Origin of the sequence: Cupriavidus sp. NPDC089707, assembly GCF_044748965.1 — a bacterium.
Classification (GTDB): Bacteria; Pseudomonadota; Gammaproteobacteria; order Burkholderiales; family Burkholderiaceae; genus Cupriavidus.
The window spans coordinates 1-41,039 of the sequence record NZ_JBIVHB010000039.1; the positions used below are offsets into that span (position 1 = coordinate 1).

Below are 41,039 nucleotides of genomic sequence, written 5' to 3' on the forward strand. Positions count from 1 at the left end.
TAGGCATTGACCCATTGCTGCGCGGCCAGCGTGCCGCTGTTGGTCAGCGTGCCGTCGGTGTTGATCGAGGCGGCGCCTTTGGCGTAGGTGGTGCCGCTGTTGTCGATGCCATCGCGCGCATAGGCGACGAAGCTGCCGCTCGCGTTCGTCTGGCCGGTTAGGATCAACTGGCCCTGCGCCGTCAGGGTCAGGTCGCCGGCCTGGGCCGCCTGGACGCCGCGCAAGGACACGCCGACACCGTTCTCGTTAGAGGCGAGAATGATCTTGTTCGCATACATCCCGCCCAGCTGGCTTACGTCGATGCCCACCGCTGGCACCGCGCCCGTTCCCGCAATCGGCGTGGCCTGCAGGGTGTTGTAGTCAACCTGATTGGCGCCAGCAATCACGCTGAGGCGGTTGCCGTAAATGGCGGCATTGGCCTGCACGGCGCGCGCGATCAGGTCCACCTGATCCACATTCACCGCGTTCAGGCCATCGCCCTGCACGGTGATCTGGCCACCGGTCACGCGGTAGGCGTCGAGGCTGCCGCTGCCGCCGAAGACCGGTGATCCCGTGGTGAGGGTCGCGCGGGTGGTATTGATGAAGCCAAGCCCATCCACCAGCAACCCATTTGGATTGGCCACCACGACCTGGGCACCGGGGCCTGCCACCTCGATGTAGCCGCGCAACTGGCTCGGGCTCGCGGTTGGACTGTTGACCTGGTTGACGATGATCCGCGCCGAGCCGCCAGGCAGCAGGTTCGGGTTGCCGTTCACATACCCCGCCTGCTGGGTGTTCGTGACGACCGGCGAGTTGTTCAGGATCACGCCCGCCTTCGGTACATCGAATTGCGTGTAGCCGTTGGTGGACACCCCGGCGGCGGATGGCCTGGTGATGTTCACTTGCTGGATGCCGTTGGCCGTCTGCACCACGGTCGGCCGGTTGGCGCCGGCATTGGGATCGGCCACCACCTGCGCGAGGCTCACCACTGGCAGGCCGGTCAGCAGCAACACCGCCAGCGTGATCGCCGGCAGGGCAAAGCGGGCCACCGATACCGCGTCCAGTACAGTAGCGCGCACCGCACGCGTGGCTCCTTGGCGGCCCTTGCCATACCCTGCTGCACATTCCTGCACCGCGACCAGCATGTTCCTGGCACGGCTGAAGACGAGACGATAGAAATTGCTGTTCATAGCTTGGACTTCTGATTCTGTTGCTGATCTGAACTGCGAATGCGGTACGCCGGCCCCTGCTGATGGCCAATGTGATGCGGCTTCCCCTGGCGCAAGCGGAAAAAAACCCAGGCCGCACTGGACGAACGCCCTGGGGGAGCAGAGAAATGGACGAGCCTGCGGGGAAAGCCAGCTCATCCGCAGCAGCGTCAACCCACTGACACTGCTACGGATGGCATTAACTCACTCCGCCGTGACTGCGGTCTATAGGATTAATCCGAAAATGGATGTGCTTTTTCGGAATCGAAATTCGAGACCGTCAGTGCGAACGGCACTCGTACAGGTACGCCAGCACGTCCCAGTATTCCAGGCTGACCTCGCCGAATTGCAGCGTGATCTGGAGGTAGGCCGACAGGGCCGCGTGGAACCCTGCACCGTAGGATGCGGATCGATCGTGCTTAACACGGTTGCACAGCCATGCACAGTAAATTCAATTAAATCAATAACTTACCGTACTTGTAACCCCGATGATAGGCCGAACTGCTAGTAGTGACTTTTTGTCGCTCGGACAAAAGGTTACCCGCCCTATAGGGCGGAACCGGGCGCATCAAATCTCCACCAGATGCCCAGCCGCAAGGCACAACAAAACAAAAAAAGCCCCCTACCGAAATCCAACCACCACCTCAGCACTCCGCCCCTGCAAAACCGGCACCAGACTCCCCTGCCCCGGCACCCGGAACGCAAACACAAACCCCTTGGTAGCATCATCCCCGGAGAACGCTGAAGTCTGCCCCTCGGCCTGAGGCAACATCACACACCGCTGCGCATTGCAGAGATATGCCTGCAGCTCTAAAGGCGGCGTCTGCGCGAAGCGATAACGCCACCGCACCGTAGTAATCACCCCTTCGGACTGAGGTAACACCCCTGCTGGCTGAATAGGCGCCGATACGGCCCGCTGCCCCCGCCCATGCAACGCCGGCCCATTGACCGACCCGGTCCACGCATGCCGCGTCCCACCTTCATTCGCCGCCCAGGCACACGCAGACACCGCCACAAGCGCGAGACAGGCGCCGCGCGCCAAGCCAGCCATCACAACAACCCACGCAACTGATTCCGCAACCGCGTAATCGCCTGCCCCCGGATCTGGCACACTCGCGACTCGGTCACATTCAGCACCGCCCCGATCTCCCGCAGGTTCAGCTCCTGGTCATAGCACAGCGACAGCACCAGCTTCTCGCGCTCGGGCAGCCGGTCGATGGCGCGGATCAGCGCCTGGCGCATGCCACTCTCCATCAGCACCGCCAGCGGATTGCCGTCGTCGCTGCCGCCAAGATGGCGGTCGAGGAAATCCTCTTCGCCGGAGCGCTCGAAATCTTCGTAATGGAGCAGCTGGCAGCCATAGACCTCGTTGAGCAGGACCTGGTATTCGTCCAGCGGCATTTCCATTGCCTCGGCCACCTCGGAATCGAGCGGCGTGCGTCCGAGCTTCTGCTCGAGCGAGCGCTGGGTGCGTTCGATGCGCCGCGTGAACTGGCGCAGGCTGCGCGACTGCCAGTCGTTGGCGCGCACCTCGTCGAGCATGGCGCCGCGGATGCGCTGGCTGGCGTAGGTCTCGAAGCGCGCGCCGTGGGTGTCTTCATAGCGCTTGGCGGCATCGAGCAGGCCGATCATGCCGGCCTGGATCAGGTCGTCGATCTGCACGCTGGCAGGCAGCTTGGCGGCCAGCTGCAGGGCGATGCGACGCACCAGCTGTGCGTGCGCCTTGACCACATCGGCCTGGTCGAGCTTTCCCTGGATCGTGTACATGGTGCAATTCTCGTGAATGCTGGATTGCTGGACGGGCGCGCCACGCGGCGCGCCGGCTGGCTCAGGGTCTGGTTCGTTGGTAAGGCATGGCTCGGGCGGGGCTCATGCCGGCACGGGCGTTGCGGCGGGGGCTGGCGCCTCGGCGCGCAGCGGCCACCCGCCGATGCTGCCGGCGGTGCGGCGCAGCGCGCTGGTCGCGGGGGCGGCCGGGAAGGCCTCCACCACGCAGCGGCCGAGCTGCACGCCGCGCGCCACCAGCGGATCGGCCGGCAGCCAGCCGGCGCACAGCACTTCCACGCCCAGGTACTGGCTGGCGGTACGCGCCAGGTTGCGCAGGATCGCGTGCACGGCGGCCTCGGTGGTGGCCATGTTGACCACCAGGTGGAAGCGGCGCCAGGCGTACAGGTGGTGCAGGCGCTTGATGCAGGCGTACGCGGCGGTGATCGACGCCAGTTCCGGGCGCATCACGATCACCACGTTGTGCGCGCCGCCGGCAAAGGGCGACAGCGCGCCGTCGGCATCGGCGGTGGCATCGATCAGCACGCTGCGGAAGGCCGACAGCGCCGCAGCCGGCACCTCAAGCCCCGCGCGTTGGCGGCCAGCCGGCAGCACCGATACCGCGCCGCCGGTGCCGGCGCCCGCCGCGGCTTCCAGTGGCAGGCGTCCTTCCTGCACGTCGGCGAGCGTGCCGGCCGGGGTCGCGCCGGCAAGCCGGGTTGCGCGCGCCGTGGCCGGGTCCTCGTCGAGCAGCAGCACGCGCTCGCCCTGCATCGCCAGGGCGTGCGACAGGCCTAGCGCCACGGTGGTGGCGCCGGCACCGCGTTCGCTGGCGACCACGGCGATACGGCGCGTGGTACGCGGCGCCAGCATGCGCCGCAGGCTCTCTGCCTGGTCCATGGCAAGGGTGCTCACTGCAGGGCTCCCATGGTATCGACTCCCATCGCATCGGCCCGCATCGCATCGACCACCTCCACGGCAGCGGCAGGTGCCGCCGCCGTGCGGCCGGGATAGTTCTCCAATACGTCGAGCAGCGCCAGCATGCGGCCCATGCCTTCATTGAGCACGGTGCCCGGCACCGCCGTGCCACCCCGCACGGTGCGGCCAGCCAGCCGTGCCAGGAAGGCCGGGGCGGTCGCGGTCGGCGCGTGTTCGAGGCGCAGCACGGACAGGCCAAGCTGCAGCGCCGCGAGTGCGGCACTGGCGGCGTGCCCGGCTTCGGCATCCTGCGCGAAATGGTCGGCGGCATGGCGCAGCGTGCGCAGGCGCGTTTCGGCGGTATCCGACCACGGCGCCCAGTGCGCCACCTGTGCCGCGTCCGGCGCCAGCGCGGGGTCGCACAGCAGGTAGCGGGTATCGAGCAGTTCGCCGCTAGCGCGGTCGACCAGGCGCACCACCACCAGGCAGGCATCGATGCCGCCTTCGGGGGCGCCCCTGCCGCGGGCGGGGCTGTCGGGCACGCGCACTTCGGCAGTGGCGAGCCAGCGCACAGCCTCGCGATCGCGCACCTCTGCGTCGCCGACGGCGTGGAAGGTCAGCGTATCGGCGAGCGCGTCGAGCTTCCAGGCGGCGCCTGCGCTGACCACGCGCACGGTCTTGCGCGCGCCCGCGATCCAGCGTTCGCCCGCCTGCTGCCAGCGCGCCAGCGTGGCGGCGGACGGCATCGCGTCGACCAGGTTGACCACCTTGCGCGCAGCGCTCATGGCGGCACGCAGGTTAGCGGCCTCAGCGTCGGCCTCGCCCAGCGGCTGGCCGGCGCGGCCGGCGGCGGTGACGGTGGCGGCCAGCGGCGTGCCATCGCGATCGCCCAGCCACAGCGTGTGCTGCAGCGGCTGCGGCGTGCGGCGGCCGGGCACGCTGACCGGCAGCGTGGCTGCCAGCGCCAGCACGTACTGGTCGCAGGCGCGGTTGACATCGCGGCAGACGGCTTCGCGTACCTGCTGTGCCATCGCGCGCAGCACGGTATCGCCCGCGGTGCGCTGCTGCCACAGCGAGCGCGCCAGGTCGAAGCCAAGGCCCGCGCCATTGAGTTCCGCGACGCACTGGCCCAGCGCATCGGCGCTGTCGGTCAGCGAGCGCAGGACGTCGTCGGCGCCGCCCTTACCGCCATTCCCACCGTTCCCGGCCTGCTCGTCCGCGACGGTCTGGCGGCGGCGCGCGGCGTCGGCATCGGCGAAGACCGAGCCGCGGCGCGGCGTCAGGAAAGCGCGTTCGACCAGCGCGGTGCCGCTGGCCAGTTCCAGGTGCTCAGGCACGCGCTGGCCGGTGGAGGCGTAGAACACCGGCAGGCGGTGGCGGATCACCACATCGAGCACGGAGCCCAGGTGCGTGGCCTCATCCAGCTTGCTGATGATGCAGCCGTCGATGCCGCCGTCATCGGGCGCGGCATCGTGGCGGTAGGCATGCACGACTTCATTGAGCGTGTCGCCGTGGCTGGCGCCGTTGAGCAGCAGCACGCGCTGCACCGGCGCGGGCACGCCGGCCAGCATGGCGATCTGCTCCGACAGGCTGCGGTCGCGCTGGCTCATGCCGACGGTGTCGATGATGACCAGATGCTTGTCCTTCATCGCCGCCAGCGCAAAGCGCAGGTCGGCGGCGTCTTTCACCGCATGCACCGGCACGCCGAGGATGTCGCCGTAGATGCGCAGCTGCTCATGCGCGCCGATGCGGAAGCTGTCGGTGGTCAGCAGCGCCATCTTGTCGGCACCGTGGCGCAGCACGAAGCGCGCCGCCAGTTTGGCGGTGGTGGTGGTCTTGCCCACGCCGGTGGGCCCGATCAGCGCCAGCACGCCGCCCTGCGCGAACAGGTGGTCTTCGTCGCCAAGCACCGGCACCTTGCTGGCCAGCTCCTTGCGAATCCACGTCATCGCGGCGGGACGGTCGTAACCCAGCGGCAGGCGCGCCAGCAGCGTGCGCGCCAGCTGGCCGGAGAAACCCGCGCCCACCATCCATTCAAACAGCGATTCGCGCAGCGGGTCGCTGGCGGCAACGCCGTGGCCCGCCGCGGCGGGCGCATTGCCGATGCCGGCAAGCTGGCGCTCCAGCATCGCGCGCATCGACTGCAGCTCGCCGCGCAGGTCGCCGATGGCAGGCGCCTCCGGCACGGCCGTCGGCGGCGCGGGCGGCACGTAGGTTTGCGCGCCGGCCGACACGCTGCCCAGATCGGCATCGCGCATGGCGACGATCTCTACGCCGCCTTCGACGGTGCGGTTGGACAGCACCACGGCATCGGGGCCCATGGCTTCACGCACCTGGCGCATGGCTTCACGGCCGTTGGCGGCGACAAATTTGGCTACGCTCATCGTTATCTCTGTCGTGGGCTCTGTTGCTTGCACCTCACGCGCCGATCATGGCCGTGATGCGGATATTGCGGTTGTCAGGCACTTCGGCGTGCGACAGCACCCTCAGCTGCGGCAGCGTGCGGCGCAGGAAGCGCGCCATCAGCGGGCGCAGCTGCGACGGCACCAGCAGCACCGGGTCCAGCCCCATCTGCTCCTGGCGCGTGACCGCGCCCTGGGTCTGCTGCAGCAGCGCATCGGCCAGCCCCGGCTCGATGCCGCCGCCGTTGGTCAGCGCGTGCGACAGCACCCGCTCCAGCCCGGCGTCGAGGCCGATTACCTGCAGGTCGGCGTTGTTCGGGAACAGCTGCTGCGTGATGGCGCGGCCCATCGCCACGCGCACCATCGCGGTCAGTTCGTTGGGGTCGCTGATCTTGGGCGCGTGCTCGGCCACCACGTCGAGGATGGTGCGCATGTCGCGGATCGCCACGCCTTCGTCGAGCAGGTTCTGCAGGATCTTCTGCAGCGCCGTCAGCGAGATGGTCTTGGGCACCAGGTCTTCGGTCAGCTTGGGCGCATCCCTGGCGATGCGGTCCAGCAGCGCCTGCACTTCCTGGCGGCCGAGCAGTTCGGCCGCGTGCATGTGGATCAGGTGGTTCAGGTGCGTGGCGACCACGGTGCTGGCATCGACCACGGTATAGCCGTAGGACTGCGCCTGCTCCTTGATGCCCGCATCGATCCACACCGCCGGCAGCCCGAAGGCGGGGTCGCGCGTGGCCGCCCCCGGCAGCGTGCCGCTGACCTGCCCGGGGTTGATCGCCATCCACTGCCCCGGCATGGCTTCGCCGCGGCCGATCTCGACGCCCTTGAGCGTGATGCGGTAGGCGTTGGGCTTCAGCTCCAGGTTGTCGCGGATATGCACGACCGGCACCAGGAAGCCGATTTCCTGCGCCACCTTCTTGCGGATGCTCTTGATGCGGCCGAGCAGTTCGCCGTCCTGCGCGCGGTCGACCAGCGTGATCAGGCGATAGCCCACTTCCATGCCCAGCGGGTCGACCAGCGCGACGTCGTCCCAGCTGGCTTCGGTCGATTCCTGCGCCACTGCAGGCGTCCGTTCCTCGCGCTGCTTCACCTGCTGCTGCGTCGCCGCCTTGCGCGACAGGTAGCGGCCCATCCAGACCAGCACGCCGGACAGCAGCAGGAAGGCGAAATGCGGCATGCCCGGGATAATGCCCATCAGGCCCATGATGCCGGCGGTCAGGTACAGCACGCGCGGGTTGGAAAACAGCTGCCCGGTAAGCTGTTCGCCAACGTCCTGCTCATTGGCCACGCGCGACACGATCACGCCGGCCGCGGTGGAGATCACCAGCGCCGGGATCTGCGCGACCAGGCCGTCGCCAATGGTCAGCAGCGTGTAGTTGTGCACGGCGGTGCCGAAGTCCAGGTCGTGCTGCACCATGCCCACCACCATGCCGGCGGCGAGGTTGATGAACATGATGATCAGGCCCGCCACGGCGTCGCCGCGCACGAACTTGCTGGCACCGTCCATGGCGCCGTAGAAGTCGGATTCCTGCGCCACCTCGGCACGGCGCTTCTTGGCGGCGGCTTCGTCGATCAGGCCTGCATTGAGGTCGGCATCGATCGACATCTGCTTGCCAGGCATCGAGTCCAGCATGAAGCGCGCGCCCACCTCGGCGATCCGGCCCGCGCCCTTGGTGATGACCATGAAGTTGATCACCACCAGGATCGCGAACACCACGATGCCGACGGCGAAGTTGCCGCCCACCAGGAAGTGGCCGAACGCTTCCACCACCTTGCCGGCGGCGTCGGGGCCGGTATGGCCTTCGAGCAGCACCACGCGGGTGGAAGCGACGTTCAGCGACAGGCGCAGCAGCGTGGTAAACAGCAGCACCGCGGGGAACGCGGCAAAGTCCAGCGGCTTCTGCGTGTACATGCTGACCAGCAGCACCATGATCGCCAGCGCGATATTGAAGGTGAACAGCAGGTCCAGCACAAAGGCCGGCAGCGGCAGGATCATCATCCCGAGGATCATGATGATCAGCAGCGGCCCCGTGAAGGCCTTCATCTGGCCGGCCGAGCGCAGGCCAGGCAGGTTCAACAGCGAGCTCAGAGCGTTCATGCGCGGCTTTCCGGTACAGCGAGTTCATCAGGCACCAGCAGGTCCGACGGCGCCTGCGGCTGCGGGCCCTGCGAGTAGTGCCAGTGCTTCAGTTGGTAGACCCAGGCCAGCACTTCGGCCACGGCGGTATAGAGTCCTGCGGGAATCTCGTGGCCCAGCTCCACGTGGCGGTGCAGCGCGCGCGCCAGCGGCGGCGCCGACATCAGCGGCACGCGGTGCTCGGCGGCCAGCGCGCGGATGCGCGCGGCGACTTCGCCGGTGCCCTTGGCCACCACGCGCGGCGCGCCCATGCGGCCTTCTTCATAGCGCAGCGCCACGGCGAAGTGGGTGGGGTTGGTCACCACCACGTCAGCCTTGGGCACTTCGGTCATCATGCGACGGCGCGCCATGGCGCGCTGCTGCTGGCGGATGCGGTTCTTGATATGCGGGTCGCCCTCGCTCTCCTTGAATTCCTGCTTGACCTCTTCCTTGGTCATGCGCAGCTTCTTGAAGAACTCCCAGTACTGCCACGGCACGTCGATGGCCGCCACCACCAGCAGCGACAGCGAGACCACCAGGCAGCAGTACAGCACCAGGTCGACCATGTGCAGCAGCGCTTCCTGCACCGGCGCGTTCATCAGCGCGATGGCTTCCGGCAGGCGCTGCCACAGCACCCAGGCCCCGACCGCGCCAACCAGCAGCGACTTGGCCACGGCCTTGAGGAGCTCGACCAGCGAGTGGGCGGAAAACATGCGGCCCAGCCCGGCGATCGGCGACATGCGCGAGAACTGCGGCGCGAACGCCTTGGCCGAGAACACCCAGCCACCCAGCATCAGCGGCGCGGCCAGCGCGGCAACGCCGAACAGCAGCAGCAGCGGCAGGAAGGCAAGCAGGCTGTCCCACACCATCAGGGCAAAGCGCGACAGCATGCGCGAGGTATCGAAGGCGGTTTCCCGCTCGAAGCGCAGCGCGCCCTGCATGACCTGGTTAAGGCTGCGGCCCATGTGGCCGCCCAGCGTCCACAGCCCGACGACGCCGGCGATCAGCATGATGAACGTGGCCAGCTCGCGCGAACGCACCACCTGCCCCTCCTCGCGCGCCTTTTCCAGGCGCCGGGGTGAGGCGGGTTCGGTTTTCTCGAGATCGCTTTCTTCGGACATCCACGCTCCGTGCGAAGCGGCAAGCCGCTATTCGTCAGGACGGATTATCGAAGCGTGGGGGGGTTCCCATTCAGGGGAAAAGGCGGGGGATTTGGGTGTTGTTTGGGAAATGGGGGTGATTGGGGGTTAACGGCGGGGTGGGTGGGGGACTTTAGGGGAAAGTGGAGAAGGCGGCGACTAGCGGGTGGCTTGAAGCAAGCCCGTGCCATGGACGAACTCCCTCTGGCCAGCGCTGTGCTTGCTGCTGTGGGCTGGCGGTGGACAGTTGGCCGAGTTCGGCCAGTCTCCGCCATTGCCATTTGGGCGGCGAGCGACCGCTTTGCGGTAGTGAACTGACGCCGCCTCGGTTCCGCGAACTCGCACGGCGACATATCCGTGTTTGGAGTGGGGCAGATACGTTAGATGCCATGTGTGTGTCCGAAGACCCGTTCGAACCGAAACTGCCGATCGATCGTAAGCCAGGATCCCTGTACAACGTCCCCTGACTGCCTGCATACATACGTACCCGCCCCGGGCGCTACTATGCCACAGCGTACACAGGACGCAACTCCTTGCGACGAAGAATGTGATCGACATTGAGGCCGTCCCAATCAACGAAGCCAACCCGTTTCGCCACACGCTCCATCGTCGCAAGACTGATAGTCCCGCCGAAGACGTGTTTATAGACGCTGAGTTTATCTTTCCCCTGGACAGCCGGGGAGCTCAGAAAATCGCATAGCATTAGGAACAACTGGGACTCTTGTTTGGGGTCTCCAGCCAACAGCATCAGTTTCGCTCGGTCACAGAGGTCCAACAGTTCTTTCTTGAAATGCTCGGCATCTGAGAGATAGCAAAACTTTAGCGTAATGTATTTGAAATATGTCAAATCCTCAGCAGCAAGGCTCTTTAGCGCAATTTCAACCGTGTTGCTCGTCGTAAACTCTTGACGTAGAAAATGGGCGCCACAAATCAACACGTTAAAGTACTCTACTGCATCACCCACTTCGCCGTTCTTACCGAAAGTCGCGACTAGGAGGGACAGCTCATCAGCGACTAGATGCCTAATCTGATCAAGGTGATCGTCTGGCAATTTTTCGCTTATTGAAAATATCGCTTTTATGAGCTGACATGCGCTATAGGTGGTACGAACTCGAAGATCTAAAGCGCATAGGTGAAACGTTAGATCAAGGATTACTTGCGTTATCTTCAACCATTTATCAGCAGCATCCGCGGTGGCGTTCGACGTGAACTGTGCATTATTCCTAAATGCCGCTCTTCTCAACGCAGAAATCACCCAACCACTGACGCTTCCAATATCGATTCCGTGTTTTGCCGCGACTGAACGAACCTCCTTGAGAATCCCCCGAAGTTTGTTTAGCCGCATGGGGGACAGTTCCTCCTCGACTGCAAGAAAGTCCTCCAACGATTTCAGCCTCTCGCCCAACTCGGATCGCGCAAGCGTTAATGGCGTCACAAACGGTCGTTCATGGGTCTGAATCTTTTTCTCATTAAGATACAGTTTGACGGCACCAAGCTTCTCAGCAACAACCTTCTGAATATAATCCAGCAAATCATTACCCGACGCGAAGATTGCATAGTCATCCACATATCGTCTAATGGAATAATCACGTCCCTCGACGAGCATTTTTTGGGTCAGTTCTCGTTGAATTGATAAATCAACTTCCTGCAATATAATCTCGGCGAATATCCTCGAAAGCTCTGGGCCAACGACAATACCGTTAGTCTCGTTATAGTTCACCGTCTGCATCAGACGATCAAATCGTCCTTCAAACGAATACGAGTTGCTATGCAACTTAGCGAACCTCTTATCCTTGATTGCCCAACTAACGGAATGGGTGTATATATGATAGAAGCATTTTGAAATATCAAGCGTCCTCATAAACCTAAAGCGCTTCTCCAATCGAAGAAACTCTCTAGATTCGTAAAATTTGCTCAATAAATTATATTTTGAGTATGTAAAGTACGAAACGAAATGCGATGGACTTATTTCATCATCAGGATCCTCTTTTTCAACGATACCCTGCTTGGGGGAGACAGCATTATTCAGTATTTCTGCACCCGAATACATGGAGGCAATTGCATTTGGACGTCGCAGTGAATACTCGCTTTTTGCACAAAACGAAAGCAGCGACCCCTCATGGGCGGCGTAAAAATTGCAAATCTCCAACTGCCAGAGAGGATGAATAATACTCAACTCAGTTGTACGGGTGCTGTCTTTCCGAATTTGGTACTGATACGGAATTGAATAATGTTTAGGCGACTGCAAAATCTTGCTTATCGCCTTCCGGGTATCCTCATCCTCGTCTTCCCTCGTCACCAAGTAGAAAAACCTGTCATTCGTGAAAATGACAGGCACCTCATACGGAAGTGTTTCGGTAACTAATGCACGTTTATGCCAAGCTACAGAGTGTCGCTCTTTATGCATTGCGCCACACAGCCTTAATAGCTTGCACTCGATCCGGATGAAAGCGAACAGTCATTTTCATTGAAAAACCTTTATAAAATGAAATGTCGCGAAGTCGCTTTAGGCCAGGCGCCCCCAAAGGAGTACCAAACGCAGCACTGAACGTGCTTTTTTTACTAATCAAAAGAGAATGATAAAATGCATCCAGGGATTTCAATTCGGCGCACTTATGCGCCAACTTTTTACCTCCCTTATATTCGCCACAAAGATGATAATTGTAGTAAATTCCAGAACGAACATAGCGAGACGTTTTTAATGCAGGCGCACCATTTCGGAACGCATAGTAGTTGCTAGCCAAGAACCTAATTCTATCCTGAAGCAGCGCCAGATCCGGATGCTTTTGGTTATTCTTGAGCGCGCAAATAATGCGCGTCTTTATTTTCGAAATCTTTCTATCCGAAATGCCCACGGACACCACGCGTGGATTCTTCCCCGTCCCACTATTCAAAAAACCGAACTTATACCCCAGATATTCAAAGCTCTGAGCAACAGATTTCTTCGCATCTGCACAATCGAGCTCCCGACTGTAGGATTTTGAGCGATTGAATCGCAGGCCCGTTGGCTTAACAATTTCCTCTAACCTCGGAATAATGGAGTCTGGCTTGATGTACGAAAATATGAGAATATCATCAGAATAGCGAAAATATTTATATATACCCTCGATTTCCCGAATTTTTTGGTCAGTAGAGTGCATGACAAGTTCTGCAATAACCGAACTCATGCCAATCCCGCGCGGAATTCCGCGACCATTGCCAGGGCAAAACATCGAAAAATAGGATTTTATATATCGTCTAACACGACTTGGAATCTGCGAACTGTAGACGAGCCTTCTTTTAACATCGTCGGTAGGCAATGTCTCGTAAAATGACTGTATATCCCGCCGGATAATGTATATAGGAGTTGAGTCACCAAGCGTTTCAATGACTTCTTTGACAAGACTATCCCGGCTTCTTGGCACAATGCGGAATCTATGACCAAGATATCTCGCGATGGATCTGAGAATCAAGCTGTGCGAATAATTCTTAATTGAATGACACTGCCGTTGCTTGATTAGAGTCTTGAATGCTTTAGAGAATTCAGCGTTTCCCGTGCTGGCAGTAGCAACAGCTTCGGCCACAATTGCCGCACGATTAGTTTTCAGATCGATATTGAACCGACGCGAGTCTCCGACTCGCATGACTCTCGCAAATGCGCCGTCCGTAAACAGTTTGTGCACGCGACACCTTTAGTTGGTCGTTATTCTTCTCCTGCGATCTGTTCACACAGAGCAGAGCGCCCCCCATTGTTTCAGAGTCGCAGCCCATTTTCCACCCACTCCCTTGAAGTCGGGTACCCCCAAGGAACTGAGTCGCTTTTTTGCTTCCGTCAGGTCGGCCGCAACCCGCTGAATGCTGTGCCGTCAGTCAGCGTTCACACTTTCATCTGCACAAGACGGCGCCCATACTGACATCTCAAAGGGGAGTTCATCCTACGAGATTGATTCAAGCTGACCATGGAATGCATCTGAACGGCTGCATGCGTCAGATTGCTGCCACAGATTGCGGGGCGCCTAACGGCCTAGGTGGGTCGAGAGCGGAAGTTCGAAGTGGCGGCGGTGTTGGTGGGCCGATGAGCCTCCAAGCTCACCCCTTCGACCCGCAATAACCGCAAGCCTGATCCCGCCCTTCTGTTACAGAACCGTGTCGCTAAGAATTCTTTTGCTTCCACTGCCGCAGGAGGTCGCCAAGGATCTGACCGTCCGCGCCAACCCAACCGTCTGCGTTACTGCTAACCCCGCGCACGACCGTGGCAGCACCGGAAGCCGAAGAGAAAAACTGGTCCTGTTTCACAACCAATTTCCCGTTCTCAGGAACGATGACCCCAGAGTCGATCAGTTGTCGGCGCATTTGCGCATACTTTGGCATCCAGACATCGAAGCTCGGAGCGGATTCCCTTGCCACAGTGCTGCCAGCTTTCAGAACCACGCCACCCTCAACTGTTTCGATCGTGGCCCGGGCATCTTTCGACGTGCTATGGAACAACAAGCCCCGAGGCATCGCGGAATATACGGCGCGCCGTTTTCCCGTAGTGGACACATTGGGAGCGTCTACCTCTTCATCGACACTTTCCCCTCCCGCATGCGACGCTTCAAATTGCGAGAATCCCAATAGCGGCAGCATCAATAACAGATCGGCGAGCACATTCTCGACGAACGCATATTCCTCTTCACCCAACGCAGGAGTCTGCGGATTGTTCCCATTATCGAGCGTCATAACGCCCGCTTCCTGAGCGAGCTTAACCAGCTTTGACTCCAGATGCTGGATATGTGCCTTGTTCAGTCGCGTATCTGCGGTGAAGTACAACGCTCTCTCCCAAAAAGCCTTCTTCGCAGCATGGTCCTCAAGACGCTTGCCTACCGGGTCGCCTTCACCGATGTAGACTTTGGAAGAGCCTACAAGCAAGTAGATCCCAGGCAAGTTCCACTCTTTCCGACCCTTAACCTCGCCAAGGAGCGGTCGAGAAAAAATCGTTGCCTTGCCAATACCGTCGTCTCTGGTCGCAATCAATACACCCGTGGGATCACCCGACGGCACGAAAACTCGCAGTGAAAATGGCCTCACGCGGATATCTCCCCGGTCATCTGTTCCTCCGAATACGGTTTGTCACCTAGGCGGATGTTGGTCATGGTAATGCGTCTTTATATCCTACGTAATGGGTGAGCTCAGTTTAGCCTCTCTGTACGCTTACCGATGGTTGGCTACGTTCGGCCGGGCTGAGCCGGATGACAACAACGCATAGATGCTTCCGTATCGGGCGGAACTTGCAACCGGCGGTACAGCGTTAAACCGGGTTCCGCTGCTGAATACACTTGCCATCTATGGCCGCTTTGGATCGTTCTGCAACCCTCAGTCCCCACAGATCGGCAATGAGCTTCTTTCTTCGGGGAAGTAGCCAGGACGCGTGGAAATAGCCGGCGCCTCGGCCCCCCACCTCGCCAGCAAGCCGCCCGCCGGCGCCTGCCCAAAGATCAAATCGCCCAGGATGGGGCGGCAGCCGATTGCTCGGCTACGCACCCCGTCCAACGGTCAGTCAGCCTGCAATCCCTGGCCATGTAATGCGACCAGTTCACTCAACACCTGCGTCTCGTGCGCCAACCGGGCCGCGAGGGAGAGCAAGCCCTCCCAGGTTCCTTGGTCGAGATCCACCGGATCAAGGCTCGCAGCACCATGATCACTCGCCATGAGCAAGAGCCCATGAAGCTGCGCCGCACGCTGTACTGCAAGGCTCAGCGGATTCTCGCCCGGGCTGTAGGCGGTCACGAGCATGTCGGCACCATTGTGTTCCGCTGTGATGCCGTGATGGCTATGGCTATACATGGCGCACCTCCGCATGCACGGCTAGCGCGTGCTGCTGCATTGTGCAGGTACTGGAGATTGCCAATCGCCCAGAATGGGCAAGTAAGGACTGAAGCATGGGAATGCCCCCTAACCATACAGGTTCAGTCCCGCTCCCCGGGTGCTGATAGGGGTGGGCGGGCACAAGGCAGGGTTAGCAGACCGGGGATTAGGAGCCGGCGAGCCCGGAGGCTCCCCTGCCAGGGCCCGCCCATTGAAGGGGCATGCTCAGGCACGGCGAACGTAAGGATACCGCCTGACGGCGGTCGTTCGGCCCTAATCCATTCGGGCTGCTAAACCCGGTCGCCACGACGCAGCGACGGACCCAGTATGAAGAGAGGCAGCAAGCGCGAGTATGGGCAAACTCTTAAAAGAGCGTTCATCGCCGAATTGCCGGGGATGATGCGGGTGCGCAGGTGTTGATGCGGTTGACTTCGTGGATGCGCCGGCCCTCTCCCCCGCCCCTCTCCCGCACGCGGGAGAGGGGAGAAAACATGCGGGAGGAAACAAGCTGTTGGGCTCGCATGCGACAACGCTGTGCCAGAGCAGCGACGCACTCCGTGCCCGAGCCTAAGAGCTGAGATTGGGCGTGCGCGCAGCGCAGCCGAAGGCTTCCCACCACCTGCCCAACCAAAACCTCAGAACCCCAAACTCGCCAGCAAATCATCCACCTGCGCCTGGTCCGACACCACATCCGGCTTCCCTTCCGGATTCACCTGCGGACCATTCATCAGCGTCGACGGCGCCTGCGCTTCCACACGCCGTTCGGACGGGACATTGTCGATCAGCACCTGCAGCAACTCCTGCTCCAGCGTGCGGATCATGTCCATCATCTTCTTGATCACCTGCCCGGTCAGGTCCTGGAAGTCCTGCGCCATCATGATGTCGAGCAGGTGGCTGTTGGTGGCGCGGGCTTGCCCCGGCACCTCGGACAGGAAAGCGCGCGTGTCGAGCACCAGCGAGCGGGCGTCGGCCAGCTCCACCGGCTGCTCGAACCAGCCCGCCCAGCGCTTGTCCAGCGTCTCGGCCTGCTGCTCGATGTCGGACTGGATCGGCTGCGCCAGTTCGACCGCGTTCAGCGTGCGCTCGGCCGCCTGCTCGGTCATCGCCGCGATGTAGTTGAGCCGGTCGCGCGCATCGGGAATGGCCTGCGCGGCGCGCTCGATCTCCTTGTCCAGGCCGAGCTCGCGCATATTGTCGCGCAGCATCCGCGTCAGGTTGCCGATGCGGAGGATCAGTTGCTCGGCCGAATCGTTGCTCAGCGTCGGAGTCATGGCAAGGGCTCCTTTGGATCAACCGCCAAGCTTCTCGAAGATCTTGGCGATCTTCTCGTCCAGCGTGGCTGCCGTGAACGGCTTGACCACGTAGCCGTTGGCGCCGGCCTGGGCCGCGGCGATGATGTTTTCCTTCTTGGCCTCGGCCGTCACCATCAGCACGGGGATCTTGCCGATATTCGCGTCGGCGCGGATCGCCTGCAACATCGACAGGCCGTCCATGTTGGGCATGTTCCAGTCCGAGATCACGAACTGGAAGCTGCCGTCCTTGGCCTTCTCCAGGCCGGCGGCGCCGTCCTCGGCTTCTTCGACGTTGACGAATCCCAGCTCCTTGAGCAGGTTGCGGATGATCCGGCGCATGGTCGGGAAATCGTCCACGACCAGGATCTTGATGCTCTTGTCCACTTTGAGGGCTCCAGGTAAATGCAGTGTTGGCTAGTCGGTCCAGCTTGTTGTTTCAGCTTGTTGTCTGGGCTTGTTCAGGTTTCCGGATCCGTTCAGACCCGTTGCGCGCGCGTGCCGTACGTGGCCAGGCGCGCCATCACGCGCTGGGTCATCGCCGGCAAGGGCACGATTTCATGCACGCCGCCGGCGGCGATCGCCTCCTTCGGCATGCCAAACACGATGCAGGTGTGCTCGTCCTGCGCCAGGTTATAGGCGCCGGCGTCGCGCATGCGCAGCATGCCGCGCGCGCCGTCCTTGCCCATGCCGGTCAGGATCACGCCGATCACGTTCTTGCCGCCATGCTCGGCGGCCGAATCGAACAGCACGTCGACCGAGGGCCGGTGCCGGTTGACCGGCGCTTCCTGCGACAGGTGCGCGACATAGTTGGCGCCGCTGCGCGCCAGCCGCAGGTGCGAGTCGCCCGGCGCGATGTACGCATGGCCAGGCAGCACGCGTTCGCCGTGCTCGGCTTCCTTCACGGTGATGCGGCACAGCCCGTCCAGGCGCTGCGCGAACGAGCGCGTGAAGCCGGCCGGCATATGCTGCACGATCATGACCGCTGGGCTGTCGGGCGGCAACGGCATCAGGAATTCCTTGATCGCCTCGGTGCCGCCGGTGGAGGCGCCCAGGATGATCAGCTTCTCGGTCGACAGCAGCGGGCTGCGCAGCATCGGCGCGGGGGCACTGGCGCCCGGCGCCGGCTGTGCCGCGGCACGCACGCGCGCGCGCGCTGCGGCGCGCAGCTTGTCGGCGATGGTGTCGGTGTATTCAATCAGCCCGTCGCGGATGCCGAGCTTGGGCTTGGTGACGAAATCCACCGCGCCCAGTTCCAGCGCGCGCATGGTGATTTCCGAGCCGCGCTCGGTCAGCGACGACACCATCAGCACCGGCATCGGCCGCAGCCGCATCAGGCGCTCCAGGAAATCCAGGCCGTCCATGCGCGGCATTTCGACGTCCAGCGTCAGCACGTCCGGATTCAGGCGCTTGATCAGGTCGCGCGCCACCAGCGGGTCGGGCGCGGTGCCAACCACTTCCATGTCAGGCTGGCTGTTGATGATCTCCGTCATCAGGCTGCGGATCAGCGCGGAATCGTCCACGCAGAGCACCTTGATCTTGGCGGCAGTCATAGGAATTCGTGTTCGATTGGCTCAGGGAAGCTGGCGCGTGGAAGACTGCCGCGCAAACAGTTCGGGGGTGCGCTCCGGCGCGCGCGCCGGGGTCCTGGCCGAGGTGGCGATGGCCCGTGCCAGCGCGCGTTCGTCGCGCGCCACCGAGACCGCGTCGTCCTGCCGCGTCAGGCGGCGCACCAGCGCCAGCCCGCCGACCGGGAAATAGCTGACGCGGCGCGCATGCGGGCCGCGCAGATCCTGCGCCGCAACGCGGATCTCTTCGGCCTTGAGGTAGCGCAGCACGAAATCCGCGTTGCGGTCGCCGATGTTCAGCGTGGTCATGTTGGCCAGCACCGCACCGCCGCCGAAGACCTTGGCTTCCAGCCGCTCGCGCCGCGCGCCCATCTTGAGCAGCTCGTTGATCAGCACTTCCAGCGCGTAGCTGCCGTAGCGCATCGACGGCGACAGCATGCGGTCGGCGCTGCCGCTGCCGCCCTCATCGTCGGGCAGCATGAAGTGGTTCATGCCGCCGACGCCGGCGACCTCGTCGCGGATGCACGCGGCGACGCACGAACCCAGCACCGTGGTCAGCACCACGTCCTCGCGCGTCACGTAGTACTCGTTGGGCAGCAGCTTGACCGCCTGCTTGCCGAATTCGCGGTCGAAGTAGGTGCGCGTGGCCAGCGCCTCGGGCAGATAGGGCGTGCGCATCAGGGCCTTCCCGCCCTGGCGGCATCGGGCGCCAGTTCGTAGACAGTCTGCCCGCGCAGCTGGAACGCGCGCGTGACGTAGGAGAAGTTCTCCGAGTGCCCGGCAAAGAGCAGGCCGTGCGGCTTGAGCAGCGGCACGAAGCGCTCCAGGATGCGGCCCTGCGTCGGCTTGTCGAAATAGATCATCACGTTGCGGCAGAAGATCGCATCGAACTGCTCGCGGATGCCCCAGTCGGGCGCGAGCAGGTTGAGCGGATCGAACGTGATGGTGGCGGCCAGCTCGGGCTTGACCTTGACCGAGCCCACGCGCGGGCCGGTGCCTTTCAGGAAAAAGCGCTTGAGTCGTTCGGGCGACAGCCGCGCGACCTGGTCGGCCGAATACACGCCGCTGCGGGCCTTGGCCAGCACCTGCGTGTCGATATCGGTGGCCAGCACGGTGGCGGCGCGCTCGCCCAGCGCCTCGGCCAGCGTGATGGCGATCGAGTACGGTTCCTCGCCGGTGGACGCCGCGGAGCACCACACGCTGTACGGGCGGCCGGTCTTCTTCGCATGCTCGGCCAGCAGCGGGAAATGGTGCGATTCGCGGAAGAATGAAGTCAGGTTGGTCGTCAGCGAGTTGGTGAAAAACTCCCACTCGGGCGAGCGGTCGTCCGTCTCCAGGATCGCCAGGTACGCGGCAAAGTCAGCCAGCTGCAGCGTGCGCAGGCGGCGCGCCAGCCGGCTGTAGACCATTTCGCGCTTGTGGCTGCCCAGCGAAATGCCCGCGCGCTTGTGGATCAGCGCGCGGATCTTCTCGAAGTCGCGCTCGGTCAGCAGGAAGTCGCGCATCTCGTCGCGCCGCGGCGTGGCGGCCGGCGCGGAGACTGCGCCCGCCAGGCCCTGGAGGCTGGCGGGAGCGCTGGCGGCAGTGCGGAACGGCGTCATGGCTTGCGTGGTGTTTCAGGTTGGGGCGGCGGCGTCAGGCCAGCTCGGCCTCGACCAGCGCCATCTCGGGGCTTTTCATCAGCTTCTCGATATCGATCAGCACCAGCATGCGCCCGTCAACGGTACCCAGGCCGGTCAGGTGCTCGGTCGAGATCGACACGCCGAACTCCGGCGCCGGCTTGATTGCCTCGCCGGTCAGCGTCAGCACGTCCGACACGCCATCGACCACGATGCCGACCACGCGGCCGGCCACGTTGAGGATGATGACCACCGTCTGGTGGTCATAGCGCACGTTGCCCAGACGGAACTTCAGGCGCAGGTCGACGATCGGCACGATCACGCCGCGCAGGTTGGTGACGCCCTTGATGAAATCGGGCGCGCTGGAGATGCGCGTGACGGTCTCGTAGCTGCGGATCTCCTGCACCTTGAGGATGTCGATGCCGTATTCCTCCGACCCCAGCGTGAAGACCAGGAACTCCTGGCCCGAAGCGTCGCTTCCGGGGGTATCGATGTGTCCGATGCCGGCCATGATGTTTTCTCTCTTCCTGTAGTGGGTCGGTTGATCAAGCCAACGACGAGGCCAGCGACGGCGCCAGCGACGGCTCCTGCCGGCGCACGCCGGTGCGCTGCAGCGCACCGACATCGACGATCAGCGCCACGCTGCCGTCGCCGAGGATGGTCGCCGCCGAGATGCACGGCACCTTGCGGTAGTTGGTTTCCAGGTTCTTCAGCACCACCTGGTGCTGGCCGATCAGCTGGTCCACCAGCAGCGCGAAGCGCTTGCCTTCGGCCTGCAGGATCACGGCGATGCCCTGCGTGGGTTCCTGCAGCGCATCGGCGACGTTGAAGACACGGTGCATTTCCAGCAGCGGCAGGTATTCGCCACGCACGTGCATGACGCGGTCGGAGTTGGCTGCCGTGTGCACGTCCTCGGCCTTGGGCTGCAGCGATTCCATCACGCAGTTCAGCGGCAGGATGAACGTCTCTTCGCCGACCTTGACCGACATGCCATCCAGGATCGCCAGCGTCAGCGGCAGCACGATGCGGATGGTGGTGCCCAGGCCCGGGCGCGAGCTGATCTGCACATGGCCGCCCATCTCCTGGATGTTGCGCTTGACCACGTCCATGCCTACGCCGCGGCCGGAGACGTCGGTGACGACTTCGGCCGTGGAGAAGCCCGGCGCGAAGATCAGCTGCCAGACTTCCTCGTCGCTGATGTTCTCGGACACCGGCAGGCCGTTCTGGATCGCCTTGGCCAGGATGCGCTCGCGGTTCAGGCCGCCGCCATCGTCACTGACCTCGATCACGATATTGCCGCCGTGGTGCTGCGCGGACAGGATCAGCTGGCCGGTCGGCTCCTTGCCGGCGGCGACGCGCTTCTCGGGCGTCTCGATGCCATGGTCCAGGCTGTTGCGCACCAGGTGCGTGAGCGGGTCGATGATGCGTTCGATCAGGCTCTTGTCGAGCTCGGTGGCCTTGCCGAAGGTGACCAGGTCGATCTGCTTGCCGAGCTTGCTGGCCAGGTCGCGCACCAGGCGCGGGAAGCGCGAGAACACGTAGTCCATCGGCATCATGCGGATCGACATCACCGCTTCCTGCAGGTCGCGCGCATTGCGCTCGAGCTGGCCCATGCCGGAGAACAGGCGGTCGAACAGCACCGGGTCGAGCGACGACGCGGTCTGCGCCAGCATCGACTGGGTGATCACCAGTTCGCCAACCAGGTTGATGATCTGGTCGACCTTTTCGGTCGGGACGCGGATCGAGCCTTCGCCATGCGCGGCGGCCGGGGCCGGGGCCGGCTTGGCCTTTTCTTTTTCCTTCTCTTTCTCGCGTGCGGCAGGCGCGGGGGCGGCCGCGACCGGTGCCGGCACTGCGGCCGGTGCCGGTGCCGCGGCCGGCGCTTCGCTTGCGGCTTCGATCGCGATCTGGTCCATGTCGATCACGAAGCAGCACACCGCGATGATGTCGTCGGCGCTGCACTGGGTGTTGAGCCACACCACCAGTTCGCCGTTGACCTCCTGCTGCCCGGTGATCTCGCCGAGGTTGGCGAGTTCCTCGCGCAGCAGCGCCTGGTCGTTGGCGGAGACCTTGATCAGCCGGATCTTCAGCGCGCCGCCTGCCACCGCAGCCGGTGCCGCGACGGGAGCCGCAACCGGTGCCGCCGTGGGCACGGGGGCGGGTGTGCCCGTCTGGCCGGCGGCTTCCTGCGCGAGCTGCTGCAGCACGGCGCAGATGCGCGCCAGCGTTTCCGGATCGGGTTCGGTGCCGTTGCGGTAGGCGTTGAGCTGGTCTTGCAACACGTCCTTGGTTTCCAGAAAGGTGTCGATGATGGTCCTGGTCAACGCCAGTTCCTGCCGGCGCGTGCGGTCGAGCAGGTTCTCGAAGATGTGGGTGGTCTCGGTCAGCGCCGCGAACCCGAAGGTGGCGGCTCCGCCCTTGATCGAATGCGCCGCCCGGAAGATCGCGTTGAGATGTTCGGGATCGGGAGACTCGATGTCCAGGCCGAGCAGCAGTTGCTCCATTTCCACGAGCAGTTCTTCCGCTTCTTCGAAGAAGGTCTGGTAAAACTGTGTGATATCGATATCGACAGACATGGCGTCCTGACTCACTAAGTTACTGCGCTAGGCGCGGGCGCCGCCGGTGCGGCCGCGCTTGGTGGTTTGCTGTGTCATGGCTTGTTGCCCTGCGGTGCCGCTGCAGGCGCCGCCGGCGCCGCGGAGGCTGCCGCCAGACCGGCCTGCATTTCCTGCGCCACCTTGCCGGCCTGCGCCGCCACCGAGACCTCGGCGGCGCTGGCGTTCTCGGCCTCGAAGCGCGCCTGCGCCTTCTGGTTGAGCACCACGATGCTGATGCGGCGGTTCACCGGCGCCAGCAGGTCGCCCTTGTCCAGCGGCATGGTCGCGGCCAGGCCCAGCACGCGCAGCACCTTGCCCTCCTGCATGCCGCCCGCGATCAGTTCGCGGCGCGAGGCATTGGCGCGGTCGCTGGACAGCTCCCAGTTGCTGTAGGTGCGCTCGCCGTTGGAATAGTTGGCCGCGTCGGTATGGCCGGACAGGCTGACCTTGTTCGGCAGCTCGTTCAGCACCGGGCCGATCTCGCGCAGGATGGTGCGCATATAACTTTCGACGGCGGCGCTGCCGGTGCGGAACATCGGCCGGTTCTGCGTATCGAGGATCTGGATGCGCAGGCCTTCGCTGGTGATGTCGAGCAGCAGCTGCGGGCGGAACTGGCGCAGCATCGGGTTGTTCTCGATGATCTGCTCCAGCCGCTGCTTGAGCGCGCGCAGGCGCTGCCCTTCCTGCAGTTCGTTGCGGCGCTGTTCCTCGCTCGGGTCGTTGTCGCGCGCGCGCATGATCTCGCCGTCCTTGCGCATGACGTCCATGCCGCCGCCCGGGATCACGCTGGGCGACTGGCTGCTTTTCTCGCCGCCGACGATGGCCACCTTGAGCGGCATGCGGAAATATTCCGCGATGCCTTCCAGCGTCTTCTTGTTGGCGCTGGACAGCAGCCACAGCACCAGGAACAACGCCATCATCGCCGTCATGAAGTCGGCGTAGGCGATCTTCCAGCTGTGGTTGCCGTGCGGCCTGGCGTGCGATTTCGCCCGGCGGACGATGATCGGACGCATGTCATGTGCGCTGCTCATGGGGGTGCCTCCTGCCTTGCCGTGCTCAGTTCAGGCTCTTGACTTCGCGCACGTGGTCGTCGAGCTCGAGGAACGACGGCCGCACCGTGGAGTACAGCACCTTGCGGCCGAATTCCACCGCGACCAGCGGGGCGTAGCCGTTCAGGGAGGCGAGCAGCACCACCTTGATGCACTCGTAGACCTTGACGTTCTCGGACACCTGCAGCTCGATGCGCGCGGCCAGCGGCGAAATGAAACCGTAGGCCAGCAGAATGCCCAGGAAGGTGCCGACCATGGCGTGCGCGATCAGCGCGCCGAGTTCCGCCGGCGGCAGGTCGGCCGAAGCCAGCGCATGCACCACGCCCATCACCGCGGCGACGATGCCGAAGGCGGGCAGCGCATCGCCGACGCGCGACAGTGCATGGGCAGGGATCTCGGCCTCGTGGCGGAAGGTCTCGATCTCGTGGTCCATCAGGGCCTCGATCTCGAAGGCGTTCATGTTGCCGTTGACCATCATGCGCAGGTAGTCGGTGAGGAATTCCATCACCACCGGATCCGACAGGATGCGCGGGTACTGGCTGAAGACGCTGCTGGCGGCGGGATCCGCGATTTCCTTTTCCAGGAACAGGATGCCCTCGCGGCGTGCCTTGGACAGCAGCACGTACAGCAGCGACATGACGTCCAGGTAAAGCTCCTTCTTGTACTTGGAGCTCTTGAACAGGCCCGGCAGGGCACGGGCGGTGGCCTTGATGGCCTTGGTGGTGTTGGTGGCGATGAAGGCACCGAAGGCGGCGCCCCCGATGATCACGAATTCCGCCGGTTGATATAGCGCGCCCATATGGCCGCCGGTCATGGCATAACCGCCAAGCACCGCAACAACCACGACGACATAGCCAAGAACTACTAGCACGATGGGATCCCCGTCAAAAAACGCGCGTCAATCACGCACAATGGCCCGCGCACGGGCGAACGGGGAGTGGTCCGTCCGCCAGCGCTGCAAGCTTGCCAGCCGACGGACCTCAACCAGGATCAGGCGTTGGTCTGCACGGCGGCGGCGTCTTTCGAGAGCTTTTTCACTTTCCCTGCGCGCGAGGGCGGACGGCACAGGCTGCACACGAAGTTCGCGTGCGGCTCATAGGCATGCGTGACGAACTGTCCGCCGCAACACGTGCAGCTGGACAGCTGCAGCATCTTGCTCTCGAAGAACCGTACTAACGTCCAGGCACGCGTGAAACTTAAGACAATTTCACCGCCGAGCAGCGAAACGTGCTCAAGGTACAGGCGATAGGCCGCCACCACGGCGCGGATGCCCACGGTCTCGCCTTCCTGCACCATGAACTGGTAGGCAGAGAAGAACAGCGACGAGTGGATATTCGGCAGCCAGGTGGTGAACCAGTCCGTCGAGAAGGGCAGCATGCCCTTGGGAGGCGAGACGCCGCGCAGTTCCTTGTACAGGCGGATGAGCCGGTCGCGCGACAGCGTGGTCTCGGCTTCAAGCACCTGCAGGCGCGCACCCAGGCCGATCAGCTCGATGGCGAGCTGGGTCTGGTTGGCATCCTGGAGAACGCTCTTGCGGGCGGCTGTGGAGGTGGCCGTGAAACTCCGGTTCGGCTCGGCCTTCAGCAGCGCGGTCAATTGAGGGACTCCACCGGCTGACGGGCAAGCAGGATCGCGGCGTGGATCTGCTGCATGTCATGGCTCTTGGCCGTGTGGGTGAGCGTGGACAGAAGCGCATGGTCGTCAAAGCGGAACCTGCACAGCACCATGTTGGATGCCGCGAGCTTGACGAGTTGCGCCGAAGTCAGCTTGCCAAGGATGTCCGCGATTTCCTTGCTGACCCCGAGCCGAAACATGGCTTCGACCTGGTTTTCGCGCACCAGTCGTTGCGCGAGCAGCAGATAGGCGAGGTTAACCTCCCTGATCTCCTGGAGAACGTCACTGCTTTCCAATTTTTCCCCGCTACCAAAAACCCACCGTTGCCGCTTGTCCGGCGCTTACCGGGCCCGAGGGCTCCGGCGACCAGATCGTTGGTTTGCGGCTGGGCGGGTACAACGTACAACTTGAAGGAACTGCGCCCGTGTCACACTGTTATCAGCCCCGTTACAAGTGTTACAGAGTGTAAGTGAGACTGGTACGTTTATATCGGCAATCCGCCCGCAATGCCAATCCCTACTTACGCGGGGGGTTGCAAATGTCGTACGAAACATACATGGATCTGCGGAGTTTGTAACATTTCACAGTCCGGTAGCTTGATTTTGATCAATGCTGTAACGCAATCGTCATAGCAGCCAAACGCGCGAAACCGCTGTCCGGATGCCTGCTGGATTCCTCTATTGACGAAGTGCGTTCGGGGTGTTCTGCGCGCACGTGGCTTACCCTGCCCTGTCCGAAAACGGCATGTCCAGAATCCGCGCCCCTGGCACGCGCGCGCTCAACCGCCAAACATGCGCCGCAGCCACGCCGCCAGGCGCGCAAAGGCATCGTCGGGGGCATCGCGGAACAACGCGGGACGCGAGCGTTCCACCTGCTCGAGCACGCGCGCGGCTTCCTCCGGCCGCACCGAGCCATACTCGAGCGCCAGTCCCAGCATGCCGCGCAACTCGCCGACGCGGGCACGGCCTGTGGCTTCGTTGTCTTCGGTCTGCAGCGCGTACATCAGGTCATAGGCGCGCTGGCGCAGGCTTTCGGCCAGCCGCCATGCCGGGGTGCGCATGCGCTCCTCGAGCGCGCGCACGTCTTCGGCCGAGGCCGCGACCTGGGTCGCAAGCGCTTCGGTGAAGGCGGCATCGGCCCCGCATTCGGTCAGCACCTTCGCGGCCCATTCGCGCGCATGCGCAAGGCGCTGCGCCGCCGTCCAGTCCGGCTGCACCGCGAGGCCAAAGCCGAAGCGCTGCGCGTCGCGCATCAGTGCCGCCAGCGCGTTGGGCAGTTGCTTGTCGAACACGCGCCGGGCCCAGCCGTACTCGCCGCCGGACAACAGCCGGTTCACGGCGCGCTCGGTCAGCGGGCCATCGTGCTGCAGCAGCCTGGCGCGCAGGAAGTCGTTGAACTCGGGCGGCAGGAATTCGCGGTCGAGGCCGGTCGAGACACCGATGAACTGGTCGAATTCCTTGCGCAGCCTGGCCGCGTCATCAGGCGGCAGGGCCAGGGTGATCTCGCTCGTCATAGCATTGCCATCCCGGGCCGCGCCGCGGCCCGCCAGATTGCTGACAAAGAGGCTATGCTGCCGGTTTGCTCCCCTCTCCCGCTTGCGGGAGAGGGGCCGGGGGAGAGGGCCGGCTCTTGGCAAGTACGATGCCGCCTCACTTCGTGGCAGCGCCTGCCCTCTCCCCCGCCCCTCTCCCAGAGGGAGAGGGGAGAAAACAGTCGCACCATCAATTTGTCAGCAGCCTCCGGGGCCGCCGCCCGGCGCGTTTCCGCGATGGGGGCAAATGGCGGGGTCAGAATGCGCTCCAGTCGCCATTGTCGGCACCAGCCAGCGCAGGGCGCGCCGTGCGTGCGGTGGCGACCGCCGGCGCCGGCTGCGCAGGCTCGGCGGCGTGCGGCGCGTCGGCTTCGGCCGATGCCGCTGCGCTTGCAGCAGCCGGAACGGCTGCGCCCGCGCGCTTGTGTGAGGCCAGCGTGCGCGCCTTCCCTGCCGCCTTGCCGGGCACCGCAGCGGAAACTGGCTTCGCGGCGGGCAGCGAGAACGATGCCCGCGCATCCTCCGCCGCCAGGCGGAACATCGACACCGCGCCCTGCAGGCGGCCGGCCTGCTCTTCCAGCGCGCCGGCAGCGGCCGCGGCCTGCTCGACCAGTGCCGCGTTCTGCTGTGTCACCTCGTCCATCTGCGCCACGGCCTGGTTGACCTGCTCGATACCCGAGCTTTGCTCGGCCGAGGCCGCGCTGATCTCGCCCATGATGTCGGTCACGCGCTTCACCGCCTGCACGATCTCGTCCATGGTCTTGCCGGCCTGGCCAACCAGCGCCGAGCCGTTGTCGACACGCTCGACGGTATCGCCGATCAGGCCCTTGATCTCCTTGGCCGCATTGGCGCTGCGCTGCGCCAGGCTGCGCACCTCGCCCGCGACCACGGCAAAGCCGCGGCCCTGCTCGCCGGCGCGCGCGGCTTCCACCGCCGCGTTCAGCGCCAGGATGTTGGTCTGGAAAGCAATGCCCTCGATCACGCCGATGATGTCGACGATCTTCTTGGACGCATCGTTGATCTCGTCCATGGTCTGCACCACGCGGCCAACGACCTCGCCGCCGCGCAGCGCGGTCTCGGACGCATTGGCCGCCAGCCCGCTGGCCTGGCGCGCGTTGTCGGCGTTCTGGCGCACGGTGCTGGTCAGTTCTTCCATGCTGGAAGCGGTCTGCTCCAGCGACGCGGCCTGCTGCTCGGTGCGTTGCGACAGGTCGTTGTTGCCGGCTGCAATTTCGCGCGAGGCGGTGCCGATCGATTCGGCCGACTCCTTGAAATCGCGGACCATGTGCGACAGCTGCTGCTGCATCTGCTGCATGGCATGCACCAGGCTGCTCTTGTCGCCGGCGCGCGTGACCACCGGCACGGAGAAGTCGCCATCGGCGATGCGCTTTGCGATCTCGGCCGCATAGCCCGGCTCGCCGCCCAGCTGGCGCGACAGCCCGCGCGCCAGGAACACACCCAGCAGCACCGACAACGCGACCCCGCCCAGCACCAGCGCCAGCATCCACACCCGCGTAGCGTCATAGACGCTGCGCGCCTCTTCGTTGTTGCTGCGGGCACGGTCGTCGCGGCGCTTGACCATCTTCGCCATCACGTCTTCCAGCGCATGGCTGTCCTTGAGCAGGTCGGCGCTCTCGGTGAACACCTGGCTCTCGAACTGCGAGGTATCGAGCGGCTGCTTGCTGACCAGCTCGACATACTTTTCCATGCGCGCGCGGAATGCGGGCGACAGTTCGTGGTACTGCTTGACCAGCGCCTTGCCTTCCGCCTGCTCGAAGGCCTTGGATACCTGGCGGATGCGCTCGTCCATCACGCCCAGCGACTTGGCGATCTGCTCCTTCTCGGTAGCGCGCTCGCCCATGGTCGACGCCGACAGCAGGCCGATCTGCGAGCGGCTGGCGTAGACCAGGTTGATGTTGGCATCCTGCACGGCCTTGAGCGCCTGCAGGTCGCCGTGATAGATCTTGTCGGTCCAGTCGGCCATGCGTCCCATGTTGACGACGCCCAACAGGCCCATGACGGCACCGATCACCGCGACGACCAGGAATCCGGCAACCAGCCTGGTCGTGACGCGCAATTGATTGAACCACTGCATAGCAACTCCCCCTTGTGACCCTTGTTACTGAACTTCGCACTAAGCCTGTGCCATGGACCGGACCGCCGCTTCGCGCTGCGCGGCCGGCAGGCGTTGCGGACGCCGCTGTGGACGAATCTCGGCCTGCATGCTGACGCGGAAGGTAGCGATGGCATCGCGCAGCCGCAGTGCCTGCTCTTCGAGCGAACCTGCCGCCGCTGCCGCCTGTTCCACCAGCGCGGCGTTCTGCTGCGTACCTTCGTCCATCTGCGCCACGGCCTGGTTGACTTGCTCGATGCCGGCACTCTGCTCGGCCGATGCCGCGGTGATCTCGCCCATGATGTCGGTCACGGACTTCACCGCCCGCACGATCTCGTCCATGGTCTTGCCGGCCTGGCCCACCAGCGCCGAGCCGTTGTCGACACGCTCGACGGTATCGCCGATCAGGCCCTTGATCTCCTTGGCCGCATTGGCGCTGCGCTGCGCCAGGCTGCGCACTTCGCCCGCGACCACAGCAAAGCCGCGGCCCTGCTCGCCGGCGCGCGCGGCTTCCACCGCGGCGTTCAGCGCCAGGATGTTGGTCTGGAAGGCAATGCCCTCGATCACGCCGATGATGTCGACGATCTTCTTGGACGCATCGTTGATCTCGTCCATGGTCTGCACCACGCGGCCCACCACTTCACCGCCACGCAGCGCGGTCTCCGACGCATTGGCCGCCAGCCCGCTGGCCTGGCGCGCGTTGTCGGCGTTCTGGCGCACGGTGCTGGTCAGCTCTTCCATGCTGGAAGCGGTCTGCTCCAGCGACGCGGCCTGCTGCTCGGTGCGTTGCGAGAGGTCGTTGTTGCCGGCCGCGACCTGGTGCGTCGCGGTGGAAATGCTGGCCATGCCTTCCTGGATTTCATGCACCACCGACAGCAGGCTGCGCTGCATGGTCTGCATCGCCTGCGCCAGCGCGCCGATCTCGTCGCTGCTGCGATGCTCGAAGCGCGTGGTCAGGTCGCCGGCGCCCATGCGCAGCGCAAAGTCGAGCATGTCCCGCACCGGCCGGTGCACGCGCGCCAGCAGCATGGTGCCGGCGGCGAACGAGGTCGCCAGCGCCAGCGCGAAGCCGCCCCACAGCCACGGGCGCAGCTTCGCGGCGCCCGCCGGGTCCAGGATCTCGACCGCCCCCAGCGCCGCCAGGAACCACACCAGCCCGCCCGCCTGCGCCCACAGGATGCGGCGCTTCAGGTTCATGCGCAGCGCACGTCGGGCGAAACCAGCGATGCCGGTGCGCACCACGGCGCCATCGCGGATCGCCAGCCCCGCGGCGCGTCCCGCGCGGAAGCGCGCATACAGCGCGCCGGCGGCTTCGACCTGCTCGCGCGAGGGCATCGAACGCACCGAGGTATAGCCGACCACGCGCCCGTCGACGCGCGTGGGCGTCACCGTGGCATTGACCCAGTAGAAGTCGCCGTTCTTGCGGCGGTTCTTGACCAGGCCCATCCAGGTGCGGCCCGCTTCCAGGTTTTGCCACAGGTCGGCAAACGCCTCGGTCGGCATGTCGGGGTGGCGCACCAGGTTGTGCGGCGCGCCCAGCAGTTCATCCGCCGCATAGCCACTGGCCTCGATAAAGGTGCGGTTGGCGAAGGTAATACGGCCTTTGAGATCCGTGCGCGAGATCAGGTAGTCCGATGGTGAGAGCTGATATTCGCGCTGCGTAACGGGTTGGTTGTTTCGCATGAATGACATCGATACTGCTTGCCCGGGAAACCATGGCTGCCATGGCATGGCATGAATTCGGGCGGATACGATCCGGCAGGCGCAGTACGCCGGCCGGACGGCGGGGGCGGAAAAGTCAGGGGTCAGGCCACGGCGTCGAGCGCGGCCAGTTCTTCGGTATTGAGCAGCTTCTCGATATCGACCAGGATCAGCATGCGCTGTTCGACCGAGCCGAGGCCGCGGATGTAGTCGGTAGCCAGTTCGCCGGAAAAATGCGGCGTGGGCTTGATCTGCGCGGGCGTCAGCGTCAGCACGTCGGAGACGCCGTCGACGACAATGCCGGTGGTGCGCTCGTTGAGATCGACGATGATGACCACGGTGTACTGGTCATAGCTGACGTTGGCCTGGCGAAACTTGATGCGCAGGTCGATGATCGGCACGATGATGCCGCGCAGGTTGATCACGCCCTTGATGTAGTCGGGCGCATTGGCAAGCTGGGTGACCGACTCGTAGCCGCGGATTTCCTGGACCTTCAGGATATCGATGCCGTACTCTTCGCGGCCCAGCGTGAAGGCCAGGAATTCCTCGCCCGCGCCTTCATTCGCGCCCGCGGCGCCGTTTGCCTTGTCGATATGCTGCATCGTCAGCCCCCATGTCTGGTCATGCCGGTTTCCTGGCGCAGTGCGAGTGCGCCGGGGCGTGATTTCGCCCACCAGTGTTTACGGCAGCAATCGGGGTGACTGAAGGCCGACGCGGCGCCTTCCTTACCCTTCCGACGAGGGGTGCGGGGGCGCCAGCAGCGCCGCCACGGCCTGCATCAGCGCATCGGGATCGAAGGGCTTGGGCAGGAAGCCCGAGGCGCCCGCGGCGCGGGCCTGCTCGCGGATGCTGCCGTCATGCTCGGTGGTCAGCATCAGGATGGGGACGGCGGCGTAGCGCGCGCTGGCGCGCAGGCGGCGGATCAGGGTCAGGCCGTCCATGCCGGGCATGACCTGGTCGGTGACCAGCATGCCGAATGCGACAAGATCCGCGGCATCATCCGCAGCAGCGGCCTCGGCCAGCGCCTGTGCCTGTTGGCCGTCGGCGGCCTCGGTAACGTCGAACCCGCCGGCACGCAGGCATGCGCCGATCATGCGGCGTAGCGAGGGGGAATCGTCGACGACGAGGATGCTGGGCAATGACATTGGCGCCTCCGTTGGCAGGGCTCGGTTGATCCGCCGAATGCTGAAGCAGGGCTTGGCGCCGGTGGCGCGGCCGGCGACGGACAGGCCGGCGCAGGGTCGCGCTGCAATCGCGCGGGGCCCTGCCAGCGTGGATATCGGCATGCCATGCGCAACGCTTTAGCGTTTTTGGCGTTTTTTCGCCTTGGTGTTTCTGCGTGCGGCGCTCAGGCTGGCCGATGGCCACGCAACGCTTCGGCAAACCCTGCCGCATCGAGCGGCAGCGACAGCAGGTAGCCCTGCACCTCGTCGCAACCCATCTCGTTGAGGATTTCCAGCTGCGAGGCCGACTCGACGCCTTCGGCCACCACCTTCATGCGCAGCTCGTGCGCCAGTGCCACCATCGAGCCGACGATGGCGCGGCCCTGCGCATCGGTGTCGAGCCCGCCGATCAGCGTGCGATCGATCTTGAGCGTGCCCACCCGCAGGCGCTTGAGGTAGCCCAGGCTTGAATAGCCGCTGCCAAAGTCGTCCAGCGCCACCTGGATACCGAGCGACTGCAGCTCGGCCAGGGTTTCCAGCGACTTGCCGATGTCCTTCATGGCGGCGGTCTCGGTGATCTCCAGCGTGATCGCCGACGGCGGGATGTCGTGCTGGTGGATCTGTTCGAGCAGGTACTGCGGGAAATTGCGGCTGGCAAAGCGCAGCCCCGACACGTTGATCGCCACCGGCACGGTCGGCAGGCCGGTGTCCTGCCACTGGCGCACCTGGCGGCAGACGCTGGTCAGCACCCAGTCGTCGAGCTTGTCGATCTGGCCGGACTGCTCGGCCACGGCGATGAACTCGGCCGGGCTGACCTGGCCCAGCGCGGGATGGCGCCAGCGGCACAGCGCCTCGGCGCCCACCAGCGTGCCGCGGCGGGCGTCGTACTTGGGCTGGAACTGCAGCGACAGCGCATCGTCCTGGATCGCCAGCCACAGGTCGCGGCGGATCACGCGGGTGCGGCGGGCACGCTCGCCGGCGGCGCTGTTGAACAGGCGCACCTGGTTCGAGCCGCTTTCGCGGGCCTCGGCCAGGCTCACGCGCGCGGCCTGCATCAGCGCCTCGGACGTCTGGGCGTCGCGCGGGTAGATGGCGATGCCGATGTTGACGCCGATCTGCATCTGCAGACCGCGCGCGGCGATGAACTCGGCCAGCGAGCCCAGCACGCGCGAGCCCAGTTCCTGCGCGCGGCCGTGGTGCACCAGCTCGGGCACGCCCACGGCGAACTCGTCGCGCGCCAGCCGGGCGAGGAAGTCGTGCGGCTCCAGCACGGCCTGCGCGAGCGCGCCGGCGTCCTGCGCCAGGATATCGTCGGCGCGGATCTCGAAGACTTCATCGACCTCGCGGTAGTCGGCAATATGGATCAGCAGCACGGCGCAGCCGGTATCGGCCAGCCGCGCCTGGGCCATGGCCTGGTCCACCCAGCGGGCGAATGCCACGCGGTCGGGCATCACGGTGGCGACGCTGTACTCGCCCACCGTGCCCTGCCCGCGCGCGGTGGCGCGCACCGTAAGCCGGCCCGGGATGCGGGAGCCGCGCCGCACCAGCCGCGGCTCGGCGCCGCGCACCGGGGCGGTGGCAGTATCGTCGGCAAGGTCTTCGGCGGGGCTGGTCTCGGTGCGCGATACCGGCAGCCAGCCGCTCGACTGCGCCCGGTGCAGCGCGAACATCAGCGCGCACAGCGCGGTCAGCCCGCCCGCCAGCCAGGCAGGATGCGGCAGGCCGGCCGCGTCGATGCAGGCGCGCGCCGAGGGCGCGTCGGCGCCGCAGGCCCTGCCGAGGTGGGTGCCGGCCGCGGCCACCATGCCGGCGCCGGCGACCACCGCCAGCACCGCCGCGCCACGCCACAGGCGCGCGCCCTGGCGCAGCCACTGCAGCAGCAGCTTGGCGGCGGTGGTGGCGGCAGCGGCGGCAGCGAAGCTGGCGGCCATCTGGGCGGTGTCGTTGGCCGCCGGCACGCTGCCCGACAGCAGCACCACCACCACGGGCAGGCTGACGGTCAGCTGCGACACCAGCGCCGCCGTCCAGGTCAGCGTGCGCAGCGACCGGCTTCCGGCGCCCTGGTCCGCACGCCCGGCGCGGGCGCCGAGGACGGCGGCCACGCCCAGCAGGGCGGCAAGCAGCAACAGGACGGTACTCAGGGCAATCATTGGGCTGCGCGGTGATAAAGAAAATGCGCGAAGACAAACCCGACGCGGGGCAAACCTCGCATCATGGCATCTTGCGGTCGCCGTGTGAACAACACAATACGGGGGTCCCCTGCCGGGGACACGTCGGATTGCTGAAAAAGGGAAAATAACAGGCTGTTTGCTCCCCTCTCCCGCTTGCGGGAGAGGGGCTGGGGGAGAGGGCCGGCGCATGGCAAGCACCGTGGCGTCTCACTTCGTGGCAACTCCTGCCCTCTCCCCCGCCCCTCTCCCATAAATGGGAGAGGGGAGACAACATTCGCAGCCATTGACTTTGTCAGCAGGCAACGGTGTCCCCCTTCCGGGGACACCTGTTTAGAACGCACTCCAGTCATCGTCGCTGCCGGCAGCAACCGCCGCAGGGCGCAGCGCGGGGCGCGCTGCAGGGCTCGCGCCGGCTGCGGCACGCAACACGGCCGCGCGCGGCGCGGCCGGTGCAGCGGCCGCTGCGGGGACAGGCGCGGAGCGCGCCACCGCAACGCCAGCATGCGCCGGCGCGGTGCGCGGGGCCGGGGCCGGGGCCACGGCACCACCCGCGAGGGTAAAGACCGACACCACGTTCTTCAGCTTCTGCGCCTGCTCTTCCAGCGCACCGGCCGCGGCGGCGGCCTCTTCCACCAGCGCGGCGTTCTGCTGCGTGACCTCATCCATCTGCGTCACGGCCTGGTTGACCTGCTCGATGCCGGTGGTCTGCTCCAGCGAGGCCGCGCCGATCTCATTCATGATGTCCGTCACGCGGCGCACCGCCTGCACGATCTCGCCCATGGTCTGGCCGGCCTCCGCCACCAGCCGGGTGCCGCTCTCCACGCGCTCGCCGGACTCGCCGATCAGCGCCTCGATCTCCTTGGCCGCCGAGGCCGAGCGCTGCGCCAGGCTGCGCACCTCGCCCGCGACCACGGCAAAGCCGCGGCCCTGCTCGCCGGCACGCGCGGCTTCCACCGCGGCGTTCAGCGCCAGGATGTTGGTCTGGAAGGCAATGCCCTCGATCACGCTGATGATCTCGACCACCTTGCGCGAGGCGCCGTTGATCTCGTTCATGGTGTCGACCACGCGGCCGACCACGTCCCCGCCCTTGAGCGCGATCTGCGAGGCTTCGTTGGCCAGCACGCCGGCCTGGCGGGCATTGTCCGCGTTCTGGCGCACCACCGTGGTCAGCTCTTCCATGCTGGCGGCGGTCTGCTCCAGCGACGAGGCCTGTTCCTCGGTGCGCTGCGACAGGTCCTGGTTGCCGGTGGAAATCTGCTGCGTGGCCGACGCCATCGAGTCGGCGCCCGTACGCACTTCGGCCACGATGCCCGACAGGCTGGCCTGCATCGCGGCCAGCGCCTGCATCATGCGGCCGATCTCGTTCCTGGAGATGCTGGTGATGCGCGAGGTCAGGTCGCCGCGCGCGATGCGCTCGAACACGGCCAGCGCTTCCTGCACCGGCGCGACGATGGCGCGGTTCAGCGTCACCGTGCACAGGACCGCGACCACCAGGCCCAGCACGATCAGCGCGATCGACAGCATGCGGATGCTGGCAAAGCTGGCCTGCGCGGCGTCGAAGTTGGACTTGCCGGCGCCCAGCTGGAATTTCTGCAGCGCTTCATGCGCGGTGGACATGCTGCGTTGGAGATCGGGCAGTACCTTCCGGGCCAGGCGCACCGCCTCGTCCTGGTTGCCGGCCAGCGTCGCCTGCTGCAGCGGCAGCACGCCCTGCTCGAAAAAGGCCTGGCGCTGGCGGCCAAGTTCAGCGGCGAGCGCCTTTTCCTGGTCGTTCTGCGGCAGGCTGGTGTAGCGCTGCCAGGCTGCCTCGGAAGCCTCCACGAACACCTTGGACCGGTCCACGTTGACCTTGGGATCGTCGGGCTCGCCCTGCATCACGTTGCGGTCCAGTGCCAGGCGCATGCGGGTGGTGGCCAGCATGGCGTCGCTCAGCGCGATGGCCGATGCCAGCTGATTGGAATACGTGTCCTTGAGCGAGTCGTTGCTGGAGGAAATACCGTGCAGCCCGGCGCCGCCGACCAGCAACAGCAGCACGGACAGCATTCCCATGGCGCCCCGCAACAGGGTCTTGATCTGGATATTGTTATGGAAAGACATTGTTGAAAGGAAAACGTAAGCAATCCGCGAGGCACACCCCTGGCCTCGTTACGGCAAGACCAGACACCCGCTTGATCCGCCCTGCCCGGATAACGGCGCGGCCCATCGGGTACTTGAGCAGCCGCGCCCGATCAAGCGGTCAAATGGGCGGCAATTAACCCGGATGTCGGATATACGGCACGCCGCGTGTCGCGGCATGTAAGCAGACGCTTTATTCACCGGGGCGGCGCCGATTATGGCAATTTGATTTCCACCTGTACCGGCGCGGCCGGGCAGGCGCTGGTTTGATCAGATCGGGCCAGTCTGGACAATTTATGTGCCGGGCCGACGGACAGCGGACATTGTGCGCCGTCGCGGTCCGGTTCAAATCCGGCGAGAGACCCGAATGGTTCACGAAGGTTCACTGCAATATCGGCAGCAAGACTTTTCGTAAAAACCATGCCGGAATAGCGCGCCGGCATTTGCAGCGGCCCGCTACCCCGTTATAATTGTTTTCAGCATTTCAGCACACCGGCAGCGCAACACTGCACAGCATTGCGTGACACCCCGCTGCACCGACACCCACGCATATCACCCCACCGGAAACCGAGGACGCAATGTCGACTTATCAGGAAATCGTTCAGAAAATCAATGAACTGCAGAAGCAAGCCGAGGAAATCAAGGCGCGCGAACAGGCGTCGGTGATCTCGGATATTCGCGAGAAAATCGAGCAATATGGCCTGACCGCTGAAGACCTGGGTTTTGGCGTGAAAGCGCCGGCCGGCAAGAAGGCGGCCAACCGCAAGGTGCCGGTGCGCTATCGCGACAGTGCCGGCAATACCTGGACCGGCCGCGGCAAGCGCCCGGGCTGGCTGACCCAGGCCCTGGCCCAGGGCAAGGCTGTCGAGGACTTCCTGATCCGTTGAAGCGCGACGCCGGCGCATGGCAAAACGCCACGGCTTGCAGCCGTGGCGTTTTTGTTTGGTGTGTTTTGCCGGAGTTGCCGCTCAGGCGTCGAACCCGCGCGGGTTCATCGACTGCCAGCGCCACGAGTCCTGGCACATGCGCTCGATGCCGTGCTGCGCGCGCCATCCCAGCAGTTGGCTGGCCAGCGCGGGATCGGCATAGCAAGAGGCGATATCGCCCGGGCGCCGCGCCACGATCTCATACGGCACCGGCCGGCCACTGGCTCGCTGGTAGGCCTCGACCACTTCCAGCACGCTGTAGCCGCGGCCGGTGCCCAGGTTCACGGTCATGCCGCGCCCCTGGTCGCGCAGGTAGACCAGTGCCGCCAGGTGGCCGTCGGCAAGGTCGCACACGTGGATATAGTCGCGCACGCCGGTACCGTCAGGCGTGCGGTAGTCGCCGCCGAATACCATCAGTTTCTCGCGGCGCCCGCCGGCCACCTGCGCCACGTATGGCATCAGGTTATTCGGAATTCCGCGCGGATCCTCTCCGATCAGCCCGCTTTCATGCGCGCCGACCGGATTGAAATAGCGCAGGTAGGCAATTCGCCATGCCGGGTCCGATTTTTCCAGATCGCGCAGGATTTGCTCTCCCATCAGCTTGGTCTGGCCATACGGATTGGTCGCCGACAGCGGGAAATCCTCCAGGATCGGCACCGTTTGAGGATTGCCATAAACCGTGGCCGAGGAGCTGAACACCAGTTGTTTCACCCCGGCCGCCCCCATGGCGGCGCAGACCGTCAGCAGGCCGTCAATGTTGTTGCTGTAATACTGCAGCGGCTGGCTCACCGATTCGCCCACGGCCTTGAGCGCGGCAAAATGAATCACCCCGCTGATGCGATGTTCGGCGAAAAGCCGGTCCAGCAAGGCGCGGTCGCGCACGTCGCCCTGGACAAAATGCGGGGTCTTGCCGGTAATGGCGGCCAGCCGCTCGATCACCACCGGGCTGCTGTTGCACAGATTATCCAGTCCGATCACGTGGTAGCCGGCATTGAGCAGCGCGACCCAGGTATGCGAGGCGATATAGCCGGTGGCGCCGGTAAGGAGCAGGGTTTCGGGCATGGGAAATAAGCGTCGGATTTCGATTCAGGGCGGCGGGGTCTCAAGCGCAATCGTGCAATGCCTGATGCCGCACATTGAGCCCGCGCTAGCGGTAGTGTCGCCTATTATCCACGATGCGTCAGCCGCGCCCGGCAAGCTGGCACACACAGTTACAAGGAAGGCGGCGCCGAACTCAGGACTCCCTGTCGCTCGCCTGGACCACCAACCCCGCCCGTGCCTGCCAGGCCTCATACGCGCCGCGCAGCCGCCAGCCCGATTCCAGGTCGCGCATGCCCAGGCATTGCGCCACCTCGGCCGGCGTCGTGCCGGCCTCGAAATGCATGGCCGCGCAGGTATTGCGCAAGGTCTGCGGCGAGGCCCGCTCGTGGCGGCCTGCTAGCACGCCGGCTTCGTCGAGCAGGATTTCCACGCGCCGGTAGACCGAAGCCGCGTGCATCGGCCGGCCCGCCGGCATGGCCGGGAACAGCAGGCTGCCGAGCGTACCCGACGCCTCGCGCAGCGCCAGCCACGCCCGCAACGGGGCATGCGCCAGCGCGAACAGCGGCACGGTATAGGCGCGGCCATTGTCGGGACGCACCATGCGCAACGCCATTCGGCCCGGGGCGCCATCGTCGATGGCCTCCAGGCGCAGGGCGCGCGCTTCGCCCACCTTCAGCCCGCCGCCCAGCAACACCGCCAGCAAGGCGGCATCGCGCGCCCGCTTCCAATGCGTCGGCGATGCCGCACGGCATTCCTCCACCGTCGGCGGCACGCCGGCCGGGCCGAGGATGCGGGCTACCAGCAGGTCGCGCTCGCCCGGCAGCAGGAAGGCAGTGGGGTCGTTCTCGCCCTCGGCGAGGTGCGCCCGCACCGCCTGGCTTCCCGGGTTGTGCATGCCCTCGCGCAACCGGGAGAGATGGTGGAACACCCGTTCGATCAGCCGCGCATAGCGGTAGCGGTGCGACTTGTGCAGCTGCTGGGCGTCGAGGAATTCGCCGATCTGCTCCGCCGACCAACTCAGTGGCGGCAGCCCGCGCTCAGCCGACCAGCGCAGCAGCTTGCCCCACATGGCGCGGTACACCACGCTGGTGCCGTGGCGGAAACCGTGCCGCGCCAGCCAGCCGTCGAAGGCGCGCTCGGGATGGGCGCGCCAGGCAGCGAGGTCGGCATCGAACAGCGCCGCCTGGCCGGGTTGGTGCGCGGTCGACTTAGTGGTCACTGACTCTCCTGCCGGTGGCTTGCGGGCGCGGGAATTCCCGCCGGGCGATGCCGCCTATTGTAGTCAACCCGTCACTGCCGGGCGCCCCCGGCGCAACGCGGGGCCAAAACCGGCTTGCGCAAGGCAGTAGCGCGTGCTACCTTTCGAATTCACTATGCAACTGGTTGCATAAAACAAGAACGCAAACCGGGCACACAACGTAGCCGGCGCATGCCGCGACCGCTCAAGGAGACCGCAGTGACCACCACCCAGCTGATTCCCGCAGCGCAGGCCTCGCTCGACACCTGGCACCAGTTGATTGCCACCAATTCGATGACCGGGCTCGACGCCATCGTCGCCGACGAGGTCGTGTTCCGCTCGCCGGTCGCGCATACGGCCTACCCCGGCCGGGCCGCGATCGCGCTGGTGCTGACCACGGTGAACCAGGTGTTCCGCGACTTCCGCTACCACCGCAGCTTTGTCAGCGAGGACGGCCACAGCGTGGTGCTCGAATTCAGCGCCACGGTCGATGGCAAGGCGCTCAAGGGCATCGACATGATCCGCTTCAACGACGCCGGCCAGATTGCCGAATTCGAAGTGATGGTGCGCCCGCGCTCGGGACTGGAGGCGCTGGCCGCCGCCATGGGCGCGCGCCTCGCCAGCCAGAAGGACGTGCTGACCGGCGCCGCGTAAGCGGCCAGGCTGCCGCGCGCGCCCGCCGGATTCTTTTTGCCTCACCGTACTACCCAGGAGACTTCACCCATGGCCCTCCCCGCCCTGCTGCAGAACCGGCTGTCGCTGCCGGTGGTCTGCTCGCCGCTGTTCATCATCTCCAACCCCGACCTGGTGATTGCCCAATGCAAGGCCGGCGTGGTGGGCTCGTTCCCGGCGCTGAACGCACGCCCGGCGCCCAAGCTCGAAGAATGGCTGGACCGCATCACCACCGAACTGGCCGAGCACAACGCCAGGCATCCGGATCGTCCGGCAGCGCCGTTCGCGGTCAACCAGATCGTGCACAAGTCCAACGACCGGCTCGAGCATGACCTGGAGCTGTGCGTGCGCTACAAGGTGCCGATCGTCATCACCTCGCTAGGCGCGCGCAAGGAAGTCAACGACGCGGTGCATTCGTACGGCGGCATCGTGCTGCACGACGTGATCAACAACGCCTTCGCGCGCAAGGCCATCGAGAAAGGCGCAGACGGGCTGGTGGCGGTGGCTGCCGGCGCCGGCGGCCATGCCGGCACGCTGTCGCCGTTCGCGCTGCTGCACGAGATCCGCGAATGGTTCGATGGCCCGCTGCTGCTGTCGGGCGCGATCTCCAGCGGCGACGCCATCCTGGCCGCGCAGGCCGCGGGCGCCGACCTGGCCTACATCGGCTCGGCCTTCATCGCCACGCAGGAAGCCAATGCGCAGGACGGCTACAAGCAGATGATCGTCGACAGCAGCGCCGGCGACATCGTCTACTCCAATCTCTTTACCGGCGTGCACGGCAACTACCTGCGCGGCAGCATCGAGCGCGCGGGCCTGGACCCGGAGGCGCTGCCGCAGTCCGACCCGTCCAAGATGAACTTCGGTTCGACCAGCGTGAAAGCGTGGAAGGATATCTGGGGCGCCGGCCAGGGCGTGGGCGCGATCAAGCGCGTGGTGCCGGCGGGCGAGCTGGTGCGGCGCTTTGCCGAGGAATATGCGCTGGCGCGTCGCCGCCTGGGGCTGGGCGAAGCCAGCCAGGCGGGTGCGCGCGCGGTTAACGTGGCCTGAGCCTGTTCGCGTACCGACAGGCACAACACTGCGAGTGTTGTCTCCCCTCTCCCTTTGGGAGAGGGGCGGGGGAGAGGGCAGCGCCTCGTTGTGCCATGGCACTTCGTCGATGCTCCGGGGCGCGCCCCCCCCCCCCCCCCCCCCCCCCCGGGGGGGGGGGGGGGCGCCGGGGGGGGGGGGGGGGGGGGGCGCCCCCCCCGGCACCGAGGAAGCCCCCCCCCCCCCCCAAACAACAAC

General features: G+C 64.9%; 35 protein-coding genes. 3 read left to right on the forward strand and 32 right to left on the reverse strand.

The window, feature by feature from the left end; translation table 11 throughout:
* The 30 genes from ACIP1U_RS31485 to ACIP1U_RS31630 form a co-directional block, all read right to left on the reverse strand.
* The coding region (locus ACIP1U_RS31485) for a filamentous hemagglutinin N-terminal domain-containing protein (protein ID WP_400323503.1) at window positions 1-1,169 on the reverse strand (1,169 nt) is incomplete at its 3' end.
* Window positions 1,170-1,809: 640 nt separating this feature from the next.
* Window positions 1,810-2,238 carry a flagellar protein FlhE gene (locus ACIP1U_RS31490; RefSeq protein WP_400323506.1) on the reverse strand — a complete coding sequence of 143 codons (429 nt, stop codon included), beginning with the start codon at window positions 2,236-2,238 and terminating at the stop codon, window positions 1,810-1,812.
* Entirely contained in the window at window positions 2,238-2,954 is a 717-nt protein-coding gene (locus ACIP1U_RS31495; protein WP_400323509.1) for an RNA polymerase sigma factor FliA, read from the reverse strand. The genes ACIP1U_RS31490 and ACIP1U_RS31495 overlap by 1 nt, the downstream gene beginning before the upstream one ends.
* A 102-nt stretch (window positions 2,955-3,056) precedes the next feature.
* Window positions 3,057-3,851 (reverse strand): MinD/ParA family protein, encoded by a 795-nt coding sequence (locus ACIP1U_RS31500; protein WP_400323592.1) that lies wholly within the window; start codon window positions 3,849-3,851, stop codon window positions 3,057-3,059.
* An 11-nt stretch (window positions 3,852-3,862) separates the two neighbouring features.
* Window positions 3,863-6,253, reverse strand: a complete 2,391-nt coding sequence (gene flhF / locus ACIP1U_RS31505; protein ID WP_400323512.1) for a flagellar biosynthesis protein FlhF — start codon at window positions 6,251-6,253, stop codon at window positions 3,863-3,865.
* A gap of 34 nt (window positions 6,254-6,287) precedes the next feature.
* The gene (gene flhA / locus ACIP1U_RS31510) at window positions 6,288-8,369 is read right to left on the reverse strand and encodes a flagellar biosynthesis protein FlhA (RefSeq protein ID WP_400323515.1); all 2,082 of its coding nucleotides are present in this window, start codon (window positions 8,367-8,369) and stop codon (window positions 6,288-6,290) included.
* On the reverse strand, window positions 8,366-9,508 hold the full coding sequence (gene flhB / locus ACIP1U_RS31515; RefSeq protein ID WP_400323518.1) for a flagellar biosynthesis protein FlhB: 1,143 nt from the start codon (window positions 9,506-9,508) through the stop codon (window positions 8,366-8,368). The genes flhA and flhB overlap by 4 nt, the downstream gene beginning before the upstream one ends.
* 520 nt (window positions 9,509-10,028) lie before the next feature.
* Window positions 10,029-11,933, reverse strand: coding sequence for an antiviral reverse transcriptase Drt3b (drt3b, locus tag ACIP1U_RS31520; protein ID WP_400323520.1), 1,905 nt, complete (start codon window positions 11,931-11,933; stop codon window positions 10,029-10,031).
* A complete protein-coding gene (gene drt3a, locus ACIP1U_RS31525) occupies window positions 11,926-13,188 on the reverse strand; it encodes an antiviral reverse transcriptase Drt3a (protein WP_400323522.1) in 1,263 nt (420 codons plus the stop codon). The genes drt3b and drt3a overlap by 8 nt, the downstream gene beginning before the upstream one ends.
* Window positions 13,189-13,657: 469 nt before the next feature.
* Window positions 13,658-14,428, reverse strand: coding sequence for a GIY-YIG nuclease family protein (locus ACIP1U_RS31530; RefSeq protein ID WP_400323524.1), 771 nt, complete (start codon window positions 14,426-14,428; stop codon window positions 13,658-13,660).
* Between the two features lie 609 nt (window positions 14,429-15,037).
* The gene (locus ACIP1U_RS31535; RefSeq protein ID WP_400323527.1) at window positions 15,038-15,328 is read right to left on the reverse strand and encodes a hypothetical protein; all 291 of its coding nucleotides are present in this window, start codon (window positions 15,326-15,328) and stop codon (window positions 15,038-15,040) included.
* A gap of 656 nt (window positions 15,329-15,984) precedes the next feature.
* Complete coding sequence (cheZ, locus tag ACIP1U_RS31540; RefSeq protein WP_400323529.1) at window positions 15,985-16,620, reverse strand: protein phosphatase CheZ; 636 nt, start codon at window positions 16,618-16,620, stop codon at window positions 15,985-15,987.
* Window positions 16,621-16,638: 18 nt separating this feature from the next.
* Window positions 16,639-17,025: a chemotaxis response regulator CheY gene (gene cheY, locus ACIP1U_RS31545; RefSeq protein ID WP_400323531.1), complete on the reverse strand. Its 387-nt coding sequence runs from the start codon at window positions 17,023-17,025 to the stop codon at window positions 16,639-16,641.
* 92 nt (window positions 17,026-17,117) lie between these two features.
* A complete protein-coding gene (locus ACIP1U_RS31550; protein WP_400323534.1) occupies window positions 17,118-18,191 on the reverse strand; it encodes a chemotaxis response regulator protein-glutamate methylesterase in 1,074 nt (357 codons plus the stop codon).
* A 21-nt stretch (window positions 18,192-18,212) separates the two neighbouring features.
* On the reverse strand, window positions 18,213-18,884 hold the full coding sequence (gene cheD / locus ACIP1U_RS31555; RefSeq protein WP_400323536.1) for a chemoreceptor glutamine deamidase CheD: 672 nt from the start codon (window positions 18,882-18,884) through the stop codon (window positions 18,213-18,215).
* The gene (locus ACIP1U_RS31560; RefSeq protein ID WP_400323539.1) at window positions 18,884-19,807 is read right to left on the reverse strand and encodes a CheR family methyltransferase; all 924 of its coding nucleotides are present in this window, start codon (window positions 19,805-19,807) and stop codon (window positions 18,884-18,886) included. The genes cheD and ACIP1U_RS31560 overlap by 1 nt, the downstream gene beginning before the upstream one ends.
* Before the next feature lie 34 nt (window positions 19,808-19,841).
* The gene (locus tag ACIP1U_RS31565) at window positions 19,842-20,336 is read right to left on the reverse strand and encodes a chemotaxis protein CheW (protein ID WP_400323541.1); all 495 of its coding nucleotides are present in this window, start codon (window positions 20,334-20,336) and stop codon (window positions 19,842-19,844) included.
* 34 nt (window positions 20,337-20,370) lie between these two features.
* Window positions 20,371-22,401, reverse strand: a complete 2,031-nt coding sequence (gene cheA / locus ACIP1U_RS31570; protein WP_400323543.1) for a chemotaxis protein CheA — start codon at window positions 22,399-22,401, stop codon at window positions 20,371-20,373.
* 74 nt (window positions 22,402-22,475) lie between these two features.
* Window positions 22,476-23,453 (reverse strand): flagellar motor protein MotB, encoded by a 978-nt coding sequence (motB, locus tag ACIP1U_RS31575; protein ID WP_400323545.1) that lies wholly within the window; start codon window positions 23,451-23,453, stop codon window positions 22,476-22,478.
* Between the two features lie 25 nt (window positions 23,454-23,478).
* A complete protein-coding gene (gene motA, locus ACIP1U_RS31580; RefSeq protein ID WP_400323547.1) occupies window positions 23,479-24,342 on the reverse strand; it encodes a flagellar motor stator protein MotA in 864 nt (287 codons plus the stop codon).
* 119 nt (window positions 24,343-24,461) lie between these two features.
* Window positions 24,462-25,067 carry a flagellar transcriptional regulator FlhC gene (flhC, locus tag ACIP1U_RS31585; RefSeq protein WP_400323549.1) on the reverse strand — a complete coding sequence of 202 codons (606 nt, stop codon included), beginning with the start codon at window positions 25,065-25,067 and terminating at the stop codon, window positions 24,462-24,464.
* Complete coding sequence (gene flhD, locus ACIP1U_RS31590; RefSeq protein WP_400323551.1) at window positions 25,064-25,381, reverse strand: flagellar transcriptional regulator FlhD; 318 nt, start codon at window positions 25,379-25,381, stop codon at window positions 25,064-25,066. The genes flhC and flhD overlap by 4 nt, the downstream gene beginning before the upstream one ends.
* A 482-nt stretch (window positions 25,382-25,863) precedes the next feature.
* A complete protein-coding gene (locus ACIP1U_RS31595; RefSeq protein ID WP_400323554.1) occupies window positions 25,864-26,598 on the reverse strand; it encodes a DUF4088 family protein in 735 nt (244 codons plus the stop codon).
* A 274-nt stretch (window positions 26,599-26,872) separates the two neighbouring features.
* Window positions 26,873-28,711, reverse strand: a complete 1,839-nt coding sequence (locus tag ACIP1U_RS31600) for a methyl-accepting chemotaxis protein (RefSeq protein WP_400323557.1) — start codon at window positions 28,709-28,711, stop codon at window positions 26,873-26,875.
* A 39-nt stretch (window positions 28,712-28,750) separates the two neighbouring features.
* Entirely contained in the window at window positions 28,751-30,412 is a 1,662-nt protein-coding gene (locus ACIP1U_RS31605) for a methyl-accepting chemotaxis protein (RefSeq protein WP_400323560.1), read from the reverse strand.
* A gap of 122 nt (window positions 30,413-30,534) precedes the next feature.
* Entirely contained in the window at window positions 30,535-31,032 is a 498-nt protein-coding gene (locus ACIP1U_RS31610; RefSeq protein WP_400323563.1) for a chemotaxis protein CheW, read from the reverse strand.
* A 123-nt stretch (window positions 31,033-31,155) separates the two neighbouring features.
* Window positions 31,156-31,575: a response regulator gene (locus ACIP1U_RS31615; RefSeq protein ID WP_400323566.1), complete on the reverse strand. Its 420-nt coding sequence runs from the start codon at window positions 31,573-31,575 to the stop codon at window positions 31,156-31,158.
* A 203-nt stretch (window positions 31,576-31,778) separates the two neighbouring features.
* A complete protein-coding gene (locus ACIP1U_RS31620) occupies window positions 31,779-33,743 on the reverse strand; it encodes a putative bifunctional diguanylate cyclase/phosphodiesterase (protein WP_400323569.1) in 1,965 nt (654 codons plus the stop codon).
* Window positions 33,744-34,094: 351 nt separating this feature from the next.
* Window positions 34,095-35,861: a methyl-accepting chemotaxis protein gene (locus ACIP1U_RS31625; RefSeq protein WP_400323571.1), complete on the reverse strand. Its 1,767-nt coding sequence runs from the start codon at window positions 35,859-35,861 to the stop codon at window positions 34,095-34,097.
* 233 nt (window positions 35,862-36,094) lie between these two features.
* The gene (locus ACIP1U_RS31630) at window positions 36,095-36,322 is read right to left on the reverse strand and encodes a hypothetical protein (RefSeq protein ID WP_400323574.1); all 228 of its coding nucleotides are present in this window, start codon (window positions 36,320-36,322) and stop codon (window positions 36,095-36,097) included.
* A 135-nt stretch (window positions 36,323-36,457) separates the two neighbouring features.
* Between ACIP1U_RS31630 and ACIP1U_RS31635 the strand changes: the two genes are divergently transcribed.
* The gene (locus ACIP1U_RS31635) at window positions 36,458-36,766 is read left to right on the forward strand and encodes an H-NS family nucleoid-associated regulatory protein (RefSeq protein ID WP_400323577.1); all 309 of its coding nucleotides are present in this window, start codon (window positions 36,458-36,460) and stop codon (window positions 36,764-36,766) included.
* Window positions 36,767-36,847: 81 nt separating this feature from the next.
* On the opposite strand, the gene galE is transcribed toward ACIP1U_RS31635, so the two are convergent.
* Window positions 36,848-37,867 (reverse strand): UDP-glucose 4-epimerase GalE, encoded by a 1,020-nt coding sequence (gene galE, locus ACIP1U_RS31640; protein WP_400323580.1) that lies wholly within the window; start codon window positions 37,865-37,867, stop codon window positions 36,848-36,850.
* 172 nt (window positions 37,868-38,039) lie between these two features.
* Window positions 38,040-39,065 carry a tyrosine-type recombinase/integrase gene (locus ACIP1U_RS31645; RefSeq protein WP_400323583.1) on the reverse strand — a complete coding sequence of 342 codons (1,026 nt, stop codon included), beginning with the start codon at window positions 39,063-39,065 and terminating at the stop codon, window positions 38,040-38,042.
* Window positions 39,066-39,275: 210 nt separating this feature from the next.
* Here ACIP1U_RS31645 and ACIP1U_RS31650 point away from each other — a divergent pair, with 210 nt between their 5' ends.
* Window positions 39,276-39,737, forward strand: coding sequence for a nuclear transport factor 2 family protein (locus tag ACIP1U_RS31650; protein ID WP_400323586.1), 462 nt, complete (start codon window positions 39,276-39,278; stop codon window positions 39,735-39,737).
* Between the two features lie 69 nt (window positions 39,738-39,806).
* Window positions 39,807-40,802: an NAD(P)H-dependent flavin oxidoreductase gene (locus tag ACIP1U_RS31655; RefSeq protein WP_400323589.1), complete on the forward strand. Its 996-nt coding sequence runs from the start codon at window positions 39,807-39,809 to the stop codon at window positions 40,800-40,802.
* The last annotated feature ends 237 nt before the right edge of the window (window positions 40,803-41,039 follow it).

Bases quoted from the DNA above. Each gene is read 5' to 3' on its own strand.
- ACIP1U_RS31490 (WP_400323506.1), bottom strand. From the start codon at position 2,238: ATGGCTGGCTTGGCGCGCGGCGCCTGTCTCGCGCTTGTGGCGGTGTCT.
- ACIP1U_RS31495 (WP_400323509.1), bottom strand. From the start codon at position 2,954: ATGTACACGATCCAGGGAAAGCTCGACCAGGCCGATGTGGTCAAGGCG.
- ACIP1U_RS31500 (WP_400323592.1), bottom strand. From the start codon at position 3,851: ATGGACCAGGCAGAGAGCCTGCGGCGCATGCTGGCGCCGCGTACCACG.
- flhF (WP_400323512.1), bottom strand. From the start codon at position 6,253: ATGAGCGTAGCCAAATTTGTCGCCGCCAACGGCCGTGAAGCCATGCGC.
- flhA (WP_400323515.1), bottom strand. From the start codon at position 8,369: ATGAACGCTCTGAGCTCGCTGTTGAACCTGCCTGGCCTGCGCTCGGCC.
- flhB (WP_400323518.1), bottom strand. From the start codon at position 9,508: ATGTCCGAAGAAAGCGATCTCGAGAAAACCGAACCCGCCTCACCCCGG.
- drt3b (WP_400323520.1), bottom strand. From the start codon at position 11,933: ATGCATAAAGAGCGACACTCTGTAGCTTGGCATAAACGTGCATTAGTT.
- ACIP1U_RS31535 (WP_400323527.1), bottom strand. From the start codon at position 15,328: ATGTATAGCCATAGCCATCACGGCATCACAGCGGAACACAATGGTGCC.
- cheZ (WP_400323529.1), bottom strand. From the start codon at position 16,620: ATGACTCCGACGCTGAGCAACGATTCGGCCGAGCAACTGATCCTCCGC.
- ACIP1U_RS31550 (WP_400323534.1), bottom strand. From the start codon at position 18,191: ATGACTGCCGCCAAGATCAAGGTGCTCTGCGTGGACGATTCCGCGCTG.
- cheD (WP_400323536.1), bottom strand. From the start codon at position 18,884: ATGCGCACGCCCTATCTGCCCGAGGCGCTGGCCACGCGCACCTACTTC.
- ACIP1U_RS31560 (WP_400323539.1), bottom strand. From the start codon at position 19,807: ATGACGCCGTTCCGCACTGCCGCCAGCGCTCCCGCCAGCCTCCAGGGC.
- ACIP1U_RS31565 (WP_400323541.1), bottom strand. From the start codon at position 20,336: ATGGCCGGCATCGGACACATCGATACCCCCGGAAGCGACGCTTCGGGC.
- cheA (WP_400323543.1), bottom strand. From the start codon at position 22,401: ATGTCTGTCGATATCGATATCACACAGTTTTACCAGACCTTCTTCGAA.
- motB (WP_400323545.1), bottom strand. From the start codon at position 23,453: ATGAGCAGCGCACATGACATGCGTCCGATCATCGTCCGCCGGGCGAAA.
- ACIP1U_RS31595 (WP_400323554.1), bottom strand. From the start codon at position 26,598: ATGACGAGCGAGATCACCCTGGCCCTGCCGCCTGATGACGCGGCCAGG.
- ACIP1U_RS31600 (WP_400323557.1), bottom strand. From the start codon at position 28,711: ATGCAGTGGTTCAATCAATTGCGCGTCACGACCAGGCTGGTTGCCGGA.
- ACIP1U_RS31605 (WP_400323560.1), bottom strand. From the start codon at position 30,412: ATGCGAAACAACCAACCCGTTACGCAGCGCGAATATCAGCTCTCACCA.
- ACIP1U_RS31610 (WP_400323563.1), bottom strand. From the start codon at position 31,032: ATGCAGCATATCGACAAGGCAAACGGCGCCGCGGGCGCGAATGAAGGC.
- ACIP1U_RS31615 (WP_400323566.1), bottom strand. From the start codon at position 31,575: ATGTCATTGCCCAGCATCCTCGTCGTCGACGATTCCCCCTCGCTACGC.
- ACIP1U_RS31620 (WP_400323569.1), bottom strand. From the start codon at position 33,743: ATGATTGCCCTGAGTACCGTCCTGTTGCTGCTTGCCGCCCTGCTGGGC.
- ACIP1U_RS31625 (WP_400323571.1), bottom strand. From the start codon at position 35,861: ATGTCTTTCCATAACAATATCCAGATCAAGACCCTGTTGCGGGGCGCC.
- ACIP1U_RS31630 (WP_400323574.1), bottom strand. From the start codon at position 36,322: ATGCCGGCGCGCTATTCCGGCATGGTTTTTACGAAAAGTCTTGCTGCC.
- ACIP1U_RS31635 (WP_400323577.1), top strand. From the start codon at position 36,458: ATGTCGACTTATCAGGAAATCGTTCAGAAAATCAATGAACTGCAGAAG.
- galE (WP_400323580.1), bottom strand. From the start codon at position 37,867: ATGCCCGAAACCCTGCTCCTTACCGGCGCCACCGGCTATATCGCCTCG.
- ACIP1U_RS31650 (WP_400323586.1), top strand. From the start codon at position 39,276: ATGCCGCGACCGCTCAAGGAGACCGCAGTGACCACCACCCAGCTGATT.
- ACIP1U_RS31655 (WP_400323589.1), top strand. From the start codon at position 39,807: ATGGCCCTCCCCGCCCTGCTGCAGAACCGGCTGTCGCTGCCGGTGGTC.